Annotated in this window: 52 protein-coding genes (2 of these 52 only partly in view); 15 read left to right on the top strand and 37 right to left on the bottom strand. The window is 73.0% G+C overall.

The genetic code is table 11. The features are described 5' to 3' along the window. Both K2F47_RS00245 and K2F47_RS00250 read left to right on the top strand, forming a co-directional pair. Positions 1–283 carry the end of an aldehyde dehydrogenase family protein gene (locus tag K2F47_RS00245; RefSeq protein WP_242900603.1) on the top strand. 1,148 nt of this gene lie to the left of the window's left edge, so only the last 283 of its 1,431 coding nucleotides appear in the window; its start codon lies beyond the left edge, outside the window; it ends in the stop codon at positions 281–283. Beyond that, the gene (locus K2F47_RS00250; protein ID WP_242900604.1) at positions 276–1,130 is read left to right on the top strand and encodes an aldehyde dehydrogenase family protein; all 855 of its coding nucleotides are present in this window, start codon (positions 276–278) and stop codon (positions 1,128–1,130) included. The genes K2F47_RS00245 and K2F47_RS00250 overlap by 8 nt, the downstream gene beginning before the upstream one ends. Here K2F47_RS00250 and K2F47_RS00255 read toward each other — a convergent pair. After that, positions 1,099–2,259 (bottom strand): hypothetical protein, encoded by a 1,161-nt coding sequence (locus tag K2F47_RS00255; protein ID WP_242900605.1) that lies wholly within the window; start codon positions 2,257–2,259, stop codon positions 1,099–1,101. The genes K2F47_RS00250 and K2F47_RS00255 overlap by 32 nt on opposite strands. A gap of 31 nt (positions 2,260–2,290) precedes the next feature. Between K2F47_RS00255 and K2F47_RS00260 the strand changes: the two genes are divergently transcribed. Then, a complete protein-coding gene (locus K2F47_RS00260) occupies positions 2,291–2,542 on the top strand; it encodes a DUF2630 family protein (RefSeq protein ID WP_242900606.1) in 252 nt (83 codons plus the stop codon). A gap of 13 nt (positions 2,543–2,555) precedes the next feature. Further along, complete coding sequence (locus K2F47_RS00265; RefSeq protein ID WP_242900607.1) at positions 2,556–3,455, top strand: LLM class flavin-dependent oxidoreductase; 900 nt, start codon at positions 2,556–2,558, stop codon at positions 3,453–3,455. Between the two features lie 23 nt (positions 3,456–3,478). On the opposite strand, the gene argS is transcribed toward K2F47_RS00265, so the two are convergent. The 6 genes from argS to K2F47_RS00295 all read right to left on the bottom strand — a co-directional run bounded on the left by argS (position 3,479) and on the right by K2F47_RS00295 (position 9,149). Beyond that, a complete protein-coding gene (argS, locus tag K2F47_RS00270) occupies positions 3,479–5,224 on the bottom strand; it encodes an arginine--tRNA ligase (RefSeq protein ID WP_242900608.1) in 1,746 nt (581 codons plus the stop codon). A 46-nt stretch (positions 5,225–5,270) separates the two neighbouring features. After that, the gene (gene plsX, locus K2F47_RS00275) at positions 5,271–6,482 is read right to left on the bottom strand and encodes a phosphate acyltransferase PlsX (RefSeq protein ID WP_372490799.1); all 1,212 of its coding nucleotides are present in this window, start codon (positions 6,480–6,482) and stop codon (positions 5,271–5,273) included. 169 nt (positions 6,483–6,651) lie between these two features. Further along, positions 6,652–7,059 carry a hypothetical protein gene (locus K2F47_RS00280; RefSeq protein ID WP_242900609.1) on the bottom strand — a complete coding sequence of 136 codons (408 nt, stop codon included), beginning with the start codon at positions 7,057–7,059 and terminating at the stop codon, positions 6,652–6,654. 70 nt (positions 7,060–7,129) lie between these two features. Next, a complete protein-coding gene (locus K2F47_RS00285) occupies positions 7,130–7,510 on the bottom strand; it encodes a hypothetical protein (protein WP_242900610.1) in 381 nt (126 codons plus the stop codon). Continuing rightward, positions 7,507–8,373: an alpha/beta fold hydrolase gene (locus tag K2F47_RS00290; protein ID WP_242900611.1), complete on the bottom strand. Its 867-nt coding sequence runs from the start codon at positions 8,371–8,373 to the stop codon at positions 7,507–7,509. The genes K2F47_RS00285 and K2F47_RS00290 overlap by 4 nt, the downstream gene beginning before the upstream one ends. Continuing rightward, positions 8,370–9,149 carry a DUF998 domain-containing protein gene (locus K2F47_RS00295; RefSeq protein WP_242900612.1) on the bottom strand — a complete coding sequence of 260 codons (780 nt, stop codon included), beginning with the start codon at positions 9,147–9,149 and terminating at the stop codon, positions 8,370–8,372. The genes K2F47_RS00290 and K2F47_RS00295 overlap by 4 nt, the downstream gene beginning before the upstream one ends. A 390-nt stretch (positions 9,150–9,539) precedes the next feature. Between K2F47_RS00295 and K2F47_RS00300 the strand changes: the two genes are divergently transcribed. Then, complete coding sequence (locus tag K2F47_RS00300) at positions 9,540–10,856, top strand: KamA family radical SAM protein (RefSeq protein ID WP_242900613.1); 1,317 nt, start codon at positions 9,540–9,542, stop codon at positions 10,854–10,856. Positions 10,857–10,911: 55 nt separating this feature from the next. Here K2F47_RS00300 and K2F47_RS00305 read toward each other — a convergent pair whose 3' ends face one another. From K2F47_RS00305 to K2F47_RS00315, 3 genes are all read right to left on the bottom strand, one after another. After that, the gene (locus K2F47_RS00305; RefSeq protein ID WP_242900614.1) at positions 10,912–11,418 is read right to left on the bottom strand and encodes a YbhB/YbcL family Raf kinase inhibitor-like protein; all 507 of its coding nucleotides are present in this window, start codon (positions 11,416–11,418) and stop codon (positions 10,912–10,914) included. 117 nt (positions 11,419–11,535) lie between these two features. Beyond that, a complete protein-coding gene (locus K2F47_RS00310; RefSeq protein WP_242900615.1) occupies positions 11,536–12,327 on the bottom strand; it encodes an ABC transporter ATP-binding protein in 792 nt (263 codons plus the stop codon). Next, positions 12,320–13,288: an ABC transporter permease gene (locus tag K2F47_RS00315; protein WP_242900616.1), complete on the bottom strand. Its 969-nt coding sequence runs from the start codon at positions 13,286–13,288 to the stop codon at positions 12,320–12,322. The genes K2F47_RS00310 and K2F47_RS00315 overlap by 8 nt, the downstream gene beginning before the upstream one ends. Before the next feature lie 152 nt (positions 13,289–13,440). Between K2F47_RS00315 and K2F47_RS00320 the strand changes: the two genes are divergently transcribed. Together K2F47_RS00320 and K2F47_RS00325 are read left to right on the top strand one after the other, a co-directional pair. Then, a complete protein-coding gene (locus K2F47_RS00320) occupies positions 13,441–14,988 on the top strand; it encodes a bifunctional phosphatase PAP2/diacylglycerol kinase family protein (RefSeq protein ID WP_242900617.1) in 1,548 nt (515 codons plus the stop codon). A gap of 172 nt (positions 14,989–15,160) precedes the next feature. Continuing rightward, positions 15,161–15,385: a DUF6158 family protein gene (locus tag K2F47_RS00325; protein ID WP_242900618.1), complete on the top strand. Its 225-nt coding sequence runs from the start codon at positions 15,161–15,163 to the stop codon at positions 15,383–15,385. 12 nt (positions 15,386–15,397) lie between these two features. On the opposite strand, the gene K2F47_RS00330 is transcribed toward K2F47_RS00325, so the two are convergent. From K2F47_RS00330 to K2F47_RS00360, 7 genes are all read right to left on the bottom strand, one after another. Further along, positions 15,398–16,162, bottom strand: coding sequence for a hypothetical protein (locus K2F47_RS00330; protein WP_242900619.1), 765 nt, complete (start codon positions 16,160–16,162; stop codon positions 15,398–15,400). Next, positions 16,159–17,301, bottom strand: coding sequence for a glycosyltransferase family 4 protein (locus K2F47_RS00335; RefSeq protein ID WP_242900620.1), 1,143 nt, complete (start codon positions 17,299–17,301; stop codon positions 16,159–16,161). Before K2F47_RS00335 ends, K2F47_RS00330 begins: the two co-directional genes overlap by 4 nt. Continuing rightward, on the bottom strand, positions 17,301–17,663 hold the full coding sequence (locus K2F47_RS00340; protein ID WP_242900621.1) for a hypothetical protein: 363 nt from the start codon (positions 17,661–17,663) through the stop codon (positions 17,301–17,303). Before K2F47_RS00340 ends, K2F47_RS00335 begins: the two co-directional genes overlap by 1 nt. Beyond that, a complete protein-coding gene (locus tag K2F47_RS00345) occupies positions 17,660–18,388 on the bottom strand; it encodes a hypothetical protein (protein ID WP_242900622.1) in 729 nt (242 codons plus the stop codon). Before K2F47_RS00345 ends, K2F47_RS00340 begins: the two co-directional genes overlap by 4 nt. 10 nt (positions 18,389–18,398) lie before the next feature. Further along, positions 18,399–19,571 (bottom strand): glycosyltransferase, encoded by a 1,173-nt coding sequence (locus K2F47_RS00350; protein ID WP_242900623.1) that lies wholly within the window; start codon positions 19,569–19,571, stop codon positions 18,399–18,401. Beyond that, on the bottom strand, positions 19,568–20,548 hold the full coding sequence (locus K2F47_RS00355; RefSeq protein ID WP_242900624.1) for an NAD-dependent epimerase/dehydratase family protein: 981 nt from the start codon (positions 20,546–20,548) through the stop codon (positions 19,568–19,570). Before K2F47_RS00355 ends, K2F47_RS00350 begins: the two co-directional genes overlap by 4 nt. A 106-nt stretch (positions 20,549–20,654) precedes the next feature. Next, the gene (locus K2F47_RS00360; protein WP_242900625.1) at positions 20,655–22,298 is read right to left on the bottom strand and encodes an ABC-F family ATP-binding cassette domain-containing protein; all 1,644 of its coding nucleotides are present in this window, start codon (positions 22,296–22,298) and stop codon (positions 20,655–20,657) included. A 148-nt stretch (positions 22,299–22,446) separates the two neighbouring features. Between K2F47_RS00360 and proS the strand changes: the two genes are divergently transcribed. After that, positions 22,447–23,895, top strand: a complete 1,449-nt coding sequence (gene proS, locus K2F47_RS00365; protein ID WP_242900626.1) for a proline--tRNA ligase — start codon at positions 22,447–22,449, stop codon at positions 23,893–23,895. A 16-nt stretch (positions 23,896–23,911) separates the two neighbouring features. On the opposite strand, the gene K2F47_RS00370 is transcribed toward proS, so the two are convergent. The 8 genes from K2F47_RS00370 to K2F47_RS00405 form a co-directional block, all read right to left on the bottom strand. After that, positions 23,912–24,406, bottom strand: a complete 495-nt coding sequence (locus K2F47_RS00370; RefSeq protein WP_242900627.1) for a DUF6328 family protein — start codon at positions 24,404–24,406, stop codon at positions 23,912–23,914. A gap of 40 nt (positions 24,407–24,446) precedes the next feature. Beyond that, a complete protein-coding gene (locus K2F47_RS00375) occupies positions 24,447–26,477 on the bottom strand; it encodes a SpoIIE family protein phosphatase (protein WP_242900628.1) in 2,031 nt (676 codons plus the stop codon). Positions 26,478–26,608: 131 nt separating this feature from the next. Beyond that, positions 26,609–27,574, bottom strand: a complete 966-nt coding sequence (locus K2F47_RS00380; protein ID WP_242900629.1) for an ANTAR domain-containing response regulator — start codon at positions 27,572–27,574, stop codon at positions 26,609–26,611. Between the two features lie 64 nt (positions 27,575–27,638). Further along, on the bottom strand, positions 27,639–28,115 hold the full coding sequence (locus K2F47_RS00385) for a CBS domain-containing protein (protein ID WP_272496391.1): 477 nt from the start codon (positions 28,113–28,115) through the stop codon (positions 27,639–27,641). Between the two features lie 123 nt (positions 28,116–28,238). Beyond that, on the bottom strand, positions 28,239–28,622 hold the full coding sequence (locus K2F47_RS00390) for an SSI family serine proteinase inhibitor (RefSeq protein WP_242900631.1): 384 nt from the start codon (positions 28,620–28,622) through the stop codon (positions 28,239–28,241). Between the two features lie 154 nt (positions 28,623–28,776). Next, positions 28,777–29,409, bottom strand: coding sequence for a sigma-70 family RNA polymerase sigma factor (locus tag K2F47_RS00395; RefSeq protein WP_272496392.1), 633 nt, complete (start codon positions 29,407–29,409; stop codon positions 28,777–28,779). A gap of 549 nt (positions 29,410–29,958) precedes the next feature. Beyond that, complete coding sequence (locus tag K2F47_RS00400; protein WP_242900632.1) at positions 29,959–33,120, bottom strand: M14 family metallopeptidase; 3,162 nt, start codon at positions 33,118–33,120, stop codon at positions 29,959–29,961. Positions 33,121–33,311: 191 nt separating this feature from the next. Next, on the bottom strand, positions 33,312–34,070 hold the full coding sequence (locus K2F47_RS00405) for a TetR/AcrR family transcriptional regulator (RefSeq protein WP_242900633.1): 759 nt from the start codon (positions 34,068–34,070) through the stop codon (positions 33,312–33,314). A gap of 191 nt (positions 34,071–34,261) precedes the next feature. Between K2F47_RS00405 and K2F47_RS00410 the strand changes: the two genes are divergently transcribed. From K2F47_RS00410 to K2F47_RS00420, 3 genes are all read left to right on the top strand, one after another. Further along, positions 34,262–36,853: an ATP-binding SpoIIE family protein phosphatase gene (locus tag K2F47_RS00410; protein ID WP_242900634.1), complete on the top strand. Its 2,592-nt coding sequence runs from the start codon at positions 34,262–34,264 to the stop codon at positions 36,851–36,853. Positions 36,854–36,937: 84 nt separating this feature from the next. Continuing rightward, a complete protein-coding gene (locus K2F47_RS00415; protein WP_242900635.1) occupies positions 36,938–37,768 on the top strand; it encodes a hypothetical protein in 831 nt (276 codons plus the stop codon). A 678-nt stretch (positions 37,769–38,446) separates the two neighbouring features. Further along, positions 38,447–39,487 carry a hypothetical protein gene (locus K2F47_RS00420; protein ID WP_242900636.1) on the top strand — a complete coding sequence of 347 codons (1,041 nt, stop codon included), beginning with the start codon at positions 38,447–38,449 and terminating at the stop codon, positions 39,485–39,487. Positions 39,488–39,526: 39 nt separating this feature from the next. Here K2F47_RS00420 and K2F47_RS00425 read toward each other — a convergent pair whose 3' ends face one another. The 6 genes from K2F47_RS00425 to K2F47_RS00455 form a co-directional block, all read right to left on the bottom strand. After that, positions 39,527–40,414: a hypothetical protein gene (locus K2F47_RS00425; protein ID WP_242900637.1), complete on the bottom strand. Its 888-nt coding sequence runs from the start codon at positions 40,412–40,414 to the stop codon at positions 39,527–39,529. Between the two features lie 159 nt (positions 40,415–40,573). Continuing rightward, positions 40,574–42,313 carry a sporulation protein gene (locus K2F47_RS40330; RefSeq protein WP_272496393.1) on the bottom strand — a complete coding sequence of 580 codons (1,740 nt, stop codon included), beginning with the start codon at positions 42,311–42,313 and terminating at the stop codon, positions 40,574–40,576. Between the two features lie 181 nt (positions 42,314–42,494). Further along, positions 42,495–43,856 carry a M16 family metallopeptidase gene (locus tag K2F47_RS00440; protein WP_242900638.1) on the bottom strand — a complete coding sequence of 454 codons (1,362 nt, stop codon included), beginning with the start codon at positions 43,854–43,856 and terminating at the stop codon, positions 42,495–42,497. Beyond that, positions 43,853–45,112: a M16 family metallopeptidase gene (locus K2F47_RS00445; RefSeq protein ID WP_242900639.1), complete on the bottom strand. Its 1,260-nt coding sequence runs from the start codon at positions 45,110–45,112 to the stop codon at positions 43,853–43,855. The genes K2F47_RS00440 and K2F47_RS00445 overlap by 4 nt, the downstream gene beginning before the upstream one ends. Positions 45,113–45,272: 160 nt before the next feature. Then, the gene (locus K2F47_RS00450; protein WP_242900640.1) at positions 45,273–45,626 is read right to left on the bottom strand and encodes an STAS domain-containing protein; all 354 of its coding nucleotides are present in this window, start codon (positions 45,624–45,626) and stop codon (positions 45,273–45,275) included. Positions 45,627–45,798: 172 nt separating this feature from the next. After that, positions 45,799–46,260, bottom strand: a complete 462-nt coding sequence (locus tag K2F47_RS00455) for an ATP-binding protein (protein WP_242900641.1) — start codon at positions 46,258–46,260, stop codon at positions 45,799–45,801. Between the two features lie 381 nt (positions 46,261–46,641). On the opposite strand from K2F47_RS00455, the gene K2F47_RS00460 reads away from it, so the two are divergent. After that, on the top strand, positions 46,642–47,508 hold the full coding sequence (locus K2F47_RS00460; RefSeq protein ID WP_504911677.1) for a Sco1979 family transcriptional regulator: 867 nt from the start codon (positions 46,642–46,644) through the stop codon (positions 47,506–47,508). After that, positions 47,505–47,789 carry a DUF397 domain-containing protein gene (locus K2F47_RS00465; RefSeq protein WP_242891589.1) on the top strand — a complete coding sequence of 95 codons (285 nt, stop codon included), beginning with the start codon at positions 47,505–47,507 and terminating at the stop codon, positions 47,787–47,789. Before K2F47_RS00460 ends, K2F47_RS00465 begins: the two co-directional genes overlap by 4 nt. Positions 47,790–47,955: 166 nt before the next feature. Here the strand turns inward: K2F47_RS00465 and K2F47_RS00470 are convergent, their stop codons facing one another. Then, the gene (locus tag K2F47_RS00470) at positions 47,956–49,719 is read right to left on the bottom strand and encodes a serine/threonine protein kinase (protein WP_242900643.1); all 1,764 of its coding nucleotides are present in this window, start codon (positions 49,717–49,719) and stop codon (positions 47,956–47,958) included. 186 nt (positions 49,720–49,905) lie between these two features. Between K2F47_RS00470 and K2F47_RS00475 the strand changes: the two genes are divergently transcribed. Beyond that, positions 49,906–50,517 (top strand): TetR/AcrR family transcriptional regulator, encoded by a 612-nt coding sequence (locus K2F47_RS00475; RefSeq protein ID WP_242900644.1) that lies wholly within the window; start codon positions 49,906–49,908, stop codon positions 50,515–50,517. A gap of 75 nt (positions 50,518–50,592) precedes the next feature. Here the strand turns inward: K2F47_RS00475 and K2F47_RS00480 are convergent, their stop codons facing one another. Beyond that, complete coding sequence (locus K2F47_RS00480; RefSeq protein ID WP_242900645.1) at positions 50,593–50,775, bottom strand: hypothetical protein; 183 nt, start codon at positions 50,773–50,775, stop codon at positions 50,593–50,595. 195 nt (positions 50,776–50,970) lie between these two features. On the opposite strand from K2F47_RS00480, the gene K2F47_RS00485 reads away from it, so the two are divergent. Further along, entirely contained in the window at positions 50,971–51,270 is a 300-nt protein-coding gene (locus tag K2F47_RS00485; protein WP_242900646.1) for a hypothetical protein, read from the top strand. A gap of 25 nt (positions 51,271–51,295) precedes the next feature. Here the strand turns inward: K2F47_RS00485 and K2F47_RS00490 are convergent, their stop codons facing one another. The 4 genes from K2F47_RS00490 to K2F47_RS00505 form a co-directional block, all read right to left on the bottom strand. Beyond that, positions 51,296–52,204 carry a DUF6177 family protein gene (locus K2F47_RS00490; RefSeq protein WP_242900647.1) on the bottom strand — a complete coding sequence of 303 codons (909 nt, stop codon included), beginning with the start codon at positions 52,202–52,204 and terminating at the stop codon, positions 51,296–51,298. After that, a complete protein-coding gene (locus K2F47_RS00495; RefSeq protein WP_242900648.1) occupies positions 52,201–52,527 on the bottom strand; it encodes a hypothetical protein in 327 nt (108 codons plus the stop codon). Before K2F47_RS00495 ends, K2F47_RS00490 begins: the two co-directional genes overlap by 4 nt. Continuing rightward, a complete protein-coding gene (locus K2F47_RS00500) occupies positions 52,524–53,621 on the bottom strand; it encodes a MinD/ParA family ATP-binding protein (protein WP_242900649.1) in 1,098 nt (365 codons plus the stop codon). Before K2F47_RS00500 ends, K2F47_RS00495 begins: the two co-directional genes overlap by 4 nt. A gap of 65 nt (positions 53,622–53,686) precedes the next feature. After that, positions 53,687–56,808 carry the 3' portion of an AAA family ATPase gene (locus K2F47_RS00505; protein ID WP_242900650.1) on the bottom strand. Its footprint extends 352 nt past the window's final position, so the window shows 3,122 of its 3,474 coding nt (coding positions 353–3,474); its start codon lies beyond the right edge, outside the window — the gene reads right to left on this strand; it ends in the stop codon at positions 53,687–53,689.

Here is a 56,808-nt window from a genome sequence, read left to right on the forward strand (position 1 = left end):
CGCGCGGGAGGAGATCTTCGGGCCCGTGCTGTCGGTGCTGACGTTCCGCACGCCGGAGGAGGCCGTCACCAAGGCCAACAACACCCCCTACGGGCTGTCGGCCGGGATCTGGTCGGAGAAGGGCTCCCGCGTCCTCTGGACGGCGCAGCGGCTGCGCGCCGGGGTCGTGTGGGCCAACACCTTCAACAAGTTCGACCCGGCCTCCCCGTTCGGCGGCTACAAGGAATCGGGGTTCGGCCGCGAGGGCGGACGCCACGGACTGGAGGGCTACCTCGATGCCTGACCGGCTCAGCGTCCGCAAGACCTACAAGCTCTACATCGGCGGCGCGTTCCCGCGCTCGGAGTCGGGCCGCTCGTACCCGGTGAGCGACCCCAAGGGGAACTTCGTGGCGAACGCGTCGCAGGCGTCCCGCAAGGACGTGCGGGACGCCGTCGTCGCCGCGCGCAAGGCGTTCGGCGGCTGGTCGGCGCGGACGGCCTACAACCGCGCCCAGATCCTCTACCGCGTCGCCGAGATGCTGGAGGGGCGCCGCGCCCAGTTCGTCGACGAGCTGCGCCAGGCCGGGCTGGGCAGGTCCCAGGCCGCCGCCGAGACGGACGCCGCCGTCGACCGCTGGGTCTGGTACGCGGGGTGGGCCGACAAGCTCGCCGCCGTCACCGGCTCCGCCAACCCCGTCTCCGGGCCCTTCTTCAACTTCTCCACGCCGGAGCCGACGGGCGTCGTCGCGGTCGTCGCGCCGGACTCGCCGCTGCTCGGGCTCGTCTCGACGGTCGCGCCCGCGATCGTGTCCGGCAACACGGCCGTCGTGGTCGCCTCCGAGCCCGCGCCGCTCGCGGCGGTCACGCTCGCCGAGGTGCTGGCCACCTCCGACCTGCCGGGCGGCGTCGTCAACATCCTGACCGGACGCCGCGCCGAACTGGCGCCCTGGCTCGCGTCCCATATGGACGTCAACGCGATCGACCTCACCGGCGTGGACGACGAGCACGTGCAGGGGCTCCAGCAGGCGGCGGCGGAGAACCTCAAGCGCGTGCTGCGCACCGCGTCCGACGGCTGGGCCGCCGCCCCCGGAACCGAGCGCATGACCGCGTTTCTGGAGGTCAAGACCGTGTGGCATCCCATGGGGATCTGACCGCCGATTGGACGTTGACATTGCGGCGGGTGTGTAGAGCGTCACGAAGTGTGGAATAGATCTCCCCGTAACTGATCATCACTGGGGGGAGATCAGTGCCTACCAAGACCGCATCGCGCACGACGTCGAGCCGAGGTACGGCTAGTCGTGCGAAGAGCACATCAGCGAACAAGTCCACGGCCGCCAAGAAACCGGCCGCCAAGCGGACGACGGCCGCCAGGTCGTCGGCCTCGCGGACCACCGCGAGCCGCTCGACGGCGCGCAAGCCCGCCGCCAAGCGGACGAGCGCCGCGTCGAGCCGCACGTCCTCGACGGCGGCGACACGGGTCACCAAGGCCGCGAGCCAGGCCAAGGCCGCCGCGACGCAGATGAAGTCGGTGGCGACCAAGGCGTCCACGTCGGCCAAGGCCATGACCGCCATGACCAAGGCGATGACGACCGCGACCAAGGCGATGACCGACGCCGCCAAGGCGATGGACTCGGCGGCCAAGGTCATCACGACCACGGCCAAGTCGACCACGCGGGCGGGCGGCACGAGGTCCACGAGGTCCACGAGGTCCGCGACCTCGAAGTCGACGGGCGGCAGAAGCTCGACGGCGAAGTCGGGGACCTCGCGCGGCTCGTCCAGGACGTCGGCCGCGAGCCGGTCCCGCTCGACGGCGACCAGCCGGGTCGGCACGTCGAGGTCGACGGCCGCGCGCAAGCCGGCCGCGTCGCGGGCGAAGACGTCCACGGCGCGCAAGACGACCGCGGCGGCCAAGCCGAAGTCGTCCGGCACCAAGGCGACGTCGCGCGCGACCACGAGCCGGTCGCGGACGGCGGCGGCCCGCTCGGGCACGTCCCGGGCGAGCACCGCGTCCGCGCGGACGAGCGCCGCCAAGCCGAGGGCCACGGCGCGCCGGACACCGGCCCGCCGCACGGCGTCGTCCGCGACGGCCGCGTCCGCGACGGCCCCGGCCTCCGAACCGAAGCCGAGCCCGGGGTCGCTCCAGCACTCGACGAGCAGCGACGGCGGGTTCCTGTCCGGCCTGACCAGCGCCGCCGACCGGAGCCGCTGAGCGGAGCCCCCGCCCCGGCCCCCGCACCGGGGGATCGCGGGACGGGGCTCTGCCGGAGTCCGGCCACGCATGAGGAGTCCGGCTACGCACAGGGGGAGCCCGATGGACGAGAAGGAGATCCTGGAGCGCATCACCGAGTACGTCGGCGAGGAGCAGCGGCTCCGCGACCGCTACCAGCACGACGAGCTGGGGCGCGAGGAGGAGCACGCGCGGCTGGAGCGGCTGGAGGTCGCCCTCGACCAGTGCTGGGACCTGCTGCGCCGCCGCCGCGCGCGGCTGGAGGCGGGGCTGGACCCGAGCATCGAGGACGCCGGTCCCCGGCCGCCCGACGAGGTCGAAGGCTATCTACAGTGACGGGCCGGCTCCCGTGACCGCTGGACGGCGGTTGCGCTTCGGCCTGTCCCTCACGCCCGACGCGTCCCGCCCGCTGCTGCGGATCGCGCAGGACGCGGACCGGTACGGGCTCGACCTCCTCGGGATCGGCGACCAGCCGTACCGGCGCGGCACCGCCGACGCGCCCGCGCTGATGGCGGCCGTACTGGCGACCACGTCACGGATCCGGGTGCTCCCGGCGGTGGCGTGCCTGCCGCTGCGCCCGCCCGCCGCGCTCGCCAAGGCCGTCGCCACGATGGACCGCACCAGCGGCGGCCGCGTCCTGCTCGGCCTCGGCGCCGGACGGCACTGGGACGGCATCGAGGCCTACGGCGGCGCGCGGCTGCCCGCGGCCGCCGCCCGGCGCGCGCTGGAGGAGGCCGTCCAGGTCATCCGGCTGCACTGGAGCGACCAGCGGGGCCTCCGGTTCCAGGGCGAGCACTACCGGTTCGCCGCCGGGCAGTCCGGGCCCGCGCCGGAGAACCCGATCCCGATCTGGCTCGGCGTCACCGGGCCGCACGGCATCGCGCTCGCCGGACGCGTCGCCGACGGCTGGATCGCGCCGTCCTCGCTCGTCCCGCCCAAACGGCTCGCGGACGGGCGGCGCCGCCTCGACGACGCCGCTGCCGCCGCGGGCCGCGACCCCGCCGAGATCCGGCGCGTCTACGTCCTGGAGGGGACGATCGCGGTCCGCGAGTCCCGGGGCTTCCTGCACGGCCCGGCCCGCCAGTGGGTGTACGAGCTGACCGAGCTCGCCGTCGGGCACGGCGTGGACGCGTTCCTGTTCGGCGGCGACCCCGACCAGCTCGCGCCGTTCGCGCTGGAGATCGTCCCGGCCGTCCGGGAGAAGGTCGCGCGGGAGCGGACGGCGACGGCCGCCCCCGCACACCGCTGACCCGCGCGCGGCCCGCGACGGCGCTACATGCGCTCCGGGGTCGGGACGCCGAGCAGGTCGAGCCCGGCGACCATCGTGCGCAGCGTCGCCGCGCACAGCGCCAGCCGGGACGCCCTGGTCTGCTCGTCGGGCGCCTTCAGCACCGGGCAGTTCTCGAAGAACCCGGTGTAGGCCTGGGCCAGCTCGAACAGGTAGCCCGCGAGCCGGTGCGGCTCGCAGGTCTCGCCCGCCTGCGCGACGACCGCCGCGAAGTCCAGCAGCTTCAGCGCCAGCGCCCGCTCGGCCTCGTGCCCGATCACGATCGGGCCCGTCGCCGACTCGGGGTCGACGCCGCCCTTCCGGAAGATCGACCGGATCCGCACCGTCGCGTACTGGAGGTAGGGCCCGGTCTTGCCGTGGAAGGAGATCATCCGGTCGAAGTCGAAGACGTACTCGCTGTCGAGCGCCACCGACAGGTCGGCGTACTTGACCGCGCCGACCCCGACCGCCTCGACGATCGCGGCGCGGGTCGCCGCGTCGAACGACTCGTCGTGCGGGATCTCGTCGAAGGCCGCGCCCGCCCGCTCGACGGCCTCGTCGACCAGCTCCGACAGCTTGACGGTGCCGCCCGCCCGGGTCCGCAGGATCTTGCCGTCGGTGCCGAGGACGTTGCCGATCTGCGCGTGCACGGCCGCGACGTCGTCGCCGAGCCAGCCCGCCATGCGCGCGACCGCGAACACCATCTGGAAGTGCAGCGACTGCGGCGCGCCGACGACGTAGACCATCCGGTCGACGTGCTCGGTGTCGACCCGGTACCGGATGGTCGCGAGGTCGGTCGTGGAGTAGTTGTAGCCGCCGTCGCGCTTGCGGATGATCACCGGGAGCGGCTCGCCCTCCCGGCCGGTGAACCCGGGTGGGAACGCGCACAGCGCACCGTCGCTGACGACCGCGATGCCCTTGTCCTCAAGCTCGGCGACCGTCGGGGCGAGCAGGTCGTTGTAGAAGCTCTCGCCCTTGATGTCGTCGTCGGTGAGCGTGACGCCGAGCCGTCCGTAGACCTGGTTGAAGTACCGCTTGGAGACCTCCACGAGGATCCGCCACAGCCGCAGCGTCTCGGGGTCGCCCGCCTGGAGCGCGACGACCCGCGCCCGCGACCGGTCGGCGAACGCGGGGTCCGCCTCGAACTTGCCCCGCGCCGCCTGGTAGAACGCGGTCAGGTCGCTGACGGAGGAGTCGTCCCGCGCGGCGGCGTCCTCGCCGAGGTCGAGCAGGTGCTCGATCAGCATGCCGAACGGGGTGCCCCAGTCGCCGACGTGGTTGTCGCGGACCACCTCGTGCCCGAGGAAGGCGAGGATCCGGGCGATCGCGTCGCCGACGATCGTGGTCCGCAGGTGCCCGACGTGCATCTCCTTGGCCACGTTGGGCGAGGAGTACTCCACGACGATCTTCTGCGGCTTGTCCGCGGGGGGGACGCCGAGCCGCTCGTCCTCCAGCGCCCGCTGCGTCCGCGCGGCGATCCAGCCGTCGCTGAGCGTCAGGTTGATGAACCCGGGGCCGCTGACCTGGACCTCGGAGATCACGTCCGCGGTGTCGAGGTTCGCGACGATCTCCTCGGCGACCTCTCGCGGCGCGCGGCCCAGCTTCTTGGCCAGCGGCAGCGCCACGTTGGCCTGAAGGTCGGCGAACTGCGACGGCCGGATGACCGGGTCGGCGTCCGCGTACGACGGTCCGAAGGCGGCGCTGAGCGCGGCCTGGACCCGGGCGGCGAGTACGAGTTGCGGAACGGACATGCCCCAAGGTTATCGGCGCGACCCCGGCAGCCTGGAACGCATTTCGTCATTCACCCGAACGCCGCTGCTCGGACGCGGCCTCCCCGTCCGCGGCGCCGGGGGAGGGCTCCTCGGCGGCGCCCCCGTCCTGCGACGGCTCGGCCGGGGGGACGGTGGGGTTCTCGCCGGTGTCGCGCTCGCCGTGCGTCCAGCGCCCGAAGCGGGACGTGCGGGTCGCGGCGACCTGCTCGCGGATGCGCTCGACGATGTGCCCGGCCGCGAGCCGGTGCGCCAGCTCGCACGCCGAGGTGATCGCGCGGGCGCGCGACCCGCCGTGCGCGATCACCACGGTCCCGTTCAGGCCGAGCAGGACGCCGCCGCCGTAGCTGTCGGGGTCGAGCCGGTCGCGCAGTTCCTGGAGCCTGCGCCGCTGGAGCAGCGCGCCCATCCGCGCGGCCGGGGACGCGGTCATCGCGGCGCGGATCTCGGTGAACGCCGTCCGGATCGTGCCCTCCATCGTCTTCAGCGCGACGTTGCCGGTGAAGCCGTCGGTCACGATCACCTCGACCTCGCCGGCCAGCAGGTCGTGCCCCTCCACGTTCCCGGCGAACTCGACGCCGTGGTGGCCGCCCGCGAGCAGCTCGTGCGCCCGCCGGGTGACCTTGTCGCCCTTGCCGGGCTCGACGCCGATCGTCAGCAGCCCGACCCGGGGCCGCTCCACCTCCAGCAGGATCCGCGCGTAGGCGGTGCCGAGTGCCGCGAACTGCACGAGGCCCTCGGGCTTGACGTCCACGGTGGCGCCCGCGTCCAGCAGGATCGTCGGGCGCGGACGGGTCGGCAGCGTCACCGCGATCGCGGGCCGCAGCACGCCCTGCTGGCCCTTCAGCCGCAGCCGCGCGGTCGCCACGACCCCGGCGGTGCTGCCCGCCGACACCAGCGCCGACGCCCGGCCCTGCTTGATCAGGTGGCAGGCGATCGCGACCGACGAGCGGGGCTTGCGGCGGCTGGCGAGCGCGCCCTCGCCCATGTCGAGCGCCTCGTCGGCGTGCACGATCGGGATCTGCCCGGTGAAGCCGTGCCGCTCCAGCTCGCGGCGGATGCCCGGTGCCTGCCCCACCAGCACCAGCCGGACGCCGTGCGCGCGGACGGCCTCGACCGCCCCCGCGATGATCTCGCCGGGGGCGTGGTCGCCGCCCATCGTGTCGACCGCGACGGGCAGCGGCCTGACCGCCTCCCGGCGGGCCGCCTGCGGGCGCGACGGCCCGCCCTTGCCGGTCATGGCCGCTCCAGGAGGGTGAAAGGACGTGATGTGCCGCAAGAACGCAGCTCATCGAATCGTAGGACGTCCCGGCACCCGGCCTGCCAACAACCGCGGTGTCCGCGGCCCGGCGGTGGTGAACGGCGCTGGTGGCCGACGCCGCCGACCGACGCTGGTGGCCGACGCTGTGTCAGCCGGACTCGTGCGCGCAGTCGGCGCCCAGGCACGGCGCGTTCTGCACCACCGGCCTGCCGCCCACGAGGATCGTGTAGTACGCCTTGCCGTTGCCGCTGTCACCGCTGCCGAGCACCCGCACGTCCTTCGCGTCGGTGGTGGTGCCGGTGCAGGCCGCGCGCAGCCGGTGCTTCGTCCAGCCGGGCAGGTCCCCGCACTTCAGCGGGGACCGCAGCGTGACGCCGCGCGACTGGAGCTCGGCGGCGGCCGTCGCGGGCAGCGCCTCGCGCAGCGCCGCCTGCGTCTTGTACTTCAGCTCGGCCCCGCTGGTGAGCACCAGGTAGGCGATGCCCGCGCCCACCAGGGCGAGCACGAGCAGCGCGGCCGGGCCCAGCGTCAGGACTCTCTTGCGACTGATCTCCACACGCAGTAAGTCACCCTGGGTGTGGGGTGATATGCACAGAGTGCCGATCTTTTCCCCCGATCATGCGATCTCATGGGGATCGGTCGCAGCCGTCGCCGAGGCAGTGCTGGTTCAGCACCTGCCGCCCGGCGACGGTGATGACGTAGGTCTCGCGCGGGCGGGCGGTGTCGGCGTCCGCCGCCACGCCCGTCACCGCCACCGGCTCACCCGTGCTGGTCTTGGCCGTGCACGCGACGTGCACCACCGAGGAGCCCGAGTCGCGCGTCTCGCAGTGCGGACGCGCCTTCAGCTCGATCCCGCGGTCCCGGAGCTCGGTGGCGACGCCGTCGGTGACGGCGTTGTTGTACGAGCCGTCCGAGATGCGCTGCATGACCTTGCAGCCGGGCAGGGCCAGCGCCGCCGCCAGCACCAGCACAGCGACCAGCAGCAGCCGCCTCACCCCGGCGCTCACCCCGCGGCCTCCGCCGGGTGCCCCAGCACGGTCGCGACGGCGTCGGCGACCGCGTCGGGGCGGTCGAGCTGCACCATGTGGCGCGCGTCCGGCAGCTCGACCTGGCTCCCGTGCGGGCTCATCCCGGCGAGCCGGCGATGCCCCTCCGCCCACTTCCGGGCCTCGTCGCCGCCGACGTCGCCGAGCGCGGTCAGCACGACCAGCGGGACGGGCGGGAACGGCCGCCGCTTCCGCACGTCCTCCAGGTCGGCGGCCATCTCCCGGTAGGCGGCCTCCTCCGCCACCACCGTGCCGAGGACGGTCCCGCGCCCGTAGACCGAGCGGACGACCTCGGCCGGGACCGGCTCGTCCCGGACGCTGGTGCGCTTCAGGACGAGCCGCCGCCCCAGCGGCCCGACGATCCGGGAGAGCCGCGTCACACCGAGCAGCGCGCCCGCCGCGGTCGCGACCGGCGTCACCAGCGGCGAGAACCGCACCGGGACGCGGGGGTCGTGCTCGCAGCTCGGATCGACGAGCACCAGCCCCTGGACGAGCTCCGGCCGCAGCCGGGCCAGCGCCTCGGCGTGGAAGGCGGCCATCGAGTGGGCGACCAGCGTCACCGGCCGCCCGGCCCGCTCGGCGAGCGCCGCGAGCACGCCGGTGTCGCGGCGCAGCGACGGCGGCGCCTGCGCGGCCGGGCTCAGCCCGAGCCCGGGCCGGTCGAAGACGATCACCCGGTGCCGGTCGCGGAGCAGGTCGGTGCTGGGCCGCCAGTCGAACCAGGCCCCGCCGAGCCCGGAGCCGACCAGCAGCGGCGGGCCGCCGGGCGGGCCCTCCTCCACCACGTGCACCTGCTCGCGCCCGGCGTAGACGATCTCGGTCACAGCACCGTCTTCTCTCGTTCGGACGCGGCGGACGAGGCGGCGCGCGCCGCGTCCCGCCGGTCGGTGTACAGGGCCCAGGCGATGGTGAGCAGGCCCAGGCACAGGATGCTGATCTGGATGCGCTGGATGATCCCGAGCCACTGCCCGAGGTACATCGCCAGCAGCGTGCCCAGCGCGAACACGGCCTCGGCGAGCGCGAGCGGCCAGCCCCAGCGGGCGAGGGCGGGCCACCAGCCGTAGCGGCGGGCGGCCATCGACAGCGTGAACAGCGCGACCACCCCGCAGATGATCACAGCGCCGCTCGTCACCGAGTGGAACTCGTGCGAGAACGACACGTTCTCCGAACGCTCCTTGAGCGCGCACCACGTCTGGAGGCTGGGCGCGCAGTCGAGCGGGAACGCCGCGTCGCCGATCGCGCACACGCCGAACAGCCCGAGGAACGCCCAGCCGGTCGTGGCGAGCCTCGGGCCGCGCAGCTTGCGCAGCGCCCCGATCGACACCATGATCGTCAGTATTCCGGTGACGAGGTCGCCGCCGCCGTAGACCAGGTGGAAGGGCTGGTCGGACGCCGAGAGTTCGCTCACATAGCCGTTCACGCCGTCCAGCTTCGGGCTGAGCAGGTGCTCCAGCAGGAACGTCCCGTAGGAGACGGCGGCGATCACGGCGAGGACGATCACCCACAGCGGGACGGTTCCGGGGCCGCGGCCGCCGGCCCCGCCGTCGCGACTGTCGGCGTGACCGTCGGCGTGGCCCTCAGCCTGACTGCCAGCGTCCATCCAGCCCCCTCGCGCCGCCTGGTTCCGCCCCTACACCAGTAAATCCGAAACATCGCAGGGACTGTGACCCGAGGCAAGCTTTCCGGAGTATCCCCTGGACGTGGCCCCGCCACAGCCGTACCAGGACCGACAAGTGAACATGGCGCGATCCCGGGCCGTGAGGTTGACGTCCCGTAGTCGTTGAACAACCGGCGGGCCGTCCACGATGATGTCGAGGCGATTTGTCGGGATCGTCGTGACCAGCTTCTTCGTACTCTGGAGGGGGTATCAACTCGTAATGAACCGCCCCAAAATAGACCTAAGGGGGTGTCCATCGGTCCTGAGCTCACCGTCCGTGACGACACGCCCCGGGGTGCGTCTTCCCCCGCTGACTTCAAGGAGTACCAACACGTGACACTGGTGAACGACGCGGCTCCCGCAGTGCGATCCACAGGTCGCAAGTTCCGCGCCTTCACGGCGAAGCACCTCGACGAGCTCACCGCTCGCGCGGGGCTGTCGCCCGCACAGCGGCTCGCGACCCGGGCGGTGGCCACGGTCCTGCCGTTCCGGACCAACTCCTACGTCATCGATGAGCTCATCGACTGGTCGGCCGCGCCCGACGACCCGATGTACCGGCTGGTCTTCCCGCAGGAGGACATGCTGCCCGCCGAGGACGTCGCCCACCTGTCCGACCTGCTGCGCCGGGAGGCCCCGAAGGCCGAGGTCGAGGCAGCCGCGCACGCGGTGCGGATGCGGCTCAACCCCCATCCGGCCGGGCAGCTGGAGCTCAACGTCCCGAGCTTCGGGGACGGCAAGATCCCCGGGATGCAGCACAAGTACGACGAGACCGTCCTGTACTTCCCCAAGCAGGGCCAGACCTGCCACGCCTACTGCACCTACTGCTTCCGCTGGGCGCAGTTCGTCGGCGAGGCCGACCTGAAGATGGCCGGCGACGACGTCACGGCGCTGCGCGACTACCTGGTCTCGCATCCCGAGGTGACGAGCGTGCTGTTCACCGGCGGCGACGCCATGATCATGGGCGAGCCGGTGCTGCGCCGCTACATCGAGCCGCTGCTGGACCTGGAGCAGCTCGAATCGATCCGGATCGGCACCAAGTCACTCGCGTACTGGCCGCAGAAGTTCGTCACCGACCCCGACGCCGACGACATGCTGCGGCTGTTCGAGCAGGTCGTCGAGTCGGGCAAGAACCTCGCGTTCATGGCCCACTTCACCCATCCGCGCGAGCTGGAACCGCTGATGGTCGCCGAGGCGTGCCGCCGCATCCGCGACACCGGCGCGGTCATCCGCACCCAGGCCCCCCTGATCCGGACGATCAACGACGATCCCGGGGTCTGGGAGAGCATGTGGCGAACGCAGACCCGCATGGGCCTCGTGCCCTACTACCTGTTCGTGGAGCGCGACACAGGCCCGCAGGACTACTTCGCCGTGCCGCTCGCCCGCGCCTACGAGATCTACCGGGACGCCTACAAGAACATCTCGGGGCTGGCCCGCACCGTCCGGGGCCCGTCCATGTCCGCCACGCCCGGCAAGGTCTGCGTGGACGGCGTCGTCGACCTGTTCGGCGAGAAGGTGTTCGCGCTGCACTTCATCCAGGCGCGCGACTCCGAACTGGTCGGCAAGCCGTTCTTCGCCCAGTACGACCCGAACGCCGTCTGGCTGGACGACCTGAAACCCGCGTTCGCCGACCGCTTCCCGTTCGAGCAGTGACGTCCGTGGCGTGTTCGCCTCCCCACGGCGGACACGCCACCCGACACGTCAGGTCCTAGACGCCGTACTCCGGGACGATCACCGCGCGCGCGAGCGTGTGCGCGGTGATGTTGAAGCCCACGGCGGCGGGGGAGGTGTCGGAGTCGATGCCGAGCGACTCCACGTCCAGCGCGTGGACGGTGAACACGTAGCGGTGCGGGTCGCCGGGCGGCGGGGCGGCCCCGCCGAACTCCTTGGTGCCGTAGTCGTTGCGGGCCTGGACGCCGACCGTGGAGTCCCCCGCCCCCGCGCCCGCGGGCAGTTCGGTGACGTCCGCGGGGATGTCGAACAGCGACCAGTGCCAGAAGCCGCTGCCGGTGGGCGCGTCGGGGTCGAAGCAGGTCACCGCGAAGCTCTTGGTCTCGGGCGGGAAGCCCGTCCAGCGCAGGTGCGGGGAGGTGTTCCCGCCGGCGTAGACCTGCGCGTCGGAAAGGCGCTCCCCGTCGGCCACGTCGTCGCTGGCGACGGTGAACGACGGGACCTCGGGCAGGAACTCGTGCGGCAGCGGCGGCCTCGCGGCCATGGGTGACCTCCTTGTCGGCGGGACGGCGCGCCGCCCCGGCTGGCTGGCGTGGTTTCAGCGGCCGAGTCTATTCACGCCGCCGCACCGTCCCGGCCCGGGGGGCGGGACGTGATCGCCCTACTTGCCGGTGGCGGCGGTGTAGGCGGCGATGACCTCGGCCGGGTCGCCGTCCATGTGCATGCGGCCCTCGTCGATCCAGATGACGCGGTCGCAGGTCTCCTTGACCACGTCGAGCTGGTGGGCGACCAGGAACACCGCGCCCGCCTCGCGGCGCAGCTCCTCGATCCGGCGCTTGCTCTTGACCTTGAACTTGGCGTCGCCGGTGGCGAGCGCCTCGTCGATCAGCAGCACGTCGTGGGTCTTGGCGGCGGCGATCGCGAACCGGAGCCGGGCGCCCATGCCGGAGGAGTACGTCCGCATGGGGTACTGGATGAAGCCCTCCTTGAGCCCGGCGAAGTCGACGATCTCCTTGTACTTGGCGCGGGTCTCCTGCGGGGACATGCCCATCGCCAGGCAGCCGAGCACGATGTTGCGCTCGCCGGTGAGGTCCTTCATCAGGGCGGCGTTGACGCCGAGCAGCGAGGGCTGGCCGTCGGTGTAGACGCCGCCGCTGTGCGGGGGCAGCAGCCCGGCGATCGCCTTCAGCAGCGTGGACTTGCCGGACCCGTTGGTGCCGATGATCCCGACGGCCTCGCCGCGGTAGACCACGAACGACAGGCCCTTGATCGCGTGCACCTCGGTCATCGAGGGACGGCTCTCGCGCTTCAGGACGCGGGAGAACGCGCTGGCCGCGTTGCCCTTGCCGCCCGCGCCGAACACCCGGTAGATGATGTGCAGGTCGTCCACCACCACGATCGGCTCGCGGTTCGGGTCGATCCGGACGGCATCGCGGACCTTCGTGTCAGCCACGGCCGTAACGCTCCTCGGCACGGTAGAAGAACAGGAACCCGCCGACCAGCACGATCCCGGCCCAGGCGACGGCGTAGAGCCACAGCTGGGACGTCGAGACGAGGTCCTGCTTCTCGACGTAGCCGCGGTACTCGCCGAGCAGCGCGTTGCGGCTCAGCTCCGTGTAGACGTAGCCGGGGTTGGCCTTCAGCAGCTCGGCGGCCCACTGGTGGTGGTCGAGCTTGGACCCGGGCTTCATCAGCGACGGCAGGCTGAAGATCACGCCGGACAGGTACAGCCACGTCCGCATGACGAACGGCAGCAGCTGCGTGATGTCCCGGTTGAACGCGCCGATCCGCGCCACGACCAGGCTCGCGCCGACGTTGAACATCAGCTGGAGGACCAGGACGGGCAGGAACAGCGTCATGTGGAGGGTGATCGGCTCGCCGAACCCCACCACGATCGCGAGCAGCACCACCAGCGACAGCAGCAGCTGCTGGAGCTCCACGACCGCGATCGCCAGCGGCAGCGTCGCGCGCGGGAAGTGCAGCGCGCGGATCAGCGACAGGTTGTCGCCGACCGACTTGGAGCCGGAGGTGATCGAGCGCTGCGTGAACCCGAACATGAACACGCCCGTCACCAGGAACGGAAGGTAGTCGGGAATGGCGCCGCGACCGCTCAGCAGCACACCGAAGATCAGGAAGTACACCGCGACGTTCAGCACCGGCGTCAGCAGCTGCCACAGCTGGCCGAGTCGCGATTCGGTGTACATGGAGATGTTCTTGGCCGACGCGAAAGCCCAGATGAAGTTGCGCCGGGCCCACACCTCTTGGAGGTACTTGCGCAGCGGGGGGCGCGCCGCGCTCTGCTTCAGCCCATACCGTGCGGCGTAGGCGGCCAGCGTGTCGTTCACGTGAGGAGGCTCCGCGATCGTGCCGACCGACTCGCCACCCAGGGAACCGAGCCGTTCCGGGTGACTCATGCCGGGAAGCCTATTGCAGCCGACGATGTGTGAGCGACGTTCGCCCGCATGTGACCCCCGATTTGAGATCTTTACGGAATCATGTCGTCTACACGGGGGATACCCCCGTCATGCGCGTCAACCATCGTGGGTCCCCCCGTCGGTCACCGTCCGTGTCGATCGGGCGGGTGCCGCCCGGGCCGCGCCGGCGTCCGTCCGCGCGGGTGCTGCTGGACCGCCTCGGACGTGCCGACCGGCAGGCCTTCGACCGGGTGGCGTCCGCGCGGCTGCCCGGGCTGGAGTACGTGCTGCCCCGGCTGTCCCGGCTCGCCGATCACGGAGTGCTGTGGTTCACCACCGCGGGTGTGCTCGGCCTCGGCCGCCGCACCCGGCCGAGGCGCGCGGCGCTGCGCGGGGCGCTCGCGATCGCGGCGGCGAGCCCGGCCGTGAACATCGTCGGCAAGCAGGCGTTCCGCCGCAAACGCCCGGTCGTCGACCTGGTGCCGCCGATCCGGATCCGCTGGAAGCCGCCGACCTCGCACGCGTTCCCGTCCGGGCACTCGGCGTCGGCCGCCGCGTTCGCGACCGGGGTCGCGCTGGAGGCGTCGCCGCTGGTCGCGGCGCCGGTGGCGGTGCTGGCGGCGGCGGTCGCGTTCTCCCGCGTCTACACGGGCGCGCACTATCCGGGCGACGTGCTGGCCGGGGTGGGGATCGGCGTGCTCGCCGGGTTCGGGACGCGGCTGGTGTGGCCCGCCCGCCCTCCGGCGGCGCGCGTGAGCCGCACCGAGAGCGAGCAGGCCCAGGTCAACGAGGACGGGCGGGGGCTCGTCGCGGTCGTCAACCCGGGCTCGGGCGACGGCTCGGCCGGCATCCTGCCCAGCAACGCGGAGCTGGCGGTCTCGCTGCTGGAGCTCGAACTCCCCGCCGCGGAGATCGTCCGGATCGAGCCCGACGAGGACGTCGACAAGGTCTTCGAGCGGGCGGCGGAGCGGGCGTCCGTGCTCGGCGTCGTCGGCGGCGACGGCACGGTCAACGTGGGCGCCAGGGCGGCGCTGAAGCACGACGTCCCGCTCCTGGTCGTCCCGGGCGGGACGTTCAACCACTTTGCCAAGGCGCACGGCGTCAACGACCCCCGGGAGGCGGTCGCCGCCTACCGGAACGGCCAGGTCGGACGGGTGGACGTCGCCTACGTGGCGCCCGCGTCCGCCCCCGACGAGGAGCAGATCTTCCTCAACACCGCGAGCTTCGGCGCCTATACCGAGCTGGTCGACCGCCGGGAGCGGCTGGAGCGGCGGCTCGGCAAGTGGCCCGCGACGGCGGTCGCGGCCGTCCGCACGCTGCGGCACTCCGAGCCGGTCGAGGTGGTCATGGACGGCCGCGAGCACCGCGTCTGGCTGGCGTTCATCGGCAACTGCGCCTACGGGGCGCGCGGCGCCGCGCCGAGCTGGCGGAAGCGGCTCGACGACGGGCGGCTGGACGTCCGCGTGGTCGCCACCGGACGGCGCGTCCCGAGGGTCCGCGCGGTCGTCGCGGTGGTGGTCGGGCACCTGCCCCTGATCCCCGGTTACCGTGCGTGGCGGGCGGGCGGCCTGGAGCTGGCGACTCCGGACGGCGCGCTCCGCCTGGCCCGCGACGGCGAGGTGTCGTCACTCCCCGGAGCCGTCCGCGTCGGCAAGCACCCGAGGGCGCTGCGCGTTCTGCGTTCGGCCGAGGGCTCTTGAGGTTCCCGCAGAATTCAGGCGTCCGTCACCTGGCCCCCGGAGCGGCGGCGGCGGGTTTGCCGCCGCCGCTCCGGGTAAGGACCGACCGAATCACCCCGGACCGAATCGATCCGGACCGTACGACCCGGAACGAATCACCCCCGACCGCTTCGTTGGGAAAGGGCAGCGCTTCATGACGACGACGGGAATCGACCCTGGCGAGCTCGGTGACGACGACCTGTTCCGCGAGCTGAGCAGCCTGTACCAGACGCGCCTGGACGCCCTCAGGCACGCCGCCGACCAGGCGTACGGGGAGCACACCCGCCGGATGAACGAGCTGGAGGCCGAGTACCTGCGCAGGCATCCGGCCCGCGAGATCGACCCCGAGCGCCTGCGCGAGGGCGCCCGCGCCCGCTGACCCCGCCCGGGGTCAGGAGTTCGCCCGCGCGTGCGCCGCGCGGGCGAACTGGTCGTCGAGGCTGCGGGGGAACGGCACCATCCGGTGCATGTCCCGCCAGGGCGCGAACTGCCGGACGGCGTTGAACCCGGCCGCCGTGATGATCCGCGAGACGAGCGGGCCGGGCGGGCACGCGGGGTAGACGTCCAGGTGCTCGATGCCGGGCGGCAGCCGGTCCGGGCGGCGCGGCGAGGCCAGCGTGATCGCCGGGTGCCGATGCTCCAGCCGGGCCATGTCCCGCGCGTAGGAGACGAGGTCCCGGACCTCCGCCTCGGGCCCGCCGTGGACGATCAGCCAGCCCTCCACGTCCACGGGCTCGGCCGGGGGGTCGGTCAGCGTCAGCGGCGCGACCTCGTCGGAGACGGTGCGCAGGTACGCCTCGTGCTCCGCCTCCAAGGGCTCCATCACGTACGTCCGGTGGAAGCGGGGCGGGACGGCGGGCAGCCGCGTCCGGTAGACGTCCCAGCGGAGCCTGCGCGCGAGGTGCGTGACGCGGACGCCCTCCGGGAGCCGCAGCTCGCCTTTCAGACCGGCCGGGAACGCGTCGACGACCAGCTCGTCCGCGGCAAGACCGTCGAGCGAGGCGCGGACCGTCCAGCCGCCGGTGATCCGGGGGTCGGCGGCGTGCGGCGAGTCGGTCACGACCGTGATCTCGCCGTCCCATGCGAGCGTGTGGGCGGCGGCGCGCAGCCGCGTCAGGTGGCCGAGCCCGTCGCCGCGCGCGTAGCAGACGATCAACGGACCTCCTGGAGCACCGCCAGGTATCCGGCGGTCTCCCTGGCCGGGGTGAAGTCGCGGCGGATCCGCTCGGCGCCCGCCGCGCCGAGCCTCGCCAGCTCCCCGGTGCCCGCGCGGGCGGCGCGGTCGATCGCGGCGCGGCAGGCGTGCGCGTCGCCCGCCGGGAACGTGTAGCCGATCGCGTCGTCGGCGACGTCGGCGAGGCCGCCCGCGTCCGAGGCCAGCAGGGGGATGCCGAGCGCCGCCGCCTCCAGCGCCACGTTCGGCATCCCGTCGTAGAAGGACGGCAGCGCCACCAGGTCGCAGCTCGCGTACACGCCGGGCAGGTCGTAGCGTTCGAGGAAGGGCAGGAACGAGTGCGGGACGGTGTCCTTGCGTTCGGCCAGCCACCGCGTGACGACGTCCTCCACCTCGCCGACCAGCAGCAGGTGGAACGCGTCCGAGTGCCCGGACGCGGCGAGCGCGTCCAGGAAGAACCCGACGCCCTTCTTGTTCTTGAGCTGGCCGATGACGCCGATCGTGCGCCGTCCCGGCTCGACGTTGTCGGCGCGCCAGGCGGTGCCGCGCGCCCGCTCGGACGGCAGCACCCGCCACTGCCCGGTGTCCACGCTGTTCGCGACGAACGTGACCGGTGCGTCCGGCGCCAGCGCCGCCACCAGTGGCGCGTGCGAGCGGGCGACGACGCAGACGCGGGCGGAGGAGCGCAGCGCGTCGGCCAGCACCCCGCGCCGCCGCAGCGAGAACACGCCGACGTCGATGTCGTTGCCGCGCAGCAGCGTGATCAGCGGCGCGTCCAGCAGCCGGGCGAGGACGGGCGCCGCGAGCATCGAGTACGTGCCGCCGAACCCGGCGACATGGGTGTAGGCGCGGGTCAGGCCCTCGGCGGTGAGCGTCGTCCAGAGGCGGCGGAGCGCGTGCTCGGGGTCCTCGCCGAGCGGCGCGGTCAGCAGCCGCCCGCCGTTCTCCCGCGTCACCGTCCAGGGGCGGTCGCGCCGCGTGAGGTACGCGATGTCCACCCCGGCTCCGGCGGCCCGCAGCCCCCGCACGATCCGGTCGCAGGACTGCGCCATCCCGCCCTGGCTGGGGGGATAGTGCTCGGTGACCCACAGGACATGCGCCGCGGTTGAATCGTCCGCCATCAGCTGTCCACGAAGCCGGTGTCGTGGCCCGGGTCGAAGTCGCCCTCGCCGTAGGAGTAGCCGTCGCCGGGGTTGAACGCGCCCCGGTCGTACTCGTTGAACGAGGAGTACCAGGCGGGGTCGCTGTAGGCCTGCGAGCTGCGCTCGTAGTAGCGGCGCCGGTACCCGCTCGTCCAGGACGGGTCGTAGGGCTCAGCCTCCCCGCCGTACTCCTGCGCGGACACGCACTCGGGGCAGAGCCCGCCCTGCTGCGCCCCGTGCCGGTCGCAGACCGGCCGCGAGCACTGCGGACAGGACGCGACGGCCGCGCGCCCGCAGTGGGCCAGCACGAAGAACCCGGTCGTGACGGTGCAGGGGATCATGAGGTCCTCCTCGGGGCGGCCGGGGCCGTCCACCGGAACGGCTCGGTCGACAGCAGCAGGACGCCCTCGGTCAGCTCGGCCCCGGTCCGCTCGCCGACGATCTTGGCGTCGGTGCGGATCACCACCCGCTCCCCGCTCTGCTTCACCCGCACCTTGATCCAGCCGGGCGGCGGCGTCGCCGGGCGGTGCACGGCCGCGCCCTTCGGCAGCCGCCGCACCACCCGGACCAGGTGCGTCGAGCGCGTCTTGCGCTTCATCTTGACCTTGCCGCGCGGGTTGCGCTTCTTCACCAGCCGCTTGCGGACGAGCTCGGTGACCGACAGCTCCAGGACGCTGCCGTCGCGCAGCTCCGCGCGCATCCGCAGCCACGGGTCGGTGACCCACGTCTGCTTGATCGACAGGACCGGGCGCCGGGCGGGCACGTCCACGGTGGGCCCGTGCTTGTCCTTGGCGTCGGTGCCGCGCAGATCGGCGGCGACCGACAGCACCCCGCCGGGACGCATGTCCGCCGCCATGATCCGCAGCAGCGGCACCACCACCTCCCGCACCCGCTCGGGCGGCGCCCACTTGCGCCGCCGGACGTGCTCGTGGTGCGCGCCGAGGCTCGCGATCACCGGCTCCCACTCGTCCCGCCGCAGCGAGGCCGTGCAGCCCCGCTCCAGCACGAGCGCCCGGTGCAGCGGATGGAACCGCTCGATGGCAGCGCGCTGCTTACGCCAGAACATGACCGACCCCCTACCGATCCCCGAGCTGATCCGACGCGGTCGTCTCGCGGTACACCTGGGCCAGCAGGGCGCGCGACCGCGCCCAGGTCAGGCCCTCCTCGACCCGCGTCCGGCCCCTCCGGCCCATCGCGGCCGCCTCCTCCGGGTACTCCAGCAGGATCCGGACGGCCCGCGCCAGCTCGGCCGGACGGTCCGCCGGGACGAGCCGCCCGTGCTCCCCGTCGGCCATCAGCTCGCGCACCGCCGGCAGGTCCGAGGCGACGACCGGGACGCCCGCCGCCATCGACTCGATCACCTTCAGCGGCGCGCAGCCCTGGTCGAGGTTGCGCGCGCACCCGGTCAGCGGCGCCGCCGACACCGCCGCGTGCGCGAGCCACGCCGCGACCTCGCGGTGCGGCAGCTCGAACCGCCACTCCGTCCGCGCGGCGACGCCGAGCCGCTCCGCCATCCGCCGCACCGGTTTCGCCCGCCGCTCCGGCACGGACGCGCACACCACCAGCCGCAGGTCCGGCAGGTCGGCGAGCCGCGCGAACGCGCGCATCAGCACGTCCAGGCCCTGCCACGGCTGGAGGGCGCCCACGTAGACGATGTACCGCTCGGGCGCGTCCGGGGGTTTCGCGGACGGCTCGGGCACCTCGGCGCCGTTCGGCACGAGCCGGATCCTCGCCTCGGGCACGCCGAGCCCGCGCACGGCCGCGCCGATGATCCGCGACGGGACCACGACCGCGTCGCTGCGGCCCAGGCAGTACCGCTCCAGCTCGCGGACCTTGCCGAGCGTCTCCCGCGACGCCCACGGCCAGGTGTGCGCCATCTCGATCGACGGGAGCCCGTTGACCTCGTAGACGACGCGGTGGCGGCGCCCGTCCGCGACGGCGGGCAGCGCGCTCCACGGGTCCCGCACGTGGCAGACCTCCAGCGTCTCCCGGTGCGGCTCCAGATGGTCCGCGACCCACGCCGAGTACGCCTCGGCCCGGTCGATGAGGTTCGGGACCGCCGCGTCGAACCGCGCGATCTCCCGGCTCCCCTCCCGCTGGTAGCGCGGCAGGGCGGGATCGCCGAGGACGCCGAGCAGCCCGCCGCCGAAACAGCCGAACAGCTCCTCGGCCATCTGCGCGATGTGCACCGCCGAGCCCTTGCTCGACGGGAAGCGGTCGAACGCGAAGTACGCCGCGCGGTGCCTCACACCCGCACCTCCTGCGCCCGCTTCGGCTGGGGCTGCTGCGCCCGCAGCGCCCGGTGCCAGGCGATCTGGTCGGCGAGCCCCTCGGCCAGGCCGGTGCGGGCCGTCCAGCCGAGCAGCCGCGCCGCCCGGCCGGGATCGGCCCAGGTGCGCGCCGCGTCCCCGGCCACCGGCGCCTTCCGCCGGATCTCCGGCCGCACCCCGAGCACCCCGGTCAGCATCCCGATCGCCGACCGCACCGCGACGGCCTCGGGATGCCCGACGTTCACCGCGATCCCCGGCGGCAGGTCGGCCCCGGCCGCCGCGAGCGTCGCCGCGACCACGTCGGCCACGTGCGTGAACGACCGCGACCGGCGGCCGTCGCCGAACACCGGCAGCGGGCGGCCGTCCAGCGCCGCCTCCACGAACCGGTGGAAGGCCATGTCGGGCCGCTGCCGGGGTCCGTACACCGAGAAGTACCTGAGCAGGACGGTCCGCAGCCCGTCCCGCGCCGCGAGCCCCGCGAGCCGCTCGACCTCCACCTTGCTCACCGCGTACGGGCTCGCCGGGTGCAGCGGGTCGTCCTCGCGGTTGGGCCGGTGCCCGGCCGACCCGTACACCGACGAGCTCGACGCCACGATCACCAGCGGCCGCGCCCGCCGGTTGGCGCAGGCGGCCAGCAAACGCCCGGTCGCGAGGACGTTGTCGCGCTCGGCGGCGGCCCGTCCGGCGCCCCACGAGCTGCGCACCCCGGGCCGCCCCGCCAGATGGACGACGACGTCGGCGGCGGCCAGCCGCTCCAGCCCGTCCGCCGCGAGATCGGCCTCCAGGCCGGTGACCCCGGGACGCGCGGTGACCTGCTCCCACGTCCGCCGGGCGAGGTCGGGCGCGGGCGAGCGGACGAGCGCGTCCACGGCGAGCACCTCGTGCCCCGCGTCCGCGAACGCCTCCGCCACATGGCTGCCGACGAACCCCGCAGCCCCCGTCACCACGACCCGCACCCGGGCACCCTACACATCCCACGCAACCCTTGAATACCCGCAGATCAGGCCCAATCCAGCGAGGGACGTCCTTACCGACCGTCCGCACCCGTGCGCCGTGCGTCAGTCAACGGGGACGGGCCACCCGCGCCTCGGTCCAGACCGGATCGGGGGACTCGTAGACGGAGCCGTCGGCGCCGAAGACCAGGAACCGGTCGAAGGAGCGGGCGAACCAGCGGTCGTGAGTCACCGCGACGACGGTGCCCTCGTAGGACTCCAGGCCCTCCTGGAGGGCTTCGGCGCTGGCCAGGTCCAGGTTGTCGGTGGGCTCGTCCAGCAGGAGGAGGGTGGCACCGCCCAGCTCCAGCAGCAGGATTTGCAGGCGGGCCTGCTGGCCGCCCGACAGGGTGTCGAAGGGCTGCTCGGCGCAGTACTGGAGCTCGTAGCGGGCCAGCGCGTTCATCGCGTCGTTGCGCAGCCGCGCGTGCTCGGTCATGACGATCTCGCACGGCGTGCGCCCGGCCAGGTCCGGCCGGGCGTGGGTCTGCGCGAACAGGCCGGGGAGCACGCGGGCGCCGAGGCGGGCCACGCCGGTGTGCGCGACGGGCTCCACCGGCGTCGCGCCCCGGGGGAGGGCGTCGGCGACGGCGGCCAGCAGCCGCAGGAAGTGCGACTTGCCCGATCCGTTGGAGCCGAGGACCGCGACGCGCTCGCCGTACCAGACCTCGGCGGACAGCGGCCGCATCAGCCCGGTCAGCTCCATGTCCTCGCAGATCACGGCGCGTTTCCCGGTGCGGCCGCCGCGCAGCCGCATCTTGATGCTCTGGTCGCGCGGCGGGACCTCCGGCGGCCCGGCCTCCTCGAACTTGCGCAGCCGCGTCTGGGCCGCCTGGTAGCGGGACGCGAGCCCGTCGTTGTAGGACGCCTTGTTCTTCAGCATCAGCACGAGCTGCTTCAGCTTCGCGTGCTCCTCGTCCCAGCGGCGGCGCAGCTCCTCCAGCCGCTCGTTGCGGTCGCGGCGCGCCTCGGCGTAGGTCGCGAACCGGCCGCCGTGCACCCAGCTCCGGCCCGCCTCCACGGTCACGATCCGGTCGGCGGCGCGGTCGAGCAGCTCGCGGTCGTGCGAGACCAGCAGCACGGTCTTGGGCGTCTCGCGCAGCCGCTCCTCCAGCCACTGCTTGCCCGGGACGTCGAGGTAGTTGTCGGGCTCGTCCAGCAGCAGCACCTCGTCGGGGCCGCGCAGCAGGGCCTCCAGCACGACCCGCTTCTGCTCCCCGCCCGACAGCGTCCGCACCTCCCGCCACCGGCACCCGTCGTAGGGGACGCCGAGGGCCGCGACGCAGCACGCGTCCCACAGCACCTCGATCTCGTAGCCGCCCGCGTCGCCCCACCCGCCGAGCGCGGTCGCGTAGCGCAGCTGGGTCGGCTCGTCGTCGCGCTCCATCATCGCCAGCTCGGCCGCCTCCACCGCCGCCGCGGCCTCCCGGACGCGGGGTGGCGCCACCGACAGCAGCAGGTCGTGCACGGACGAGGCGTCCCGCACGTTCCCGACGAACTGCCGCATCACGCCGAGGCCGCCGCTGTGCGCGACCGTCCCCCGCTGGGGCGCGAGGTCCCCAGCGATCAACCGGAGCAGGGTCGTCTTCCCGGCGCCATTTGGGCCGACGAGCGCCGCCGTGACGCCCTCGCCCACCCGGAACGACACGTCGTCCAGCAGGACGCGGCCGTCCGGCAGCGCATGGCCGACATGGCCGACCTCCACGTGCCCCACGGCTCCCCCTCGTCCGGTGCCAGGCACCCGAGTCTCGGCAACGCGGTGCGACCCCGTCAAACGACTTTCGCCCGGGGCCGGGTGCCGAACGAGCGCCGAAGAAGCATTGCGTTATTACGGGGCGCCGCCAGTCAGTACCCTGATTGCCGTGAGCCGAGAAGGTGTGACACCGCAGAGCGAGGATTTCTCCGCCTGGTACAACGAGCTGGTCGTGCGCGCCCAGCTCGTCGACCGCGGCCCGGTCCGCGGCACGATGGTCATCCGACCGTACGGGTACCGGGTGTGGGAGCTGCTCCAGGCCGACCTGGACCGGCGCATCAAGGACGCCGGGCACGACAACGCGTCGTTCCCGCTGTTCATCCCGGAGTCCTATCTCAAGCGCGAGGCCGAGCACGTCGAGGGCTTCTCCCCGGAGCTCGCGGTCGTGACCGTCGCGGGCGGCAAGGAGCTGGAGGAACCGCTGGTCGTGCGGCCCACCTCCGAGACCGTCATCGGCGAGTACATGGCCAAGTGGATCGACTCGCACCGCGACCTCCCGCTGCTGCTGAACCAGTGGGCGAACGTCATCCGCTGGGAGATGCGCCCCCGCATGTTCCTGCGCACCACCGAGTTCCTCTGGCAGGAGGGCCACACCGCCCACAGCGGCGAGGACGACGCGATGCGCGAGACGATGTGGGCGCTGGACGCCTACGCCGGGGTGTCGCGCGAGCTGGCGGCGATCCCCGTCGTGGCGGGCGAGAAGACGCCCGGCGAGCGGTTCGCCGGGGCCGTCCGCACGTACACGATCGAGGGCATGATGCGGGACGGCCGGGCCCTCCAGTGCGGCACGTCCCACTACCTCGGCACGAACTTCGCCAAGGCGTTCGACATCACCTACCAGGACGAGGACGGGCAGCTGAAGCTCGCCCACACCACGTCCTGGGGGATGACCACCCGCATGATCGGCGCCGTCGTGATGACGCACGGCGACGAGAAGGGCCTCGTGCTGCCGCCCCGGCTGGCCCCCTACCAGGTCGTGATCGTCCCCATCGGGCGCAAGGAGCAGGGCGAGCAGGCCGCCGCCGAGGCGCGCCGGCTGGGCGCGGCGATCAAGTCGATGGGCATCCGCGTCCACGTGGACGACAACCGCCCGCAGCTCTCGCCCGGGTTCAAGTTCAACGAGTGGGAGATGCGCGGCGTCCCGGTCCGGATCGAGCTGGGCAAGCGCGACATCGAGGGCGGGGTCGCCACGCTCGTGCGGCGGCTGCCGACCGTCGAGGGGCAGGGCAAGGAGCAGATCCCGCTGGAGAAGGTGCCCGAGGTGCTGCCCGGCATCCTCGCCGAGTTCCAGTCGTTCCTGGTCGCCCGCGCCGAGGCGTTCCGCGAGGAGCACACCGCCGGGGTCGAGACCTGGGACGAGTTCGGCGCTCAGGTCGCGGACGGCTGGGCCCGCGCGTTCCATTGCGGCCGCACGGCCTGCGAGGACGACATCAAGGCCGAGACCGCCGCGACGCCCCGCGTGATCCCCGCCGCCGCCCCGGAGGAGGCGGGCGTGTGCGTGCGGTGCGGCGAGCCGTCCGCCTACGGCAAGCGCGTCATCTTCGGCAAGGCCTACTGACCCGCTCCGCCAGGTCCTACTGATCCGTGCCGTCGTTGGCCGACCGCCGGGTCAGATAGGGCTGGACGAACCACGCCCACGCGCACAGCGCCAGCACGGCCACCGCCGTGACCACCGCCGCCGCCTCCACCCCGAGGGTCCACACGATCAACGTGGTGGAGGCGGTGATCGACACCGCCAGCGCGAACCCGCCGAGGATCCCGAACCGGTTGGCGCGCCTGATCAGCAGGTCCTTCTGCCCCAGCCGGAACAGGATGCGGTGCTGGAACACCGGCGCGATGAAGCAGATCGACGCGAGCGCCGCCCCGAACAGCGCGATGTAGAACAGCGTCCTGCCGGTCCGGTCGACCTTGTCGAAGCCCGCCGCGAACGGGACCGTCAGCAGGAACGCGAACAGCACCTGGACACCGGTGACCGCCACCCGGAACCCCTGGAGCAGCTCCATCAGCTGCCGGTCGAGACGTTCGTGCCGGGTCTCGCGGCGGGGCTTGGAATCGGGATCAACGCTCATGAAGATCCCTTTACCCGGCGAATCGCCCGTCAGTCGCGGGTCAGGCCAGTGTGGGCGGCTCCACACGCAGGGCGAGGATCGACACGTCGTCGCGCAGGTCGCCGTCGCAGAACTCCAGCAGGGCCTCCTCGACCGCGCCGAGCATCGTGTCCAGCGGGGCGGCGGCATGCGCCGCCAGCGCCTCCAGGAGCCGCTCCTGGCCGAACTCGGTCCGCATGAGGTCGCACGCCTCCAGCACCCCGTCCGAGTGCAGGACGATGGTGTCGCCGACGCCGAGGTCGAGCGTGTCCAGCCCCGCGTCGAAGTCCTCGAACAGCCCGAGCGGCACCCCGCCCTGCGCTGTCGTCCTGATCACCCCGTCCGCGCGGACGACGACCGCCGGGGGGTGCCCGGCGGTGCCGAGCGAGACGCCGACGCGCTCGGTGCCGAGCTCCAGCCCGGCCATGATCGCGGTGACGAAGCGGTCCTCGTCCAGCAGCGCCTCGTTCACCATGCCGAGGATCTCGCCCGGGCCCGTCTTCCACCGCGCGGCCAGCCGCGCGCAGTGCCGCGCGGCCGCGGTCACCGCCGCCGCCTCCTCGCCCTTGCCGCACACGTCGCCGAGCACGAGCCCCCAGCCGCCGCCCTCGGTGCGGAACACGTCGTAGAAGTCGCCGCCGACCTCGGCGCCGCGCGTCGCGGTCATGTAGCGGGCCGCCACGCTCACCCCGGGGATCACGGGCAGCGCCTTCGGCAGCAGCCCGGCCTGGAGCGTCTCGGCGACCTCGGCGCGGCGCCGGTACAGCCGCGCCGCCCGGATCACCAGCGCCAGGTACCGGCCGAGCCGCTGCACGACGCCGAGGTCCATCAGGTCGAACGGGCCGTACTCGCCGCTCGCCGCGAGCGTGATCGCGCCGATGCAGCGGTCGCCGTCCTCGATCGGGACGCACAGCACCGACGTCGCGCCGATCATGGCGCAGACCGGCGTGCCGTCCGGGTAGGAGCCGAGCAGGTCGAGGTCCTCGATGTGCGGGCGCAGCGCGCTCTGCCGCGTCATGAACACCGTCTGGGGGAGCGTTCCGGGGGCCGGTTCGATGTCGGCCAGCGTTTGCAGGGCCTCGGTCGACCGCTCGTCCGCCGGGCCCATCACGACCTGGCGGCGCAGCTCCGCGACGGTGCCGGGACGCGCCTTGCCCGCCGGCGGCGCGCCGCCCGGCTGGCCCGGGTTCTGGCCCCCGCCGTTCGGGCCGGTCAGGTCGATGAACGCCCAGTCGGCCAGCTCGGTCGCCAGCAGCCGGGCGCAGCGCCGGACGGCGACGGTCTCGTTGAAGACCGGCTCGTCGAGCAGCAGCTCGCTCGCGGTGGCGAGGACGTCCATCCGATGGACGATCGTCGCGACGGCCTCGTCGTCGCCCGGCCCGGACGCCGCCGCCCGGGGCGTCTTCGGCTGCTTGGGGGCGCCCTGCGCGGCCGCCGGACGCCCGCCGCGCGCGTCCGGGGGGCCGGGCGCGGCGTCGGTGGGGGTGTTCGTCGGCCCGGCGGCGACCACCACCATCGGGTCGGGCTCGCCGCGGATCCACACCCGCGCCAGCGTCACGACCGCGTCGACCGGGCGGTCGCGGCCGAGGAAGCGGACCTGGACGCGGCTGCGGCGGCCCGTCCGGACCACCGCCGCGAGCTGCGAGCGCACCGCCGCCCGGGTCGCCAGGTCGCAGAACGCCGTGAACTGCTTGCCGGAGACGTAGCCGGAGGACGTGCCGAGGAGCGCCGCAGCCTGCCGGTTGACCCGCCGCACGCTGGTGTTGCGGTCGAGCAGGAACAGCGGGACGGGCGCGTCCTGGAAGACCGTCCGCAGGACCCGGCGCTCGTTCTCGGCCGCCGCCGAGCCGCTCTGCTCGGCGCCCTGCTCCGCGCCCATCGTGCGCAGCGCGGTCAGCGCCAGTTCGAGCTCCACCAGCGCGGCGTCGAGCGTGGCCCGCAGGTCGGGCTGGGGCATCCCGGCGGCCTGGCGGAGCTCGCCGATGCGCCCCTCCAGATCGGAGATCTCCCGCAGCAGGGACTCCGGTTCCAACTGGTCGGGCTGGTCCTGCATCTGGCTCCCTCTTGTCCGTGGGGCACGGTGAAACCAGATCGGCACGTGCTCTGGTCGTGGGCGGCCCCGTGATCTTGCGGGCCGCTGTTGCGCAGCTTATTCCCGTTCAGCGTATGCGGCCTAGCGACCTGCTAGGAGAGGCCCTGATCGCCGACGATCCGCTGGGCGAGCGCGGTGAGCTTCACGTGCCTGGTCTGGGAGATCCTACGCATCTCGGCGAACGCCTCGTCGGCATCGCAGCCGAGCGCGTGCATCAGGATTCCCTTGGCCTGGTCGACGACGGCGCGGGCGTGGACCGCCTCCTGGAGCTGTGCCGCCGTGCGGTGCGCGTCCTCGTACTGCCGGGTGTTGGTCACCGCCGCGCTGCCCTGCGCCATCAGCAGCGCTGCCAGGGCGTGCCGTCCCGGGCCGAGCGCGTTGGGCGTCACGCCGTACAGCGTGAGCGTGACCAGGACGGGCGGGTTCAGGTGCGCGGTCGTGGTGAAGCAGCGGACGCCGCGGCGCAGCATGTCGGCCATCGCCTCGGGCCAGCGGGTCTCCGCGAGGATGTCGTCGGAGTTCACCGTGCGGCGGCCGAGCGCCGCGTCGAAGACCGGGCCGCGGCCGCGCGCGAGCTGCCGGTCGGTGACCTCGGCGAGGTCGGGGTGGCTGGCGGCGGCGGCCAGCGGCTCCACCCGCGCGGATCGCGTGCTCTCCGCGTCGGGGGCGGGCGGCGGGACGTGCGGCACGGCCGCGCCGGGCCCAGAACCGGTTCCGGGGCCGGGCAGGCCGGGCGGCGGGACGGCCGCGTCCGGCGCGAGATCGGCCGCGCCCGGTGCGAGCTCGATCAGGGCGCGGTCGATCGGTGCGAGGCCGACCGCGTCCGGCGGGAGGCCGGCGGCGTCGAACGGCAGGTCGCCCGCCGCGGACGGGCCGGTCTCGGGGGCGCCCGGCAGGGCCCAGCGCACGCTCGCGGCGCCCGCGCACCCGGGGACGGCCCGGGACGCGAGCTCGGTCACGCGGTGCAGCGTTCCCACGTCCGAGGACTCGCCGACCATGCCCAGCCGGGCGATCTCCAACGCGAGCTGGTCGGTCAGCACGGTCTCGGTCGCTCTCACACCCTCGACCGTATCCTGCCCGCTTGTCCTGATGCGCTGCCGCTCTCCCCGATCCATGATCGCCTCAGTTGTTCGGTGGGGCCTTGCAGATGGCGGGCAGTGGCCCGCCCGCCCAGTCCATGACTCCTTCCACGCCCCCGGCTCCGTCCGCGCCTGCGCCTCCGCCCGCGTCCGCGAGGGCCAGGTCGCTGATGGACACGATCCCGATGGGGCGGTGGAGGGTGTCCACGACCGGCAGCCGCCGGACGGCCCGCTCCCGCATGAGCCGGGCCGCGGTCGCGGTGTCGTCCTCGGGGCGCAGCGTGACCAGTTCGGCGGTGCACACGTCGCCGAGCGGCGTCAACGCGGTGTCGCGGTGCTCGGCGACGGCCCGCACGACGATGTCGCGGTCGGTGATGAGGCCGCAGAGCCGCCCGGCGTAGGTGACGAGGACGTCGCCGATCGCCTCGTCCCGCATCACGCGGGCCGCCTCGTCGATTGTCGCGTCCAGGGGCAGGGCCAAAGGTGCCACGGTCATTACGTCACTTACTCGGCATGGCATCGCGTGCTCATCCTCCCGATAGCCGGCGGCTCGCGTTGGCCCGTGACGCGCGTTTACCCACGGTTGGCGCGCCTATGCGGACTGCTCGCGGTCGGTCCGGGGCCGGACCCGCGTCGCCGCCGCTCAGAAGGCGAAGACCGATCCCGTCCGGGAGTGCATGACGCAGTCGTTGCCGAACTTCGTGCGGAAGTTCACCTGCCCGCCGCGCCACCGTCCCCGCGCCTCCGCGACGACGGGGGAGTACTGCGCGGTGCACACGCGCCCGTCGGGGTCGTGGACGATCCGGCCGCCCGACCGGCGCAGCTCAGCGCAGGTCCGGGCCGCGTGCGGGTGGCTGCCGCCGTCGGGGTCGCAGCGCAGCGTCACGCTCCTGGTCCCGGAATTGTCGCGCCCCGGATATGTGAGTGTGAGCCTCAGCGAGCTCTCCGGCGCCCCGGACGCGCCCGCCGGGACGGCTGGAGCGAGGACCGCGGCGGCGGCCATGGCGAGGACGGCGATACGTGGCACCTAGACACTCCCGGGAGTCGGACGAAATATCACTCACTGTATTCGTTACGACACCCGGTGTGCCGGAAAATGAGCGACCCCGCAGTCACGGGGGAACTGCGGGATCGCGTCCAGGGGAGGGATGAGCGGGCGGGGTTGGGGGAGCTGGGGCCGGTCAGGCGGCGAGGATGTGCGCCCGGCGGTGGTCGGCGAGGGCCTCGCGGAGCTGCTTGCGGCCCCGGTGCAGGCGGGACATCACCGTGCCGATGGGGGTGCCCATCATCTCGGCGATCTCCTTGTAGGGGTAGCCCTCGACGTCGGCGAGGTACACCGCGTCCCGGAAGTCCTTCGGGAGGGCGCGCAGGGCGGCAACGACCCCGGAGTCGGGGATGTGGTCGAGGGCCTCGCTCTCGGCCGAGCGGAAGCCGGACGCGTCCGCCTGCGCCTGGGCGATCTGCCACTCCTCCAGCTCCTCGGAGCCGGCGCGCTGGGGCTCGCGCTGCTTCTTGCGGTAAGTGTTGATGAAGTTGTTGGTGAGGATGCGGTGGAGCCACGCCTTGAGGTTCGTGCCCTCCTGGAACTGGTGGAAGTTGACGTAGGCCTTGGCCAGCGTCTCCTGCACCAGGTCCTCGGCGTCGGCGCTGTTGCGGGTCATCCGCACCGCGCTCGCGTACAGCGGGTCGGCCAGCGGCAGGACGTCGCGCTCGTAGCGCTCGGTCTTCTCGTGGCGCTCGGTCTTCGCGTAGCGCTCCGTCTTCGTGCCGTGCTCGGCCGGCCGGCGGACGGGCATGGTGACAGCGGTCATCATCGCTCCCCGTTGGTCGTGACCCGTGAGGGCCGGTTGCTTGCGCGCGTTCGGGGGCGCGCGCGGACCGGGCGGACGAGCCGCCCCCCGTGCTGGGTGGTACGTGCCACCGTTCCCGACGGGTTCGGAACCGGCCTGCGGGCGCGGCGCAGCGAAGGGTCCTCGCGGCGCCGTGCCGTTCTCCTGGGGCTTGCTGGGAGGGCCGGCATCGTGTGGGGACCGGCCTCGTGTGGCGGGCCGGGGGTTCGCGCGGGCCGGTGCCGCCAGGCGACCCCGGGGGCCGGGACGTCGCGGGCTTGGCCGGTCGGGCGCTTCCACTCGTCAGTGGTGGTTCCCGTTTTGTAAGACGCCCGGGGAGGGGGCCAGGGTTGCGTGTCGTCCATCACATCAGGCACCCGGAGGGTAGAAGCGCTCGCAATCGGCGATACAGGGCGGCGAGGGATGGGAAGGCGAGGGCCCCGGCCGGTGGGGTGGTTCCCGGCCGGGGCCCTCGGTCTCTCCGGATCAGCCGATCGCCGAGTCAGCCGATCTTCGGATCAGCCGATCTCTGGATCAGTCGAGCAGGTGATCAAGGGCCCGGCGCACCAGGGCCCGCTGCTCCTCCGGAGTCCCGGCCTGCTCGACGCCGAAGCCGAGCAGGACGGTGTCCCTGGTCGCGACCGCCGCGACCGAGTCGATCAACGCCTGCGCCCGCGCGAACTCCGACGCGTTGCCCGGGCTCCCGGCAGGGGCGCCCTGGATGCTCCAGGGGCCGAGCCCGGACTCGAAGCCCTCCGCGTCGAGCAGGCCGCCGGTCGTGGTGACCTTGGTGTCGTCCACGAACAGCCCGGCGCCGCCGGTGCCCGGGTCGCTCACGTAGCTGAGGGACACCTCGACCTTCTTGCCCGCGTAGGCGGACAGGTCGAACGAGGTCGGCACCCAGCCGTTGGAGTTGCCCGTTATGGCGTTCCAGCTCCCGGAGCTTCCCGACGCGCTGCACGGCGTCCCTCCGGTGATGTAGTGCTTCAGGAAGGGGTGCAGTGTGAGCAGGTAACCCTGTTCGCACTCTGCGGGGACGACGGCGCGCGTCCGGCCGTTGCGGTCGGGCAGCGTGGTCCAGTCGTCGGCGCCGACGGTGTGCGCCTCCAGGACGATGTTGTCGAAGCCCGTCTCGGTGCTGTAGGAGAGCTGGGCCTGGAGGGCGGGGGCCTGCGCCGCCGTGACGGAGGACAGGTCCACCGTGCGGGTCAGCCGCCGGTAGGCCGAGTCCTGGTGCGGGCCCGCCACGTACCACTGGCCCTCGACCGGCTCGCTGGGCGCGGCGGCGCCCAGGTAGTCGCCGGCCTTCCAGCTCCGGAACTGCGGGAAGTCCTTCACCGGCAGGAGAGTCGAGGTGACCTGGAATCCGCCCGCCTCGTTGAGCGGGTTGGATTTGGTCCCGGTCAGGTTGGACGTGATCCCGTCGAACGGGTCCTTCGTCCCGGTGAACTGCTTCGGCGCGCCCACCAGCTGCCGGTCGAAGGCGCCGAGGTAGTACTGGAAGAAGTCGTCCGAGAGCAGTTCGCAGTCGTCGCGGTAGTTGCCGGAGACGACGCACGGCTTCTCGGGGTGCCCCTTCAGCCCGTAGTAGATCCCGCCGCCGTTCACCTTGCTCAGCTGCCCGAAGTAGCCGCTCGTCTCACCGGTGTGGAGGAGTTTGCCGCCCTCGTTCAGGTAGGCGCGGACCGATAGCACCAGGTCCTTCGCGCGGTCGGCCACCTGGGCGTCGTGGGCGTCGCCCTGGTGGGTCCTGACCGGGTCGTCGGCCGCGTCCTGCGTCAGGCGGTTGTCGCCGAGATACCAGACGACCGCCTTGAAGTGCTTCAGGACGCCGAGGCTGCTCGGCGCGCCCTGCTTGTCGATGTCCCACACGAGCGGCTTGTGCTCGGCGGACTTCACCAGGTCGGCGTACTGGCGCGCGTAGAGGGGCGCGTTCGTCCCGGCCGGGTAGGTCGGGTTGATGCCGCGGTAGTCCTCGTCCGCTATCACCAGGACGTCCGCGCCGCGCCGGGACTGGACCGTGTAGGTGAAGTGCTTGCCCTCGACGCGCTTTCCGGCCTTCTCCCCGCTGAACCACACCTCGACCTTGTCGCCGGGCCTCTGCCCGGTGACCTTGCCGCGGTATTCGGCGTAGTAGTTGTCGTTCTCGTCCCCGAACCGCTCACCGCCGCGCCATTCGCGGGCGCCGTCGTGGCGGACGCGTCCGCCGTTGATCCGGTAGTTGAGGTCCCTGTTCCGCACCGACCGGCGGATGTAGGACGAGACCTCCTGGGTGGAGCCGAGCGACGTGGAGAACGCGCTGGTCTCGAAGTCGGGGGCGACGCGTCCGACGGACGAGACGGGGTTGTCGGGCGTCTGCGCGGACTTGCCCACGGAGAGCGCGAACGGCAGGTTCTTCTGGAACTCGTGCGCGATCAGCCGCTCGTCGTCCGGGAACTCGAAGATGCTGCCGCACTTGTCGGGCGTCCACTCATCGTCCGGGAAGGTGTTGGCGGCGGTCCGGCACGTCGCCATCTCCGGCGTGATCGACAGCGCGCCGTATTCGTTGTCGGCCTGGCCGTCGGTGTCGCCGTTGGTGGTGTAGAGCTGCGCGCCGAGCTCCGGCGTGTACCCGGGGACGGCGGGGTGGTCGATGTCGCCCACGAGCGCGTCATGGATCACGTCGTCGGGGCTGCGGGTGAGCGCCTGCCATCCGACGCCGTGCAGCAGCAGCTCCGCGGCGGAGTGGTAGTTGACGAGGTAGGTCGGGCGGACGCGCTTGTAGAGCCCGGTCTGCGCGTTCGTCTCCGGCTCGGACGCGGGGGAGGCGCCGCGGAAGGTCTCGTTCGCCGGGTTCGGCGACGACCCCTCGTTGTCGTAGCCCCACTTGTAGGGGAAGTTGCGGTTGAGGTCGACGCCGTCACCGGCCGTGATCTTGCCGTCGCCGTTGTTGTCATGGGCGTTCTTGCGCCAGAGCCGGAAACCGTCGGTGAACGTCAGGTCGTACCCGTCGACGTTGACGACGGGCAGGAACCACAGCTCCGTCGTGTCGACGATCTTCGTGAGCTCCGCGTCCCTGCCGTAGCCCTCGACGTAGTGGTGCAGGAGGCGGCGGACCATCTCCGGCGTGATCCACTCGCGCGCGTGCTGCGTCCCCTGGTAGACGACCACGGGACGGGTGTGGTCCTTGAGCGTCGCGACGTCCTTGCTGACGCGGACGGCGGTGATGGGCTTGCCCTGGACGGACGTCCCCAGGTCCACGGCCTTCGCGATGGACGGGTGGTCGGCGGCGACCTTCAGCAGCTCGTCATGGATGTTCCCCGCGCCGCTGTAGGGGCGGAACACCTTCGGCGGAGCGGCCTTGAGGCGCTGCTCGACGTCCTTGCCCTGCACCTTCTTCACCGTGAGGGGCAGCCCCTGCCTGGCGAGCGCCGTCGCCTGGAGGCCGTTCATGACGGCCTCCACGTGCAGGCGGCCGCCCTGGCCCTGGCCGATGCTGACGTCCTCCCGGTCGACGCCGGACCGGTCCAGCAGCTTCACCTGGTCGGCGGTCAGCTCGCCGGAGTAGACGTCCACGGGGCCGCCCGCCGCCGGGGTGGGCGGCGATGCGTTCGCGGGGGCTGCGGCGAGCGTTCCGATCAGGAGCGCCGCCGCGGCCAGAATGGGCGTGAGTCTTCCGCGCCGAAAACGGGCGTGCCGGACAACCGTGCGCGCCATCGCGCCTCCCTGACATGGATCACAACGGGGGTTGCGTGATCGTCTGCCGAGGCAGGATGGGTGTCAATGTGACATCGGTGCCGTTTGCCGCATTCGGTCAGTTTGTGCGGTCTGTGCACCTAAGGGGCCGATGGAACGTCCCGTCGCTCGTTGGAACGCGACAAAAATGCGCGCTTCAGGGGATGCGCGCTTCAGGAGGGGACGTGGCCGGTGATGATCGCGGGGACCAGGGACGCGGCGAACTCCTCCGGGTCGTCCGGAAGCCGTGCCCCGGTCGCGACCGGCTCCGGCCCGGCGAGCCGGATCAGGAAGGCGTGCTGCTGGCAGCCGCCCAGCAGGGCGGCGGCGAGGTAGGGGAGGGGCGCGCCGTCCAGGACGCGTCCGGCCCGCTGCTCGGCCTCCAGGTAGCCGATGAGGGCCGCGTGGCCGAGGACCGGCCCGGCGGTGGCGCCGCCCGGAGGACCGGCGGGCGGGCCGCCGGGCGCGCCCGGAAGGCCCGTGCTGGAGGACGCCGTGCTGGAGGACGCCGTGCCGGAGGGCGCCGCGTCCTGGCCACTCCTGGCCCGTCCCCGCGGTTTGGCCTGCGCGGCCTCCTGCGCCCTGGCGGGGCCGTCCGCCCGCAGCCAGGCGATCAGCTCGGGGTCGGCGAGGACGGGCCCGGTCATCGGCAGCAGCTCGCCGTAGAAGCGGATCATGTCGGCCGCGAGCCGGACGAGGTTGCCCTCGACCGTGCCCTGTCCGACCGAGCCCATCAGAGCCGCCATCGCCGTCCGCGCGGTGGCCGTGACCTCGCCCAACGCCGCCGCGAACAGCGCCGTCTTGTTGGCGAAGTGGTTGTAGAGGCTGCCCTCGGAGACGCCCGCGTTGCGCGCGATCTCCTTGGTCGTCGCGGCCGTGATCCCGCGGCCGCGGATCACCTCGATCGCCGCCGCGAGGATCCTGTCCCGCATCGGCTCCGTCACCGCTGCCACTCCGTCGCCACCTCCCGCGTGCCGCTGGACACTAGCACGGCCCACGTATTGAGTGAGCACTCACCCGAGCCAGTTTAGCGGAACGGCGGCGCTGCGCCTTCACTCAAGGTAATCTTCCGTTCACCATTGGTTGCCGGATGTGCCGCGCCCTCGCGCAGGGAGGGGTCCGCGTGAGCCTCATCGGAAGTCACTCGCCGCCGCATGCGGAAGGCGGCACGCCCCTGGAACCGCCTGATTCGGGCACGTCCGTGCCCGCAGGCGCGGACGTGGATGTGGGCGCGGACGTCGATGTGGACGTGGGCGTTCTCCGGGACGCCCACGCGCCCCGGTTCCTGGAGCAGAACCTGCTCGGCGTCGCCCACATGGCCGCCGTCACACTGGACGGGCGCGGCCGGGTCACCCACTGGGACCGCACCGCCGCCGAGCTGTTCGGCCTGGGGCGCTGCCAGGCGCTCGGCCGCCCGCTGACCACGGTGCTGAGGCTCCCGCAGGAGCACCGCGCCGCGTTCGAGCCGGACGTGTACGGATACGTATGGTGCGGCGCGTGCTCCGTCCCCCGCGTCGACAACGGGGAGCTCGCGGAGGTCGGGTGGTGGGTGTACCCCATCGACCGTCCGGGAGCGGACGAGGGCGACCCCGGCATCCGCGTCCTCGCGCTCGCCGCCGATCTGCGGCGGCTCCGCACCGACGGCACCGGCCTCATGATGGACGGCGTCCTCGTCGCCCACCCCGACGGGTCCGCGCACCGCGCCGCCGGGGCACGGCTCCTGCGCGTCGAACCCGCGCTGGCGCCCCCGTCCAGGGGCGGGCCCCAGATCGCGCCGTTCACCCGCCACCTTCTCGAACTGCTCCCCGTGACGGGGCCCGCCGCCGAGCCGATCACCTCCCGCGTCCTCGGCCTCGGCGCGCCCGCCCTCAACCTCAGCGTGCACGTCCGGCTCCCCGTCGCCCCCTACCGGGGCGACGTGCCGCGCGCGCTCCGGGTCAGACCCCGCGCCGCCGGGTCGCCCGCCCCCGATCCGCGCCCCGAACAGGGAATAGAGGCGATGGCCGTGATGGAGCCGCTGACCTTCCTCAGCGAGGCCGGGCAGCAGATCGGCAGTTCGCTGGACCATCTGCAAGCCGCCCGGACGCTCGCCGAGGTGCTGGTGCCCCGGCTCGCCGACTTCGCCGCCGTCGACCTCCTCGAAGGCGTCGTCGCCGACTCGGCGCCGCCCGTCGGCGAGATCGGCGAGATCACGCAGATGCGCCGCGTCGCCGTCGCCCACAACGACGACCCCGGCCGCTGGGAGGACACCGTCCCCCGCGACGCGAGGCTGTCGTTCCAGAAACGCTCGCCTTTCGTCCAGGCCATGCGCACCGGGCGGCCCGTGCACATCCCCCGGGTCAGCCCGGAGAGCTCCGCGCAGATCTCCGCCTCGCTCGGCGTCGATCTGCGGGCCCTGTACGCCGACCGGACGCTGCTGATCGCCCCGCTCATCGCGCGCGGCCGCGTCCTCGGCACGTTCGAGCTGCTCCGCAAGCCCGACCGCCCCGGCTTCGACGAACTCGACCTCGCCATGGTCGACGAGCTGTCCCGCCGGGCCGCGCTCTGCATCGACAGCGGGCGGCTCTACCGGCGCGAGGTCCAGGTCGCGCAGGAACTCCAGCGCAGCATGCTCCCGGACGACCCGCCGGAGGTCGCGGGCGCGCGCGTGTGCTACCGCTACCGTCCCGCCGGGCAGGCCGCGCAGGTCGGCGGCGACTGGTTCGACGCCATCCCGCTGCCCGGCTGCCGCCTCGGCATCGTGGTCGGCGACGTCATGGGGCACGGCCTCACCTCCGCCGCGATCATGGGCCAGCTGCGGACGACCGTCCGCACCCTCGCCGCCCAGGACATGCGGCCCGACATCCTGCTCCGCCAGCTCGACGTCCTCGCCCGGCGGCTCGGCGAGGACTACCTCGCCACCTGCCTGTACGCCGTGTACGACCCGATCGCGCGGCGCTGCCGCCTCGCCAACGCCGGGCACGTCCCGCCGGTGCTGGTGGCGCCGGGCGGCGACTCGCGGGTGCTGCCCGTCCCGCCCGGCGTCCCGATCGGCGTCGGCGGCGAGCCGTTCGAGACCGTGGAGATCGACGTCGCGGACGGCTCGCGCCTCGTGCTGTGCACCGACGGGCTCCTCGAACGCCGGGACCGCGACATCGACCAGGGGCTGGAGGAGATGCGGGCCGAGCTCGCGGGCGACACCCGGCCGCTCGACTGCGCCTGCGACGCGCTCCTGGCCGCGCTCGGCACCGCCACCCCCGCCGACGACATCGCCATCGTCGCCGTCGGCCTGGACGGCATCCCCGGCGGCGACGTCGCGACCTGGGAGCTGGAACCCGAGCCCGACATGGTGCCGCTGGCCCGCGCGCAGGTCGCCGACCGCCTCCTCGACTGGCGGATGGAGGGGATCACCGACAACGTCCAGCTGCTCGTCAGCGAACTCGTCACCAACGCGCTCGTCCACGGCGCCGGGGCGATCGGCCTGCGGCTCATCAAGGGCAGGACCCTGCTCGGCGAAGTCCACGACGACGGCCAGGAGATGCCCCAGCTCTGCCACGCCGAGGCCACCGACGAGTCCGGGCGCGGCCTGCAACTCGTCAGCCATCTGGCCGCGCGCTGGGGGACGCACCGCACCGACCACGGCAAGGTCGTCTGGTTCGAGCACCCCCTCCCGCGCGAGGCCGAGGAGTGCGAGCCCGAGGAGTGCGAGCCCGAGGGGTCCGAGCCTGGGAGGTAACTGTCCCCCCGGCGCCATCTACTCTCGCGTGCCCCCGTCCGTTCTGATCGAGGGTGACGACCCGAGGACCCACCGGGGGACGAGTTGGGTGACACGCTGACGCTGCCCGTACCGGAGACCCTCTACGGCACCTACGCCGTCGCGCTCGCCCGCCCCGTCCCCGACCCGGCCGCGCTGGCCCACCGGGAGGTCGCCCGCCGCTTCGGCGCCCCCCTCCGCGACCTCGTCCTCGGCATGCTCGACAGTCCGATGCTCACGCTCGACCAGCGTCCCGCCGGTGACTTCCCGCCGCTGCCCGGTGCCTACAACGCCACCCCCCGCGACGTCAGGACGCTCGGCGCCGCGTCCCACCTGCTCGCCGTCCGGGCCGCGTACCGTCCCGGCTGGCCGCCCGCCCACGAGTGGGCCGCGCGCGCCGTGGCCGGTGCCATCGCCGCTCCCAGCGCCGCCCTTGTCGTGGACGTGTTCACCCCTCAGCTTCTGTCCCAGGAGTCCCTCCAGCGCTCCCTGCCCGGGCCCGACGGCACGATCCGGCTCGTCGACTGGATGCTCCTTCCGCATACGTCCGGGCCCGGCGGCTTCTGGTTCTCGACCCAGGGCCTGGCCCGGTTCGGGCTGCCCGAGGTGCAGTCGGAGAACGTCCCCGCCGACCTCGTCGAACCGTGGGGGCGGCTTCTGAACGGCCTGGCCCGCAGCGTCCTCGACCTGTGGCTCGACCAGCTCCGGACCAGCGAGCATCCCACCGCCGTCGACCTCCCCGACATCGTCACCGTCGGCCTCCAGGACATCGCCGCCGCGCAGGGCACCCGCGACCCGATGCGCCGCGAGGTCCCCGTCCGGCTCCGCCCCGACCCGCCGTTCCTGACCGTCGTGGACGCCGCCGAACCCCTGTGCGCCGCGCTGTTCGGCCCGTGATCCGGTTGCCGATGATCTTGTTCTCGGCGCAGGATCGTGACCGTGACAATCGACCCCGAGGACGAACCCGACCACCCGGCCCCTCCCCCCGGCCCCTATCCCGGCGACGTCCACGTGGCAGGCAAGCGCGAACCGGCGGGCACGCGCGAGCCGTCGGCAGGCAGGCGCGACCAGGAGGACCCCTGGACGCCCTACGCACCACCCCAGGACACGCCCTCCCCGGAGCCTCCCCGCGACGCGCCCCTCCGGGACACCCCTCCCCGGGGCACGCCGCCCCAGGGCACGCCGCCCGCGGCCGAACCGCCCTCCACATCGGAGTCCGCGAACCAGGAACCCGCTGTCAAACCGCCCTTCGGTACGGAGCCCTTCGGCACGACGCCCTTCGGTACGGCGCCGCCTCCGCAGAACGCGTCCGTCACGCGCGAGGACTACCTTCCCCAGCCACCCCCACCCGGGCCTCCGCCTACGTCCGAGCCCTGGTCCACGTCAGAGAACGCGTCCTGGACGTCGAGTCCACCGCCCTCCCCGCAGGAGGAGCCGCCTGGCGCCGGGCCCACCCGTGAGGACCCGGCGCCGGGAATGACGCCCGGGATACCGCCGGCATCCTCTCCGTGGACTTCGCGGCCCAGCGAGCCGCCTCCCGCGGACACGAACAGGTGGGTTCCCTCCAGCGAGGCGGTGCCTCCCCCCAGAGGCCCCGGGGACGCGGCGACCGGATCGGTGCCGTTCGGTGAGCCGTCGTCCACCCGCGAAGAGCCGTCCCCATTGCGCGGAGGACCCCTTGAGGACGATCCCTATACGGAGTGGAAGGGTGGACGGCACGAACGCGACAGCGACATAGGCGGCGACATAGGCGAGGGGTCGGGGCACACCGTCCCGGACGTGCCGTCCCTGCCTCCCAAGGGCCTGTCGGCCGAGCCGCCCAGAGGACGCGACGTCCAGTGGGCGCCCAGGCAGCCCGAACCCCCCGCCGAACCGCCGCCCGGGCCGCGGGGGCCCATGGCGGACCCGGCGCGGCGTGAGGCGCTCGCCGACGCGTTCGTGACGGAGTTCGCCGGAAGCTCCACGTGGCGGGCGATGGTCGCCGTGCTGGAGGGCGCGTTCCCCGGGCGCGGCATGGCGGCGACGCTGACGCGCCGCACCGACGAGATCTGGCAGACGATGGAGGGGCTCGACCGTCCCGCCGCCGCCAGGCTGGGCCTGCCCGCATGGCTGGACGACGCCGGAATGGTGTTCGACCTCAGTGCCCACCTGGAGGAGCGGAGGGCGTCCCGGGGGAGTTCCGGTCCGCCCCGCGCGTCCAGGCCCTATGTGGGGACGTTCGTCATCGACACGCTGGATCCGCTGCGCTACCACCGCGCCGTGGGCGGCCCCTTGGCGCCGGGCGACGGGACGCTGCCGCCGCCGGACGCCCGGGAGGACGACGACACGGGTGTCGTGATCGTGGCGCACCTGGCCTCCGCCGGGGCGCGGGTCCTGGACTCGGTGGCGCTGTGGCGGTACGCGGGCCGCGTGGTCACGGGCACGCTCCGCGACGGCGGGCGGCCGGACGCGGGCGCGCGCACGCGGGGGGCACTGCGGGCGCTCAGGCGCGTCGTCTTCGTCGACCCGGACCTCGGGCTCGGGCTGGCGCTGCGGATCGACGCCGCGCGGACGCCCCGGTGCCTGCTGGCCTTCCGGGTGGACGACACGGCGGCGCCCCGCTTCGTCCGTCCCTGACCGGCTCCGCCCCTGATCGGTTCTCGGGACGCCCCCGGATCAGTTCTGGGGGCGGAGCCAGGAGAGGTCGCACTGGAGCTCGTCGGGGAGTTCGCGGATGTAGCCCGCGAGCTCCCACGGCTCCGACGGCACCGGGCGGTCGCCCGCGTCCCTGAGAAGGCCGCAGACGAGCGCGCTCGTCGTGCGGACGACCGTGAACGCGCCGAGCCGCGCGACGCCGCCACCGCTCAGATGGGCGAGCTCGGACAGCAGGGCGCTGACGCCGGACGGGTCCTGCGGGTCGTAGAGGCCGCGCGCGTAGGAGAACAGCTCCTCGGCGAGCGGGTCGGCGCGCCGTCCGGACAGGTAGTACACCGTGCCCCAGTAGGAGCCGCTCGCGGCCTGCCCGGACCGCTGGTCGCGGATGCGGACGCGCAGCCCGTACTCGGCGGCGCAGCGCTCGTAGGCCTCGGCCAGCAGCGCCTCGGCCTCGCCCTCCTCGCTGACGACGAGCCCGGTGACGACGCCCTCCTCGTGGTCGAGGCGGTCGAGCATCTCCCGGTGCAGTTCGGTGATGTCCTGCTCCACCGCGTCCAGGGAGCGGGCGAGCGCGCGCTGCGCGTCGCGGTCGAGGTCGAGGCCCGCCAGCTCGGCGGAGATCTCGCCCACCTCCTTCTCCAGGCGCTCCACCCGGGCGTTGACGGCGTCGATCCGGGACTCCACCAGGTCGGACATGTCGGAGGCCGGCTGCGGGATCGGGATGCCGGACGGCACGGCGCTCGCCGCGACCTCGCTTTGCAGCGTCTCGTGGCGCTTGGACAGCTCGGCCAGCTGCGTACGCAGGTCGCGCAGGTCCGCTTGCGCGCGGGGGAGCCGCTTGTCGGAGGCGATGTAGAACTCGCGTCCGGCGATCGCAAGGCACAGCAGGACCAGGATCACGGTGGTCATGTGGCTCCTCGGGAGGCGGTCTGCAATCCGACCTTAACCAGCGGGCGGCCCGTTGGCCCTGGGTGCGGCAGATCTCGTCCGAAAGGCCCGGCATTTCCGTGGGACGTCCGCGCCCCCTGGTGCTCCAAGGGGCCGCCGGGCCTCCTGGATCGCGCGGGATCAGCCGAACAGGCCGCCGAGCAGCCCGCCGAGGATCTCACCGACGCCGCCCGCGATCTCACCGGCGACATCGCCCGCGACGTCTCCGACGACACCGCCCGCGACGTCTCCGATCACGTTGCCGGCGACGTTCCCGGCGACTTGTCCGGCCACCTGCCCGGCGTATCCGGCGACGGCGTTCCCGAACGCGTCCACGGGCACGCCGGCCGCGTATCCCGCGACGTTCTGCGCGAAGCCCGCTGCGCCTACGGCAGCGTCACCCATGGCGCCGACCGCCATGCCTCCCGCGATGCCCGCCGCAGCGGCACCTCCGACCAGCCCCGCCGCCGCCACACCGTGGCCGAGGTGGCCCCGGTGACCGTGGTGGCCGTGCGGGCCGTGATGCATATAACCGGGAGGCGGCCCTCCAGGGGCGGGCGGATAGGGCGCCGCGCCGGGTCCCGGGGGCGCAGGCGGCGGTGCATACGGAACCGCGCCGCCTGGCGCGGGCGGAGGCGCATGCGGATGGCCATGCGGATGCGCCTGCGGAGCCCCCGGCATGGGCGCGTGCCCTGGCGCGGCAGGAGGCGGATACCCGGGACCGGACGGAGCGTGCCCGGGTGCAGGCGGATATCCGGGTGCGTTCCCGGGGCCGGGCGGATAGCCAGGCGGGTTCCCGAAGCCGGGCCCGGGAGGCGGAGGCGCATGTCCGGGCGGTGGCGCATGCCGGGGCGTCGGGCCGGGCGGAGGAGCGTGCCCGGGCGTGTGCATGGGCGCCGGAGACTGTCCGGGAGCTGGCGCGGGAGGCGGGAACTGGGCGTTGCCCGGCTGCCCGTACTCACCCGGACCGCCATAGGCGGCCGCCGCGGGCTGCTGCCCCGGCTGTCCGGGAGGGGGCGGGTAATGCCCGCCGGGCGGCGGAAGAGGAGCCTGCCCATGGGCGGCGGGCCCCGGAGGCGGCCCGCCGTATGCGCCACCCGATCCGCCAGGTCCAGAGGAGGGGGATGACGCGGCGCGCGGCAGAGCGGCGGCGGCCTCAAGCCACTGGCCGATCTTGGCGTTCCAGTCCGTCTCGGCGGCCTCGGCGTGCCCCACCTGGAACACGCCGAACGACTCGTCCGAGGGGGCGGAGCGCTCCTCCGCGCGCAGCACGAACGCCATGCTGCGCGGGCTGGCGATGAAGCTCAAGCCGACGCTGTCCAGCCGCCCCCGGTAGGCGGACGGCGGCGCCAGGTGGATCTCCTGGTGGAAGGGCAACTGCTGGGAGAGGCCGCGCAGTTTGGACGACTCGAACGTCACGTTCGAGATCTGGAACCCGAGCCGCGCGATGGAGGCGAGCACCCACTGCTGGGACTCCAGCGGCTCCACCGAGATCGGGTCGACGTCCCCGGGGTCGGGCTGGCCCTTGGCGTCCACTTCGGTGCACATCCCGATCGTGAACCCCGGCAGTTCATGCCCGAGGACGGTCGTGAACGGCAGTTCGTAGGGCAGCGGGATCGAGAACGCCATGTCGCGCTGCCGCCCGGCCTCCAGGGTGAAGCCGCGGGTGAGCGCGCCCCGGTAGACCTCGGGCCCGGCGGTCTCGCCGCCGTAGCCGTTCTGCATGCGCGGCATCAGCGCCAGCGTCACGTGGCGGATCTCCACGGGACGGTCCCCGCCGCGCAGGTGCACCTTCCCCGCCACGACACCGCCGGGCCGGCAGTTCGGCTCCGAGAGGATCGTGTCGACGGAGGGTCCCCCGGCTCCGTACCCGCCTGCCATCCGCCCATAGGACACCGGCCGTTCCCCTCTCCGGACCGCGAGGGTCGTCCCCCGCACATGTCAGACGGAATCCACCATGCCATCGGTTCGTGCCCGCCGACGAACACTAGGCCAGAAACCGAGACCGACCCACGCGGAACGGAAACACCTCACCCGCCGGAGCGCCACCGGGTCGAGCCCGTCACTCCTCCTTGGCGGTGACGGTGACCGGCGCGTATCCGAGCTTCTCCAGCGGCTCGCGGATCTGCGCGGCGTCGCCGACGGCGATGACGGTCAGCGCGTCGGTGTCGACGTGCTTGCGGTAGGCGCGGGCCACGCCGTCCGGGGTGGACGCGCGGACGGCGGCCAGGTAGGCGCTCGGGTACTCCGGGCCCAGCCCGTTGGCGGACGCGTCGGCGAGTTCGGCCGCGACGGCGCGCGACGTCTCGTACTCGGCGGGCGCGCGGTCGGCCAGGGCGCGCACGGATGCGCCGTGCTCCTCGGTGTCGATGCCGCGCGACACCACGCCGCGCAGTTCGGTGAGCGCGTCGGAGACGGCGTCGGCGGTGACCTCGGTGTGCACGGCCCCCTGCGCGATGAACAGTCCGCAGTGGCGCATGCGCAGCAGCCCGGCCCGCATCCCGTAGGTGTAGCCCTTCTCCTCGCGCAGCACGGCGTTGAGGCGCGAGGTGAGGCCGCCGCCCAGCACGTGCGAGGCGACCATCAGGGACGGCCAGTCGTGGTGGGAGCGGTCGGGCACGCCGTGGCCGATGCTCAGGTAGGTCTGCACGGAACCGGGACGGTCGACGACCACGATCCGGGCGGCCGACTCGGGCATGATCCGGTCGGCGGTGCGGAGCGGGCCGCCGGTGCCCGTCCAGCCCGTGAGCGCGTCGGAGAGTGCCGCGTCGGCCTCGACCCCGGCCAGGTCTCCCGCGACGACGGCGGTGGCCTCAGCGGGCACCACGGAGCCGTAGAACGCCCGGACGTCGGCGCCCTGGATGTCGCCGACCGAGTTGCGCGAGCCGCCGGTCGGCCGCGCCGCGCGGGCTTCCGCCGGGAACATGACCGCGCGCAGCTCGCGGGACGCCCGCGACCCGGGGTCGGCGTCCTCCTGCGCGATCTCCTCCAGCCGCTCGCGGACCAGCCGGCGGACGTCGGCGTCGTCCAGCGCGGGCCGCCGCACCACCGTGGAGAACAGCTCCAGCGCCTCGGGCAGCCGGGTCACCGGGACGTCCAGCGCGATCCGCAGGGCGGTCAGGTCGGCGGCGGCGTACAGGCTCGCGCCGAGGCGCTCGAACGCCGCGGTCAGGGCGGTGCCGCCGCCCGGCTCGGTGCCCTCCAGCAGGGCGCGCGCGGCGAGCGTCGCGACCCCGTCGGCGCCCTCGGGCTCGCGTCCCGCACCCGCGTGCAGGACGAGCCGCACCGCCGCCAGGCGGCGCCCGGGCAGGTCGACGCGGAGGGTCGCCGGGCCCGCGGGCACCCGTCCCGCGGCGCCGGCCGGGAACGCCCACGCAGGGACCGGCCCCGGGACGGGGCGAGGCTGCAAGGACAGAGCGCTCACGACGACGTACCTCCGTAGGTCAGGGCGGTGCGGGCGCCCGGCGCGAGCCAGCGGGCGGCCATCTCCTGAATGGCCTCGCCCGTGACGGCGGCGGCGCGTCCGGGGGCGGTGAAGACCCGGGCCGGGTCGTCGAACTGGGTGGCGTTCTGGGAGAGCGCGTTGGCGAGCCCGGTGACGGTCTCGGTCTGCTCCAGGAAGCCGCGCTCGGCCTGCGCGGTCGCGCGCGCGGTCTCGTCGACGTCGGGGCCGGACGCGGCGAACCGCTCCAGCTCCTCGTCCAGCACGGCGGCGATCTTGTCCGGTTCCGGCCCGATCGCGTCGACGATGGCGAGCGACTGCCCGGACGCCAGCCGGGTCACGCCCGCCCACACCTCCGTGGCGATCTGGTCGCGGCGCACCATGCGGTCGTAGAGGCGCGACCCCGAGCCGCCGCCGAGGATCTCCACCGCCAGCTCCGCCGCCTCGATCTCGTCCCCGCCGTCGGTGGGGAGCGTGAACATCGCGAAGTAGGCGGGGGAGGGGACCTCCTCGTCCAGCGTCTCCCCCCGGACGCCCGTCAGCGGCCCGAGCGCCCCCGGACGCGCGGACGGCTTCTCCGGCCCGGCCGGGATGCCGCCGAAGTACCGCTCCACCGCCGCCAGGGTCTGCTCCGCGTCGACGTCCCCGACCACGGTCAGGACGGCGTTCCCCGGCGCGTACCAGGTGGTGAAGAAGTCGACGCAGTCCTCCAGCGTGGTCGCGTCCAGGTCGTCCATGGACCCGATGGGGGTGTGCGCGTAGGGGTGGCCCTCGGGGAACGTGAGCGCGCAGAGGCGCTCGAACGCGGTGCCGTAGGGCTGGTTGTCGTAGCGCTGCCGCCGCTCGTTCTTCACCACGTCGCGCTGGTTGTCGAGGTTGGCCTGGGTGAGCGCGGCGGGCAGCGTGCCCATGCGGTCGGCCTCCAGCCACAGGGCCAGTTCCAGGTGGCTGACGGGAACCGTCTCGTAGTAGTTGGTGCGCTCGAAGGAGGTGCTGGCGTTGAACGCCGCGCCGGCGCTCTCCAGCAGCGCGGCGTGCTCGCCCTCGGCGACGTTCGCGGAGCCCTGGAACATCAGGTGCTCGAAGAGGTGGGCGAGCCCGGTCCGGCCGGCGTGCTCATGCCGCGACCCGACGCCGTACCAGAGGTTCACGGCTGCCAGGGGTACGACATGGTCCTCGCAGACCACCACGCGCATGCCATTGCCGAGCGTGTGCTCATGCAGCGGCTGTTCTGCCACGGAGCGCTCCCGTCCAATCGATGGGTCGGCTGGTGCACAGCACCGCGCGCTCCGGTGGGACTTCGGCGGAGAGGACCCCAGGCGGCGGGCTTGATCTCTGTCTCACCGTACCGGGTGCGCGACCCTGGAAGGGGCGGAGCGGGACGCCTCGGGAGAGGGGTCAGCGCGCGGCGGACTCGTGCGCCGCGATCGCCTCGTCCAGCGAGTGGTGCAGGACGAAGATCTTGGTGAGCTGGGTGACGTGGAACACGCGGCGGACGCGGTCGTTCACCCCCATGAACGACATCGACCCGTCCCGCGCGCGCAACCGGTGGTACACGCCCACCAGGACGCCGAGGCCCGTGGAGTCGAGGAACGTCACCTCGCCGAGGTCGATCACCAGGTGCACCCCGCCGGCGTCGATGATGTCGAGCAGCTCCTCCCGCAGCCGGGGACTGGTGAAGACGTCGATCTCGCCGCTGATCTTCACGACGGTCACGCCCTTCTCGACGCGGTGTCCGACGGCGAAGTCCACCGTTGCTCCCTCTCTGCGGTCGTCCAGGAAAGGCCCCCATACCCGGTGAGCACCTGGTTACTCCCGCGCAAACAGTGCCCCAAGGAAAGAGGCGGCGCCCCAAGGGAGGACAGCGACCCGAGGGAGGCAGGCGTTTTCTCAAGGCAGGTGTCGCCTCAAAGCAGGTGTTGCCTCAAGGACAGCGGAACAGCGCCCAGACCACCTTGCCCTGGGGCAGCGTGCGCCAGCCCCAGCGGACGCTGAAGGATTCGACCAGGTGGAGGCCGCGTCCCGTCTCGGCTATGTAGTCGGGCTCCTTGCGGCGGGGAGCGGCCTGGCTGGAGTCCATGATTCCGCACAGCAGCCATGGACGCTCGTGGCAGAGCCGCAGCCTGATCGCCGACGGGGCCGAGCCCAGCGGGTCGGCCGGGTCGTCGCACACGCCCTCGCGGTGTACGTCGTCGCCCGGCCGCCCACCGGACGTCCTGCCGCTGTGCCTGAGCGCGTTGGTGACGAGCTCGGAGACGACGAGTCCCACGTCGTCGGACAGGACGCGCGCTCCCCACTCGGCGAGCCGGGAGACAGCGAAATGACGCGCTTCGGTAACCGACTCCGGGTCGGGCTGGACGGTGAAGGAGACGGTGGGACGTGCCATCTCCGTCAGCGTCGTGAGCGCCCTGTCCAGCCGCGGAGGCAGATCGCTCGACTCCGGTACGGGTGTCGAGCGCACGGCGAAGCCCCGTGGTTCGGCCGGCCCCACGAGGGGGCCGAGCTCCCACCGCGTGTCGTCGTGCGCGTGACGTGACGTCATTCCCCGGACCCCGCAGAGTGATCTCGTTGTGCAGCCGTGGCTCGGAAGTCTCGTGCGTTATCCTGCGCATCGTAGCGTGCGAATGCAAGGCCCAATGCACGTGCATCTGAGTTCGGAAGGGTGTGGGGCGGCGCGGATGCACGCGGGCGATCGGAGGTAACCGCAGGACACGGAGGCCAGTGGCACACTAGGTTCGCTGTCCGCCGAATAGCCGGGAGGTTGGGCGTGACTCCAGAGACGCCGGGAAGCGGGTCGACGGTTCGTCGGATCCTGCTCGGGTCGCAGCTTCGCCGTCTTCGCGAGGAGAAGGGCGTGACCCGTCAGGACGCCGGCTACGTCATCCGCGCGTCGGAGTCGAAGATCAGCCGCTTGGAGCTCGGGCGGGTCAGCTTCAAAGAACGAGACGTGGACGACCTGCTCACGCTGTACGGCGTTGGCGACAAGGCCGAACGCGAGGCGCTGCTACAGCTGGCGCGGGAGGCCAACACCCCCGGTTGGTGGCACCGGTACAACGACGTTCTGCCCAACTGGTTCCAGACCTACGTCGGTCTGGAGGAGTCGGCGGCGCTCATCCGCACGTACGAGCTGCAATTCGTCCCAGGACTGTTGCAGTCGGAGGGGTATGCGCGTGCGGTGATCCGCCTGGGCAACGCCGGGGCCGCCGAACACGAGATAGACCAGCGCGTCGAGTTGCGCCTGCAACGCCAGGAACGCCTCACGGGCCCGGACGCTCCGCGCCTGTGGGCGGTACTGGACGAGGGGGCGCTCCGGCGCCCCATCGGCGGTCCGGAGGTGATGCGCGGTCAGTTCGAACACCTCATCGAGATGTCCAAGCTGCCCAACGTCACCATCCAGATCATGCCGTTCAGGTTCGGTGGGCACGCCGCCGAGGGAGGGGCCTTCACGATCCTGCGCTTCCCCGAGCAGGACCTGCCGGACGTGGTTTACGTCGAGAACCTCACCGGCGCGATGTACCTGGACAAGCGCGACGACGTCGACACCTACCTACAGGCGATGGAACGCCTCTGTGTCGACAGTGCGACCCCGGAGCGCACGGTCGAGCTTCTCGGTGATCTTCTCAGAGAGACATGATGCTCCAGACCCAGCACGGCCAGACCAGGGCCGGTCACGACGACTATGACAACGGGATGCCCGCCACCAAGCTCCAAGGCGCGCGGTGGCTGAAGTCCCGGCGAAGCAACTCCCAGGGGAACTGTGTCGAGATAGCGGAACTGCCCGGCGGGCAGGTCGCGATGCGCAACTCCCGCCACCCGGAGGGTCCCGCCCTCATCTACACCCGCCCCGAGATAGAGGCGCTCATCCTTGGTGCCAAGGACGGCGACTTCGACCATCTCATCGCCTCCCGCAACTGACACACCCCGGAAAACCGCCAACGGAACGCCGCCACCGTGCGGCTCGTCGCATGCGGCGGGTCGGCTCCGGTCCACCGAACGTCGACCCGTCCGCTCCGCAGAAACAGAGGCCACCCCGGCGCGAGGGTGGCCTTTTTCCGTAGCGGCCCGAAAGCCCCGGGCCGGGTCAGCCGCAGTTGCCGTAGGGCGCGGTGCCGCCGTTGCCGCCGAACCGGACGCACTTCCCGGCCGCCGACACGAACACCGGCCCCGCATACCACTCGAACGACCCGCCGTCGGCGATCCGGCCGCCTCCGCTGCGCTGGATCCAGACCGACACCGAGGACGCCCTGCCGACGCTCCGGGTCTTCATCGTGACGGCGCAGTTGTAGTGCGAGCTGTTGTACAGCAGGTAGACGGTTCCGCCGGACGCGGCGATGGAGCGCTGCACGTAGTAGCCGCCGCCGTGGCCGCCGCTGTTGCACACGGCCTGCGGCGTGTACTTGTTCGGGGGCTCCTGGACGGGCCCGGACCCGCCACCGCCGGGGCCCTTCGTCGGGTCGGGGCTCCCGGGCCTGCCGTCCGGCCTCTTCGAGCCGTTCGGGCTCGCGGCCCCGGGGCTCTCAGAACCCGATGTGCGGCCGCGCCCGTCCTTCGGCCCCTTCGACGCGCGGCCCGCGCCGCTCGTGCCCGCGGAGCCGTCCTGAGCGCCAAGCTCCTGGCCGGGCGCGGCGGCGGGCCGGTCCTGAGCGGACTTCCCGTCGTCCGGACGCGTCGCGGCCCAGACCGCGCCGCCCGCGACGACCACCGCGACGGCCGCCGCCGCGGCGATCGGGATCATGAGGCCGCGCTTCCGGTCGCCCCGCCGTCCGGGTGCGGGCGGCGGGGGCGGGCCCTGCGCGTTCCCGATGCCGGACGGTATCGGTCCGGCGGCGGGGGCGGGGCCGGGGCCGGGGCCGGGCTGGGGAGGTGTCACGTCGCCGAACGGGGGCGGCTGCGGCGCCGTCGTGTGCCGTTGCCCGGACGGATCGGTCACCTGGTCAGGCGGCGCCATGGGAAACGCCGGGAGCGCCGATATCGGGGACGACGTCGCCGGGGTGGTTCCGCTGGCGGCGCCGACGAACCGCTCCTGCGCCTCGCGCGCGGTGGGCCGCTGCGCCGGCTCCTTGGCCAGGCACGCCACCACCAGCTCCCGCAACGGGCTGGGCAGGTCGCCCAGTTCGGGCTCGGCGGTCAGGATGCGGTGCATGACCGTGGCCATCTCGTCGTTCCCGAACGCGGGACGCCCGGTCGCGGCGAACACCATCGTCGTGCCCCACGCGAACATGTCGGACGCGGGGCCGACCGGGCCGCCGGTAAAATGCTCCGGGGCCATGTAGGCGGGGGTGCCGACGTTCTGCGTCTCCCCGGCCGCGCCCAGCGCGCGCGCCACCCCGAAGTCGATGACGCGGGGGCCGTCCGGGCCCAGCATGACGTTGTGCGGCTTGAAGTCGCGGTGGACGATCCCGGCCTGGTGGATCGCCGTGAGCGCGGTCAGGGTGCTGATGGCGAGCCGTTCCAGCGTCCCGCCGGTGCGCGGACCCTCCACGCGCACCACGTTGTGCAGGGACTGCCCCGGGACGTACTCGCTGACGATGTACGGCTGGTCGCCCGCGACGTCGGCGTCCAGGACCTGCGCGGTGCAGAACCGCGCGACCCGCTTGGCGACCTCCAGCTCGCGGACGAACCGGGCCCGCGCGGACTCGTCCCCGGCGAGCCCGCCGTGCAGCAGCTTGATCGCGACGTGGTCCGAGGTGGGGACCGCGCGGTCCCCTCCCGCGCCGGCGGGGCGGCCGAGGAACACCGCCCCCTGCCCGCCCTCGCCGAGGCGGCCCAGGATCTCGTAGCCGCCCAGCCGGACCGGGTCACCCGACCGCAGCGGATGGGCATCCGGCATCGTCCTGTCCGTCACACCACTCGCTCCCCGTCGCTCAAGATCCGTCCAGCAAGACTATTGGCCACACGAGGGTACGTGCTGGGCGAACCGGATGATCAATACCCGGTGATCAAGACGGGGAGCTGCGGCGAACACGGCGGCGATTGATCCTCCCGATTGAAATGGACTATAGTCCGTTTATTCCATCGAGAGGAAACGGTAATGGACCACGGTCCGGTCGGCGCGGCGGGCCTCGAACTCATGCGCACGCCGCCTCCCCGGGAGCGCGCGGACGCCGCCAGGAACCGTGCGAAGGTGCTCGCCGCCGCGGCCGACCTCTTCGCCCGCGAGGGGGTGGAGTCGGTGTCCATGGACGCGGTGGCGACCGCCGCGGGGGTCGGCAAGGGGACCCTCTTCCGCCGCTTCGGCGACAAGGCGGGCCTGGCCGCGGCCCTCCTCGACGAACGCGAGCGCGAACTTCAGGACGCGATCCTCTCCGGACCGTCCCCGCTGGGGCCGGGCGAGCCGGGCGAGGCCGTCGAACCGTCCGCCCGCCTATATGCATTCGTCGACGCGTACCTGGACTATGTCCTGGACCACCTGGCCCTGGTGCGCATGTCGGAAACCGCATCCCCGGGGGCGCGCTACCGCATCGGCGCCTACCGGTTCTGGCACCGCCACCTGACCATCCTCCTGGACGTCCCGGACGCCGAGGCCGTGGCGCACACGCTCCTGGCCACCCTTGGCGCGGAACACCTCACCGCCATGGTCGAGACCCTGGGAGTGGAACGAACGCGCTCCGCCGTCCACACCCTCTTCTCCATGCGCGCATAGCCGCGCATAGCAAAGCCCCCGTGTTCTCCTAGGAGGAAAGCGCGTTCCTAAAAGCACACGGGGGCTCGCAGTGCGTCAGGCCGGGTCGGGCGTCCCCCGCTCGGGACGGTCGTCCGCCCGGCCGCTCCGGTGGCCCGGCGGGCCCTCCGGGGCGTACTCGCGTTCCAGCCGTGCGGCGACCGCGAGGGCGCGCAGCGACGTCGTCTTTACGTGTGCGCGTCCGTTGCCGGCTCTGGGCCTGAGGATGCTGCTGGGCATGGTCGCCTCCGCGGGTCGTGGGTGGACATGTGCCGCCCATCACACCGGGCGGCACATGTAGTTGCAACCGCAAGGGTCCTCCCCGTATTCCGAGTGATCATTCCGTTTAGCGCCGGGTTTGCGCCCGCCCGCGCTCTCCCCTTCAATGCCTCCGCACCCCCGCGCCCGCCGAGCACGCCCGCCCAGGAGGGACCGATGACCGACGCCCACCCTGCCGGACCCGAGGACGAGGCGTCGCCCGGCCTCATCGCCTCTCTCCCCGACGAGGACCCCGATCACGACGAGGATTACGCGCCGCCCAGGCGTTTCCCCTTCAACAAGCGCCTCTATATCTTCGCCACCTGCTACACCCTGTTCGTCATGGCCGTCTGCGCCGGATGGGTCATCCATTCACCCGGCCATTCCCAATCCAACTTCCTGACCGGCTTCCTCGTGGGCGCGACCCTGGCGGCAGCGCTTCTCATCCTCCGTCTATGGCAAATCCGCCGCCGCTAACCTTTCCCCACAACCGAATTCGGGTTCAAGGGCGAGGTGGGTTGTTCAGATGGGCGAGGAGTTGGCGGTGGCGGTGCCAGTAGTCGGGGGAGCGGCCGTCGCCCAGAGGGAACCAGGTCAGGGGAGCGGACGGAGGGCCGAGCCGTTGGCGGGTGAACCCGGGTGGACCCGTGCGGGCGCCGGACGCCGCCAGCCCGATCGGGGACGAGGCGCCTGACCAGCGGGGTTCGACGGTGAGGTCGGGGCGGCCCGGGGAGAGTTGGGCCATGAGCGCCGTGATCGGGGTTTTGGCGGTGAGGGCGTCGACGAGAGATGGCAGATCGGCTATAGGGGGAGAGGTGGACGGCGGATAGGCGACCACCAGCGTCGTTGTTTCGGTTTCGCCGGAGAGGTTCAGCGTGGCTATGGCGCTCTTTCCGGTAAGAATAAGGTGTTGGGCCCGGGGGAGTTCGGGCCCTTTCCACGGGTGTTCCAGCGGTTCAGTCGTGCCCCAGCCCAGTGGCGGGCGGCCGGTCAACAGATGCAGAAGATGCTCGATGTGGGCGCCCGGCTTTTCTCCTGGACGGGCTTGGAACGTCAAGGTCAGGTGGGAGCCCAGGGGCGATGTCGGGGGTGTTCTGTAGGCGGGGGCGTAGTCGGTCGCGTCGGGGATGTGGGTGAAGGCGTTGCCGTCCCAGCGCATGGGGTGGCCGGTGAGGCCGTCGTAGTAGCCGTCGCCCGGGGCGACCACCCAGTTCGCCTTCGGGGAGGCGGCCAGGGTGCGGAGCGGGATGGTCAGGCGGCCCGCGGGGCTTGTGACGATCTGGAGCACGCGCGGACCGCATTCCGCCAGGCATTCGACCAGGTCGGGGCTCAGCGCGACGACCGGGCGGTCCCGGAGGACGACCATCGAGTGCGGTGTGAGGGCGTCGGCGCCGCCCCGGGTTTCGTTCACTGGCTCCATACCGTGCCGTTGTGCCGGGCCGCGAGTTCCCGGGCGCAGTGCTGCGCGAGGTGGAGGGCCTCGGGGGGCGACGCGGCGGCGTGGAGGTCGAGCCACCAGACCGGCCCCTGGACGGGGGTGGAGAGCAGCCGCTCCACCTCGCCCGGGACGGTGATCAGCATCGCGTCCCGGAGGCGGAGGAGGAGGCGGTCGCGGGAGTCGAAGACATACGGGCCGCCCACTTCGAGGCCCTGGATGCCGGACGAGGCGACCAGTGCGGGGAGCGCGTCCAGGTCCGGTTCCTCCGGGGACAGGACGACCAGCTCGCGGCTCATCGGACGGCCAGCGAGCGGGCGAAGGCGGCGGCCGTCATCTGCACGGCGGCGGTGTGCGCCGCCGCGCCGACGCGTTCGGGGGCGATCGACATCCCCGCGGCGAGGTGGCGGTCGAACGGGATGTACACGACGGGAAGCCCGCCCGCGCTCAGCATCTGCACTGCGCGCTTCACGTCCATGCCCGGGTTGGGTGCGTGTGCTACCAGGGCGATGACCGTCCGGTGGAGAAGGTCGGTGTAGTTGCTCTGGACGAACCAGTTGATGGCGGCGCGCGCGCTGAGGGCCCCGTCCACGGTTCCGGGGGTGACGAAGACCTGGGCGTGCGCTCCGGAGAGGATTCCGCGCTGGAGCTCCTCGGAGACTCCGGCGCCGCAGTCGATGACGGCGGTGGAGAAGTAACGGCTGAGGTTGCCCACGCCCTGGTGGAAGAGGTGGTGGTCGAGCGGTCCCGAGACGGCTCCGCCCGGGGCGGCGGGGAGGACGTACAGGCCCTCGTCGGTGCGTCCCAGATGGGCGGCGGTCTCGTCCCAGGAGCGCGGGCGTGCGGCGGCGAGGTGGCGGAGGGAACTGGGCGAGGACGCCCCCACGCGCAGCGGGAGCGAGCCGAGCCCCGGGTCGGCGTCGACCGCGACCACCCGGTCGGCGCGGTACCGCCGGACGATCCCGGCGACGAGCGCCGCGATCGTCGACTTGCCCGCACCACCCCGGACGCTCGTCACCGCGATCCGGCGGCAGGACGGCACCGGCGCGCCTATCTGGGCGGTGACCCAGTCCATTGACGGCCCGCCGGGGTTCCGCGCGCTGACCCTTCGCGGCTGCTCGACGGGGACGCTCTCCTGGACGGGAGTGTTCTCCGCAGGCTCCTGAGGGCGCGGGTCCGGCGCGGAATGCGCCACCGGCGCGGGCGCCTGCGGGGCCGCCGGTGCGGGAGGCGGGGGCTGGGAGGCCGCCAGGGCGGCCGTCCAGGGGCTTTCGACCCGGGGCGGCACGGGCGGCGCGGCCTGCCCGGCCGGGCGCGGGGACGGCGGGACGAGGCCGGACTCCAGGCCGCCGAGGTCGTGGAGGACGGCCCGCTGCCAGTCGCGATCGGTCACCGGTCCCCTTCCAGCGCCGCGAGGTCGGTCGGCCGAGACGAGTCTAGACAAGTCAGGACAAGCGGTCAGAGGTACAGGCCGACCGCCTCGGCCGAGCCGGGGGCGGCGGGCTGGAGGTCGGCGCCGCGCAGTGTGATGATCTCGTTGTCGTCGGGGCGCTCGCCGGACGTCAGGCGCTGCCCCTGGGCGGCGATCGCGGCGTCCAGGAGGTTGCGCATGAGGCGGCCGTTGCCGAAGGACGGCCCGCGCGGGACGGCGTGGAGCAGCGTCCGCAGGCGTCCGGGGACGTCGGGGGCGAGCGTGAGGCCCTCGGCGGCGGCGAGCCGCTCGAAGATCGCGACGAGTTCGGTGTCGGAGTAGTCGGGGAACGCCAGCCGCTTGGGGAAGCGGGACTCCAGGCCGGAGTTGCCGGTGAGGAACGCGGTCATCTCGCGTTCGTATCCGGCGGCGATGACGACGAGGTCGCCGCGGTACTCCTCCATGAGCTGGACGAGGGTGGAGACGGCCTCCTGCCCGTAGATGTCGCCCGCCAGCGCGTACGCCTCGTCGATGAACAGGACGCCGCCGAGGGCCTGCTCGACGGCGGCGCGGACGCGGGGGGCGGTCTGGCCGAGGTAGGGGCCGACGAGGTCGGCGCGGGAGACCTCGACGAGGTGGCCGGACGACAGCAGCCCGAGCCGCCCGTAGACGGACGCGACGAGCCGGGCGACGGTGGTCTTGGCGGTGCCGGGGTTGCCGGTGAACACCATGTGCCGGGTCGGGGTGACGACGGGCTGCCCGGCGCCGCGCCGCAGTTCGGCGCCCCGGGCCTCGGCGACGAGGCGGTGCACCTCCTGCTTGACGTCGGCGAGGCCGACCAGGGCGTCGAGCTCGGTGAGCGGGTCGGTCGCGGGCAGGACGCGGGAGGTGCCGCTGAGGCTGTCGGGGATGTCGTCCGGGAGGAGGGTGGTGAGGTCCTCGGCGGTGGCGCGCTTCTTCGCGGTGACGCGGCGCGCTTGCAGGACGGTGGCGCGCTCGGACAGGTTGCGCATGACGCGGGCGTTGCCGAACGAGCGGCCGCGCGGGGCCTTGCGGAGCAGGCCGGAGATCTTGGCGCGGGCGGCGGGGGTGGGTTCGAGGCCGGTGGCGCGGGCCTGGCCGGTGAAGATCTCCAGCAGCTCGTCGTCGGTGAAGTCGGGGAAGCGGATCGTGTGCGGGAAGCGGGAGGCGAGCCCGGGGTCGGAGGAGACGAACCGCTGCATCTCGCGTTCGTATCCGGCGGCGATCACGACGAGGTCGTCGCGGTTGTCCTCCATGACCTTGAGCAGCTCGGCGATCGCCTCGGGCCCGTAGTCCTCGGACATGCCGCTCTGGGTGAGCGCGTAGGCCTCGTCGATGAACAGGACGCCGCCGACGGCCTGCCGGGCGACGGCGCGGGTCTTCACGGCGGTCTCGCCGAGGTACTGGCCGACGAGCCGGGAGCGGGACGCCTCGACGAGGTGCCCCGACGACAGCACGCCGAGGTCCTTGAAGATGCGGGCGAGCAGCCGCGCGACGACGGTCTTGCCGGTGCCGGGGTTGCCGGTGAACACCATGTGCCGCGCGGGCGGGACGGTGGCGGGCAGCCCGGCCTCGCGGCGCATCTTGGCGGCCTCGGCGCCCGCGACGAGCAGTTCGATCTCCTGCTTGACGGTGCCGAGGCCGGTCAGCGCGGCGAGTTCGGCGAGCGGGTCGCCCGGGGTTCCGGACGCATCGAAGGCGGCGGGGACGTCGGGCCGTTTCACCACGAGCTCTTCGCCGGGCCCGGTGCGCTCCCGGACGCCCTCGACGACGACGTCCGCGAGGCGTTGCGCGAGCCGCGCGTTGCGCAGGTTCCGCACGGGCGGGGTGCGGACGAGCAGTTCCCCCGCAGCGGTCAGCGCGCGTTTGTGCGCGCGCGCCCCGCGCTGTTGCAGCGCGCGGTTGAACAGCTCCATGTAGCCCGCGGCGTCGAACGGGTGCGTCGGGACGACCTGGAGCCGGAGGGCGAGCCCGGGGTTGACCTCGCGGATCCGCTCGTCCCCGCCGGGTTCGCACAGCGCGACCACGTGCAGGTCGTCGTGGACGTCGAGGGCCCGGTGCAGCTCCTCCAGGATGGCCTCGCCGCTGCGCACGTCGCGGGACATGTCGTCCAGCCCGTCGATGACCATGAGGCGGTGCCCGGCGGAGTCGCGGGCGTCGTTGTAGAGGTGCGTGGTCGCGGCCGAGACCTCCTTGGCGGCGAAGAAGTCGCCCGCCAGCCAGAGCGGCGGCTCGGTGACCTGGCGCTCGCGCAGCAGCCGGGCGATCTCCTGCGCGGCGTCGCGCTTGCCGGTGCCGTCCGGGCCGACGAGCATCAGCCGGACGGGCGCGTCCCCGCCCGCGACGTCCTCCAGCGCGGCGAGCACGTCGGGCTGCCCGACCAGCTCGGAGCCGACGTCGGCCTTGCGGACGCGGCGCGCCCGCGTGGAGGGCCCCTTGCCGACCCCGGCGGCGAGCGGGTTGACCATGCGGCGGCGCGGGGTGAACAGGCGCCGGACGTCCTCCTCGAACTCCCCGACGGGAATCCACTCGGGCTCGGGGATCTGCGCCTCGTCCGGGAAGCCCTGGGCGGCGCCGGTGAACCGCATCGCCATGTCCAGCCAGCCCCGGCACGCCTCGATGGCGCCCGCGCCGAGCGCCCGGCCGAGCCAGGCGCGGGTGGAGGTGTACCAGGGGTGCGGCTTGAATCCGGCGCGCTCCGCCGCGAACCGTTCGAGCAGTTCGCCGTACCTGTCCTCGGTGACGGCGGCGGCCAGCTCCACGGGCACCTGCTCCAGGCCGCCCTGCAACAGGAGGTGGACGAGCATCTCGTCCACCGACTCCTCGTGCGGGGCGACCTCCAGGAGGTGCTCGTGGACGGCCAGGAGCCCCGAGCACACCCATTCCAGGTAGCCGATCGGGCCCGCGAGCTCCGGCAGGACGGCGACGACGTCGTCGGCGGCGTGGGCGGTCCAGAGCGCGCGCTGGTCGGGCAGGGGCGCGTTGATGTCCAGGCCGGGAGGCGGGTTCTCGTAGAGGCGGATCAGGGCCTGGCGGCGCTGCTCGACGGGCTCCAGTCCCTCCAGGACGTCGAGCGCGTCGCGGGCGAGGCCGAGCGCGAGGTCCTTGTCGGGGGCCTCCTCCAGCCATTCCAGCGGGCGGAACCCGC

Source organism: Actinomadura terrae (assembly GCF_022751215.1).
In the GTDB taxonomy this organism is placed as follows: domain Bacteria; phylum Actinomycetota; class Actinomycetes; order Streptosporangiales; family Streptosporangiaceae; genus Spirillospora; species Spirillospora terrae.

Excerpts from the sequence above, each read along its gene's own strand:
- K2F47_RS00250 (WP_242900604.1), top strand. The coding sequence starts at position 276 with ATGCCTGACCGGCTCAGCGTCCGCAAGACCTACAAGCTCTACATCGGC.
- K2F47_RS00255 (WP_242900605.1), bottom strand. The coding sequence starts at position 2,259 with ATGCGTGGCCGGACTCCGGCAGAGCCCCGTCCCGCGATCCCCCGGTGC.
- K2F47_RS00260 (WP_242900606.1), top strand. The coding sequence starts at position 2,291 with ATGGACGAGAAGGAGATCCTGGAGCGCATCACCGAGTACGTCGGCGAG.
- argS (WP_242900608.1), bottom strand. The coding sequence starts at position 5,224 with ATGTCCGTTCCGCAACTCGTACTCGCCGCCCGGGTCCAGGCCGCGCTC.
- plsX (WP_372490799.1), bottom strand. The coding sequence starts at position 6,482 with ATGACCGGCAAGGGCGGGCCGTCGCGCCCGCAGGCGGCCCGCCGGGAG.
- K2F47_RS00295 (WP_242900612.1), bottom strand. The coding sequence starts at position 9,149 with ATGGACGCTGGCAGTCAGGCTGAGGGCCACGCCGACGGTCACGCCGAC.
- K2F47_RS00305 (WP_242900614.1), bottom strand. The coding sequence starts at position 11,418 with ATGGCCGCGAGGCCGCCGCTGCCGCACGAGTTCCTGCCCGAGGTCCCG.
- K2F47_RS00315 (WP_242900616.1), bottom strand. The coding sequence starts at position 13,288 with ATGAGTCACCCGGAACGGCTCGGTTCCCTGGGTGGCGAGTCGGTCGGC.
- K2F47_RS00325 (WP_242900618.1), top strand. The coding sequence starts at position 15,161 with ATGACGACGACGGGAATCGACCCTGGCGAGCTCGGTGACGACGACCTG.
- K2F47_RS00335 (WP_242900620.1), bottom strand. The coding sequence starts at position 17,301 with ATGGCGGACGATTCAACCGCGGCGCATGTCCTGTGGGTCACCGAGCAC.
- K2F47_RS00340 (WP_242900621.1), bottom strand. The coding sequence starts at position 17,663 with ATGATCCCCTGCACCGTCACGACCGGGTTCTTCGTGCTGGCCCACTGC.
- K2F47_RS00345 (WP_242900622.1), bottom strand. The coding sequence starts at position 18,388 with ATGTTCTGGCGTAAGCAGCGCGCTGCCATCGAGCGGTTCCATCCGCTG.
- K2F47_RS00370 (WP_242900627.1), bottom strand. The coding sequence starts at position 24,406 with ATGAGCGTTGATCCCGATTCCAAGCCCCGCCGCGAGACCCGGCACGAA.
- K2F47_RS00375 (WP_242900628.1), bottom strand. The coding sequence starts at position 26,477 with ATGCAGGACCAGCCCGACCAGTTGGAACCGGAGTCCCTGCTGCGGGAG.
- K2F47_RS00385 (WP_272496391.1), bottom strand. The coding sequence starts at position 28,115 with ATGCCATGCCGAGTAAGTGACGTAATGACCGTGGCACCTTTGGCCCTG.
- K2F47_RS00395 (WP_272496392.1), bottom strand. The coding sequence starts at position 29,409 with ATGATGACCGCTGTCACCATGCCCGTCCGCCGGCCGGCCGAGCACGGC.
- K2F47_RS00400 (WP_242900632.1), bottom strand. The coding sequence starts at position 33,120 with ATGGCGCGCACGGTTGTCCGGCACGCCCGTTTTCGGCGCGGAAGACTC.
- K2F47_RS00405 (WP_242900633.1), bottom strand. The coding sequence starts at position 34,070 with ATGCGGGACAGGATCCTCGCGGCGGCGATCGAGGTGATCCGCGGCCGC.
- K2F47_RS00425 (WP_242900637.1), bottom strand. The coding sequence starts at position 40,414 with ATGACCACCGTGATCCTGGTCCTGCTGTGCCTTGCGATCGCCGGACGC.
- K2F47_RS40330 (WP_272496393.1), bottom strand. The coding sequence starts at position 42,313 with ATGGCAGGCGGGTACGGAGCCGGGGGACCCTCCGTCGACACGATCCTC.
- K2F47_RS00455 (WP_242900641.1), bottom strand. The coding sequence starts at position 46,260 with ATGGCACGTCCCACCGTCTCCTTCACCGTCCAGCCCGACCCGGAGTCG.
- K2F47_RS00465 (WP_242891589.1), top strand. The coding sequence starts at position 47,505 with ATGATGCTCCAGACCCAGCACGGCCAGACCAGGGCCGGTCACGACGAC.
- K2F47_RS00475 (WP_242900644.1), top strand. The coding sequence starts at position 49,906 with ATGGACCACGGTCCGGTCGGCGCGGCGGGCCTCGAACTCATGCGCACG.
- K2F47_RS00480 (WP_242900645.1), bottom strand. The coding sequence starts at position 50,775 with ATGCCCAGCAGCATCCTCAGGCCCAGAGCCGGCAACGGACGCGCACAC.
- K2F47_RS00485 (WP_242900646.1), top strand. The coding sequence starts at position 50,971 with ATGACCGACGCCCACCCTGCCGGACCCGAGGACGAGGCGTCGCCCGGC.
- K2F47_RS00495 (WP_242900648.1), bottom strand. The coding sequence starts at position 52,527 with ATGAGCCGCGAGCTGGTCGTCCTGTCCCCGGAGGAACCGGACCTGGAC.